We start from the raw sequence: 50,376 nt of genomic DNA on the forward strand, positions 1-50,376 counted from the left end.
TCGATGTCATCGCTTAGGGTGGCCGTGGGTTTCGTATCCAACTGCTTGAAAGATCGTTTTCGACAAACCTATTTTGACAGCAGACTGAATGGAGGAGTTTGCCATGCAGGAAGCTCAAGACCTTTTTCCGACTCGATTGGAACGCAAGCGAAGCATGTTCGAGCGCATCGATCCGACAGTCCACAGTGAGGGCGTGCAGCGCCGCAACGGTCCCTTGAGTGAAAAAGAGGTTGATGAGTTCGATAGAAAGGGGTTTCTCTCTTTCGACAGTTTCTTCGACAAGGAGGAAATGGACGCTTTTCTTCAGGAATTGCGCAATTACGAAAGCGATGAAGACCTGAAGCTATCCGAAGGCACCATTCTCGAGCCGGGCAATCAGGAAATCCGCTCGATCTTCGGCATTCATGAGGTGTCCGAGCGCTTCAGCCGTTTGACCCGGGACCCGCGCCTGCTGGCAATGGTTCAGCAGTTGCTGGGTAGCGATGTCTATATTCATCAGTCTCGCATCAACTACAAGCCTGGCTTCAAGGGCAAAGGGTTCGACTGGCATTCCGACTTTGAAACCTGGCATAGCGAAGACGGTATGCCCCGCATGCGCTCCTTGAGCTGTTCCATCATCTTGACCGAGAACGGTGAGTTCAACGGCCCTTTGATGCTAATCCCTGGCTCCCACAAACACTTTGTCCCCTGTGTTGGCCGCACCCCCACGGACAACTACAAAGAATCGTTGAAGAGTCAGGACGTCGGTGTGCCGGATGCCGCCAGCTTGAAGAAATTGATGCTCGAAGGCGAGATCGAGGCGCCCAAGGGGCCGGCGGGTTCGCTGATCATGTTCGAATGCAACACCATGCACGGCTCCAATATCAACATGTCCTGCTGGCCGAGAAGCAATCTGTTCTTCGTCTACAACAGCGTTGAAAACACCCTGCACGACCCCTACTGCGGCAACAAGCCAAGACCCGAGTTTCTGGCCAATCGCAAGGATTGGGCGCCGCTCAGACCGGTAAACGAGTGACCGGTAAACGAGTAAGGCACAGTGATGTCGACGCGCTCTTGAATATAAAAGGCACCCAACGGTGCCTTTTATATGTCTACAGGATGAAGCCCGCGCACTGAAGCGATACAATCACGCCCTTTTCACGCTCGAGGCGTTGTCTTGCACCCTGTCTCGAGCCCTTTCGACTGGACCTTTCGTGATCGCCACCGCCAATATCACCATGCAGTTCGGGGCCAAGCCCCTGTTCGAGGATGTCTCGGTCAAGTTTAACAACGGCAATCGCTATGGCCTGATTGGGGCCAATGGCAGCGGCAAATCCACCTTCATGAAAATCCTCGGTGGCGATCTCGATCCCTCCGCCGGCCAGGTGATGCTCGAACCCGGTACGCGCCTGGGCAAGCTACGCCAGGATCAGTTCGCCTTCGAAGAGCATCGCGTCATCGACACCGTGATCATGGGCAATACCGAGCTATGGCGAGTAGCCGCTGAGCGAGAGCGCATCTATTCCCAGACCGAGATGAGCGAAGAGGACGGCATGCGGGTCGCGGATCTGGAAGTCCAGTTCGCGGAACTCGACGGCTACACCGCCGAGGCCCGGGCAGGGGAGCTGCTGTTGGGGCTGGGCATTCCCGAGTCCCAGCACCTTGGCCCCATGAGCGAGGTGTCACCGGGCTGGAAGCTGCGGGTGCTGCTGGCCCAGGCGCTGTTCTCCGACCCGGACGTGCTGCTACTGGATGAGCCCACCAACCATCTGGATATCAATACCATCCGCTGGCTCGAAGAGGTGCTTATCGCGCGCGCGAGCACCATGGTAATCATTTCTCACGATCGCCACTTCCTCAACAGCGTCTGCACCCATATGGCGGATCTTGATTACGGTGAGCTGCGGCTGTTTCCCGGCAACTATGACGAATACATGACCGCCGCGACCCAGGCCCGGGAGCGTCTGCATGCGGACAACGCCAAAAAGAAGGCGGAAATCGCCGAACTCCAGGCCTTCGTCAGCCGTTTCTCCGCCAACGCCTCCAAGGCCAAGCAGGCCACTTCCCGTCAGCGCAAGATGGACAAGATCAAGCTCGACGAGGTCAAGCCGTCGAGCCGAGTCAGTCCGTTCATTCGCTTCGAACAAAAGCGCAAGATTCATCGCGGCGCGGTCAACGTGGAGGCGCTGAGCAAAGGATTCGATGAGGCGCCGCTATTCGAGCGCCTGGGGCTTCAGATCGAGGCCGGTGAGCGAGTGGCGATCATCGGCCCCAACGGCGTTGGCAAGACCACGCTGCTGCGCTGCCTGGTAGGAGAGCTTGTCCCGGATACCGGCCTGGTGAAATGGACCGATAGCGCAGAGCTTGGCTATTTCGCCCAGGAACACGCTACGGATTTTGCCAACGACGCCTCACTTTACGAGTGGATGGCTCAATGGACCGATGGCGGCGAACAGACGATTCGCGGCGCACTCGGGCGCATGCTGTTCTCTAATGACGATATCGGCAAGTCCGTGAAGGTGATCTCAGGCGGTGAGCAGGGCCGAATGCTGTTCGGCAAGCTGGCACTGCAAAAACCCAACGTTCTGCTGATGGACGAGCCCACTAATCACCTGGACATGGAGTCTATCGAGGCGCTCAATCTGGCACTCGAGCACTATCCTGGCACGCTGATCTTCGTCAGTCATGATCGCGAGTTCGTGTCGTCCTTGGCGACCCGCATTCTCGATATGAGCGGAGAAGGCTTGATCGATTTCAGCGGCAGTTATGATGAGTATTTGCGCAGCCAAGGCGTTTACGGTTAACGGCGCGTGGCAACTGCCTTATGCTGCACCTAGAGTTCAAATCAAGGAATTTACCATGACCGAGCTCAGTGAGCGCTTCGATACCGCACTCCGGCGCCTGGATGCCCTGCATGCGGAAGATCCCCGCCGAGAGCTGGTCGACGGTCAGGAAGTGCCTCAGGAGCTACTCTACGCGGAACGAATGAGTACATGGCTCGCCCAAGTGGAGCCTGATGCCTCGGAAGCCTTGCGATTGGCGGTGCGCGCTCAGCATCTGCAGCGCTGGCGGGTTCCTAGAAGCGATTACCCCCAGGATCGTTCGGGCTATTTGACCTGGCGTCGGGATCTGGGGCGTATCCAGGCCGAGTGGGCGGCTCGGGTTCTAGAGGAGGTCGGCTACGATGCGCCACTCTGCGAGCATGTCGCCCGTATGATTCGCAAGGAGCAGCTGCGTCACGACGCCGACACCCAGGCCATGGAAGACACTGCTTGTCTTGTGTTTCTCGAGCACTACTTTGCGGATTTTTCCAGCGAACATGACGAAGAGAAGCTGATACGCATTCTGCGCAAGACCTGGCGCAAGATGTCTCCCCGCGGCCAAGAGCTCGTTGCCACCATTCCCATGACACCCGATGCGCAGCGTCTGGTACACAAAGCTCTCTCATGATGGCGGTAAGGTTTATTCCGGCTCAACTGGCTTTTCCAATTTTTAGTTTGTCAGTATGGTTTTTTGACCATAAACGCTCAGTAGCCTGTTATTTATAGCCAAAGTCTCTCCTTGCTTGATTAGGATCAACATCATGATCCTCCTACCATTGCACGCTGTAATTAAGACCGCTTGACGGTTTTCAACACTGGTGCTGTGGCGCGATATACGCCATCGCAAGGGGGGAAGCATGCAGCATGCAAACGACACGAGTACTGCCAGTCTCTTGCCGGAAGAGCTGCTTATCCTGGCTAATGCTCACGAAGGCCAGGAAGCCAGGCGTTATCGATTGATGGCGCTACGGTTTCAGCCGTTCAATACAAGCATCAGCCGTTTGATGGATGTGCTGGTGCTCGAAAGTCAGCGACGTTTGGAAGAGCTGAAGAGAATCAACAAACGCCTCTTTTTCGTACGCTTGCCGGCCAATAAGACAGTCTGCAAGACACCCGTTGGTCAGCATCCTTTCTTCATTCTCGATGAGCAGGCGGCCAGCCGGGTATTTGAGCGCATGCTCAGTGACGAACAGCATTCACGCCGTCTCTACGAACAGCTACTGGAGGCCAACGCCATTCCAGAGCTCACCACCTTGTTCGGTAATTTCGTCGATCAGAAGCTTGCTCAGTACCATATTCTCGAAGAAGCCCGGGAACGGCTTTGAGCCGAAACCGGTGCCACAGATTTCACAAAAAAGTAGACGGAAGGATGGCAGTGCACGGCTTGTACGCTACCCTTTCGTCATATGCGGCATTTTTTCGTATTTTTTTTGGGAACGTCGGTTTTGACAAAACGAGGCAAGTGCAATGGATAGCCAATACAGCGAACAGAAAATTCAGGCGTTATATGCCGCCTATCTGGGGCAGCCTGCCGATCCTGCCGGGCAGAAAGCAGGGGCGTATCTTCTTGATGAGGACATTCTGGATTTCAATGAGTTGTCCTCCGGGTTGTCCTACTATGAGGATTTGCGCTCCGGAGACGACAGGCCCAGCGATGAAGCTTTCGTTACCACTCTTTATGACGAGCTGTTTGAACGTAAGCCTGATGAAGGGGGGCTGGCTTACTGGACCGAGCAGCTGAAAAGCGGTGCGCTAGGGCGTGACGAGCTGGTGCCGACCATGCTGCGAGTGGCGGGGCCCATCGATCAGGAAGCAAGTTTTGCCAAGTTTTCCATCGCGGATTACTACGCGGATAACGTATCTCAAAGCGAGTTCGACAAGGACCAGCCGCTAACCTTGGATAACCTGCGCACGAATGAACAACTCTACGCTGACCTGAACGCCCTCGATGAGCAGCGCGATACCCTGGATCTGGCGGTAGCAGGGGAGTCCATAGAAGGCCGGCCGTTGTATCGTGCCGAAGTGGGGCAGGGTGACAAGACCCTCATGATCGTTTCCCAGCAGCATGGTGATGAGCCATTGGGAACCGAGGCGCTGGTCAAGCTGCTTGACGTCCTTAGTGCGGACACCGAATACGCCAGGAACCTGCGGGATGAAGTGACCGTGGTCGCAATGCCGCGAGTCAATCCGGACGGTTTTGCCCGCTGGGAACAACAGGCCGCCGGCGATCAGGACGTGCTCGACCCGCGCCGCAACTCCGAAAACATGGACCTCAATCGCAGCTACGACCCGGCCAATCGTCCCGATCCGGACACCATTCCCGAGGCACTGGCAGTGCTTGACGTGGTGGACGAATACAAGCCGGATCTGTTCTTGGACTATCACCATCAAAACGATTACCTCGGTGACGATGGTGAGCTCGAGACCATGTCGGTGCAGTGGGCGACCAATGACGAAGTGGACTCTCAAATTTCCGAAACAGGCCAGCGCGCGGCGGTAGCGATCGCTAATCAGCTCGAGGATTTCGATCATTCGGAGCTTTCCCTATTTCCCGGCAGCGACACCTTGGCCATCGCGCGTAACGGCTTGGCGTTGGAGGGCACACCGACGCTATTGGTGGAACAGCGCGGCCTGCAGGAAATGGATGAGATCGCTCAACGAGGTCTCGATACGGATTACAGCGCTCTGGCAAGCGCCCTTACCACGGAAGGCTTGCTCAGTATGCTGGGTGTCATCGAGGCCGTGGCGGATGACTCTTTCGAAGATCTTGATCCAGCCCAGGCGTTAGCGATTCCCGAGCGCGGCGAGCGTATTCCGTTTGAAGAGATCTATGCCACCGGTCAGCGAGATAGCTTGCAGTGGGCAAACGAAAGACAGATGAGTTCCGATGATCAACCCATGGAGGCAGACGCAGTACTGGCTCAGCTGGATTCGACGATCGCGAACCAGGATGCCGGCAATGAGAACGTCTCTTTGGTAGGTCTTCAAGACAGCACCGAAACAACGGATTATATGATCGGTTGAATGAGTCGTCCGGGATTTCCAGTTTGAATACCCCGGATGAAATCCACCATTCGATGCTGCCGGAGGTCTCTCCATGGCGTCTACTCAACACATTGCGTTTCTGATCATGGTGCCTTCATCAGGCAATGCTTCATCCAGCAGTCAAAGCAGCGGTGGTTACAACCTGAGCCTTGTGACCTTGAGCGACATCGAGGCGGCCAAGCGTCTGACGCGAGAGCTTGTATCTCAAGGTGTCGATAGAATCGAGCTTAGTTCGAGTTTTGGCGAGCAAGGGCTTGAAACAGTGCGGAAAGTGGCAGGTGAGGATGTCGAGGTGGGACTCGTGCGCTTCGATTGAGGGAGTCCTGTTCGAAAGCGCCTTAGACTAAAGTTCAGAGGCGCTTTTTTTATTATTGTTCGAAGCTATGTCGGACATAATAAAATCCTGGTCCTACAAGCATGGACACCGTTTCATGAGTCGCACTGTAGACAAGAGTCGCTCTGGGCGCCCGGACATCGCCGAATACTTGGCTGAAGCCATCTTCAGCGGTCGTTACCGGCCAGGGGATTTTGTGCCTCGCGAGGTTGATCTGTGCGATCAGTTTGGTGTCAGTCGTAGCACCGTACGCAGTGCTCTCCAGTTATTAGTGGCCGTAGGCCTGTTGAAACGTATTTCCGGACAGGGCACGCGAGTGCGAGAGCTGGCCGAGTGGCATCTGCTCGACCCTCGGGTCAGCGCCTGGTTGGCACGGTTCGCTCAACCCAACCCGAGTATTCAGCGCGAAATATTCGCCTTCCGCATTGCCGTGGAGCCCTTCGTCGCGCGCCTGGCCGCAGAGCATGCCACCGCCGTGGATCTATTGGCGATTGAAATCGCCTATGACGGCATGATCAATGCCCTTGAACAAAGTGATTTATGCTGGGAAGGGCGTACCCACAATGAATACGACGTCGATTTTCATGAAGCGATCTTCACGGCGTCCCACAACCTTGTCTGGGCACAGATCAGCCATGTGCTGAAGCCTGCCATTGCCCTTTTGGTGGAAAAATCCAATCACAGTGCCGATGAGCTTCAAGACAGCATGGAGCGTCATCGTCGGGTCATGGAAGCCATTCGCCTGCGCCAGCCGCAACAGGCTGCCGAGGCGGCACTGGCGGTGCTGGAGCGCACCGGAAGGGACTTGGGGCTGAAAGAGCTATTTTCGGTTCTGCCGGTTCTCGAATCCCAAGTAACAACGCACGAAGTTCAAACAACAGATGTGTAAGGAGACGCTCATGATGTCACGTATGCCCCTCAAGTCGCTTACCGTTGCGGTGCTCGGCACATTGGCCTTCAACGCCCAGGCCGCGGAATATGAATGGACCTTCCAGACCTCGGAAACCTCCGGCGAGCCTCAGTTCGAGATCAAGAAGGCCTGGGCCGACGAGGTCGAGGAAAAATCCGACGGTCGCATTCAGATCGAGATCCTACCGGTCAATGCGGTGGTTCAAGCCAACCAGACCCTACAGGCGGTCAAGTCCGGCATCCTGCAGGGGCATCTGACCGATCCCAGCTACTTCACCGGGCAGAATCCGGCCTTCGGCATGTTGGGTAACCTAGTCGGTGCCTGGGGCGATCCCGAGGAATTTCTCGACTACATGCGCAATGCCGGGGGTGAAGAGCTCTACAACGAGCTGGTCGAGCCTTATGGCCTGCATCTGATTGGCGCCGCGGCAACGGGCCTCGAAGCCTTGCCTTCCAAGCGACCGATTCGCACCGTTGACGATCTTAAGGGGCTGAAGCTGCGTGCTCCGGAGGGCATGGTCTACAACATCTTCGAGAAAGCCGGTGCCACACCGGTAAATCTGCCCGGCTCCGAGGTCTATACCGCCCTGGAAAAGGGCGTCATCGATGCGGCGGACTACACCGTTTTCGCTACCAATTACCAGCAAGGGCTGTACGAGTTCGCGCCGTATCCCAGCTATCCGGGCTTTCACTCCCTGCCCATGGTGGCGGTGTCTCTCAACAAGGATATCTGGGATAGCCTGCCGGACGATCTGAAAAGCATGCTTGAAAGCACCGTCGTCGACATGGGCGACGAGATGGTGGCCAAGCTCAAAGAGCTCGATCAGAAAGCGGTGGAAGAGGTGCGTCAGAACCCGGACATCGAGATTATCGACCTGCCCGATGAGGAACGCGCCAAGTTTCGTAACATCGCCGAAGAAGAATGGGCTGCCTGGGCCGAGAAGAACGACATGACCCGCAAGGTTTATGACTCGGTGACCGCCTATCTCAAAGAAAACGATCTGATGTAAGACTAACGTGCTTATGCATGCGGGAGCTCGCATCAGCAAGCGATGGGGTCTCCCCATCGCCCGATAAATCGGGCTCCTACAAAAGCTAACGGTTTCGTTTATTGGTAGGAGCTCGCATCAGCAAGCGATGGGGTCTCCCCATCGCCCGATAATTCGGGCCCCCGCAAAAGTCGGCGGTCTTGCTTGTTGGTAGGAGCTTGCTTCAGCGAGCGATAGGGGTCTCCCCATCGCCCGATAAATCGGGCTCCTACAAAAGCCAACGATTTCGTTTATTGGTAGGAGCTCGCTTCAGCGAGCGATGCGGGTGTCATCATTGCTCAACGAATCGGGCTCCCAAGCACACTGAAGGAATCTGCTCGGATTCCTTCTGTTTTTTGTTTAGAGGATAGGTCATGTCACCACACCCACCTTCTAATAAGGGTTCTCCAAAGCCCGAGGAAGACGAACTCGCCGGCCCGACCTCCGGAGAAGCCACGACTCAGCCTGACCCGGTCAGAAGCAGGTTCGACAAGGGAATAGTCTGGTGCGGACGAGGCGCCGCCTGGCTGATATTCATCGCCATGGCGATCAGTGTTTTCGAGGTCATCATGCGCTACGGCTTTGATTCCCCCACCTCCTGGGTACATGAGTCCGTGGTCATGCTGGTGGCGGTGAGTTTTTCCTTGGGCGGCCCGGTGGCTCTGGCCAGCAATCGCCACATTCGCGTGCGGGTGCTCTATGACACCGTCGGGCCGCGTTTCAAACTGTGGCTCGATCGCTTCAACGATCTGGTGACCCTTGGTTTTTGCGTAGGAATGAGCTACGCGCCTATGTCATGTTCTGGGACGCTTCCCACAACCCGTTGGGCGAGTGGTCGCTGGAACGCTCCGGCACCTACTGGAATCCGCCTTTTCCAGCGTTGGTCAAGGGTGTGATCATGCTGGCGCTGATCATCATGTGCGTGCAGTCACTGATTCATCTCGTTCAATCGTTACGCGCGCGACCCGATGATCGCGTCGAGGACGCAGGGGAGGCACGCTGATGGAAATCGCGGACGGAACGCTGCTGCTCGTTGGGGCGATCTTTGCCCTGCTGGTGACTGGCCTGCCCCTGGCCTTCGTTACGGGGCTCGTCGCCTTGGCCTTCACTTTTGGCTGGTTCGGCCCCAATGCGCTGCCTCTGGTGACCAGTCGGGTCTATGGCTTCGTCACGGAATACTCCCTGGTGGCGGTGCCGATGTTCGTGTTGATGGCATCCTTGCTCGATCGATCCGGGATCGCCAAGGATCTATTCAACGCCATGCGGGTATTTGCCGGCCGTCTGCCCGGCGGTGTCGCCATTCAGACCGTGGTGGTGGCGTTCTTCCTGGCGGCGCTATCCGGGATCATTGGCGGTGAAATAGTGCTATTGGGCATTCTTGCCTTGCCCCAGATGCTGCGGCTTGGTTACGACAAACATCTTTCCATCGGGGTAGTGTGCGCCGGCGGCTCCCTGGGGACCATGATGCCGCCCTCTATTGTGTTGATCATTTACGGTCTGATTGCCAGCGAATCCATCGCCGATCTGTTCACCGCGGCCATCACCCCGGCGATGATTCTGATGGGCAGCTACATTGCCTACATTCTGGTGCGCTGCTTGAAAAATCCCAAGCTGGGACCGCCCATGACCGAGGCGGATCGCCAGGAAGGGTTCGCTACCAAAGGGAAGGCGCTCAAGGCAATCATCATCCCGGGCCTGATTGCTTTCATGGTGCTGGGATCGATCTATGGCGGGGTGGCCTCGGTCACCGAGGCGGCAGCGATGGGGGTGTTCGGTGTGCTATTGGCGGTGGTCGGACGTGGCGAGTTCTCCTTCAAGACCCTGCACGAGAGCCTGAGCCAGACCCTGACCACCTGCGGCATGATCATCTGGATCGGTATCGGCGCAGCCGCCCTGGTGGGGGTCTACAATCTGATGGGTGGCAATCGTTTCATCTCCCAGTTGATTTTGGGATTGGACGTCGAGCCGATCATGATCATCCTGGTGATGATGGGCATTCTGCTGATGCTGGGCATGTTCCTCGACTGGATTGGCGTTGCCATGCTGACCCTGCCGATCTTCGTGCCCATCGTCGAGCAGTTAGGCTACAGCCCGATCTGGTTCGGCATTCTGTTTGCGGTCAACATGCAGGTGTCGTTCCTGTCGCCGCCCTTTGGTCCCGCCGCCTTTTATCTCAAGGGGGTGGCGCCACCTGGCATCAGCCTCAAGGATATCTTCGTATCCTTGCTGCCGTTCATCGCGATTCAGCTGTGCGTGTTGATGGCACTGTTGGTGTGGCCGAATCTTGCGATGTGGTTGGTTTGAGAATAGGAGTCGAGCATGAACGAAACACGTCGAGCTGCCCTGCAGGCGGCTCTCGAGAAATTGCCCTTGGTCGCCATTCTGAGAGGCGTGCGACCCGAGGAGATAGACGGGATCTTTGATGCGCTGGTTGAGATCGGCTTCAAGATGATTGAAATTCCGCTCAATTCGCCTTCTGCCTTCGAGAGTATCGAACGCATTGCCAAGCGCTGCCCCGAAGACGTGGTGATCGGGGCGGGCACGGTGCTCGATCCAGCGGCCTGCGCGCGACTTGCCGAGCTCGATGCACCAATTCTCATTACACCCAATACGAATACCGCGGTGATCAACGAGGCAGTGGCTCAAGGGCTTGCGCCGATGATTGGCTGCATGACGCCGACAGAGGCCCTGGCCGCCGTAGCGGCAGGAGCCACGACCTTGAAACTCTTTCCCGCGGCACGCCTGGGTGTCGGTTACTTCAAGGATCTCAAGGCGGTGCTGCCGCCGGAACTGCCGGTCTTTGCCGTGGGCGGCATTGGCAAGGACAACATGAGCGAATGGATGAGCGCCGGCATCGATGGGTTTGGCTTCGGCGGCAGTGTCTATCGCCCTGGCTGGACGGCAAAGAAGGTGGAGGATCATGGTCGGGAACTGATCGCCGAATGGCGCCGAGTGCGGGAGACGCAAATCCAGGCGGAGTTCTTCGAGCGTGAGGCGGATGCATGAATCAACTGCCAGAACGCTTGATTGCGATCGATTGGGGAACCAGCAATTTCCGCGCCTTTCTGGTTGATGCCAGCAGCGGTGAGTGTCTGGAGAGCCGGCGCTCCGAGGCGGGGCTGCGCGCCTTGAGCAGTGCGGAGTTCCCGCATTACTGCGCTGCACAGATTGATGATTGGCGTGATGAAGGGCGCGTGCCGGTTTATCTTGCCGGCATGGTTGGCTCTGCCCGAGGCTGGAGTGAGGCACCTCAGCTAGATCTTCCGGTGAGCGCCAGCGATCTGGCGGATCATGTCGTGGCAGCGCCTGGGCTCGATAACGCCTGGATAGCGCCCGGGGTCAAGGTGGTGACGGTCGATCAGGTGGATGTCATGCGCGGGGAGGAAATCCAGGCCTTTGGTGCTCTCGCCATGAACAGTGATGACACGGCGCTGTGCTGTCTGCCGGGCACTCACAGCAAGTGGGTGCGCCTGGAGGCAGGGCGGATGGTCGATTTCACGACCCTGATGACCGGCGAGCTATATCATGCGGTGCGCTTTCATACCCTGCCCGGTGAACCTGATCGAGGCAGTGAAGCCTTCGATGAAAAAGGCTTTGAGCAGGGCATGGAGGCGGCGCGACATCCCTCGGGCCCGTTACATGCCCTGTTCGAGGCGCGCAGTCGGCATTTATATGCCGGGCTTGCCGCCACCCAGGTAGGCAGTTTTATCTCCGGGGTGCTGATCGGCAGTGAAGTCCGTACTCAGCGAGCATTGTTTCCTGACGCCAATAAGATACTGCTGGTCGGCTCCAGTACGCTCAACGCGCTTTATCGGCAGGCCTTGGAAAAAGAGGGGTTTATCGTTCAGGAAGTCGACAGCGACAGCGCTATCTTGGCAGGAATATGCGCTCTGGCTAGGCGCCACCGTAATTCCTAGCGCTCGTTCAGCTGGGCAAGAAAGCGCTCGACGATGGCTTTCGGGGAATAGCGAACATCCAGACAGATGGCTTCGTCATCGTTCGGCGGCTCCAGGGTTTGCAGCTGACTGTCGAGCATGTGTTCGCCGGTGAAAAAGTGTGTTTTGCGAGCGCTCAGTCGCTTTAGCAGCACGTTACGGCTAGCCTCCAGATAAAGAATGTTCAATGCCGGCGCGCCTTGGCGCAAGACATCACGATAGCGCTTCTTGAGAGCGGAGCAGGCGATCACCACGTCGCGTCCCTGCCGGCGATAATGATCAAAGAGATCGCTTAGCGTCATAAGCCACTCTTTACGATCCTCGTCGTCAAGAGGCTCTCCACGCGCCATCTTGGCCACGTTCAAAGGGCTATGGTGGTCATCCGCATCGATGAACTCAGCCCCCATCGCAACAGCGATATCCCGGCCGATATGGGATTTCCCCGAGCCGGAAACTCCCATTACCAGTATGCAGCGCGCTGAATCATTCATTGCGGTTGAAGATCGATATGATAGGAAAGGTTGTTTTCTATTAGAAGGTTTCTCCTCGGCGCACCGCACCGAGGAGAAAAGCCAAGAGCCGTTACTTCTTCACCATCCGATAGATGACCAGCAATACGATGGCACCCAGCACCGCTACGACGAAGCTGCCCAGGTTGAAGCCGGTGACCGAGCCAAAACCCAGCGCCGAGCCGATCCAGCCGCCGACCACGGCGCCCAGAATACCGATGATGATGGTGACGATGAAGCCACCAGGGTCTTTGCCGGGCATGATGAGTTTGGCAATGACGCCGGCAATGAGACCGAAAACGATCCAGGCAAGAATACCCATGGTGTTTCCTTACGCTTGGGAATGAGCCCTCTATAATGGAGGTAACGACTAGATACGACAAGACTTAGCATCTTGCACTATAAGTAGATCAAGCCGGTACAATAAAGATCACATGCTCATGCTGGATGCCTGCTCATGCACTGTCCTTTTTGTGGATCTCAAGATACCCGGGTAACTGACTCGCGCCTGGTCGCCGAAGGTGATCAGGTGCGCCGTCGTCGCCAGTGTGCAAGCTGTGGTGAGCGCTTCACTACCTACGAAACTGCTGAGCTGATCATGCCTCGCGTCATCAAGGCCGACGACTCTCGGGAAGATTTCAATGAAGCCAAGCTGCGGGCAGGCATGTTGCGTGCCCTGGAAAAACGCCCGGTAAGCGCCGAGTCCATCGAAGCGGCGGTAGAACGTATCCGCCAACGTCTGCGAGCCCGGGGCGAGCGCGAGGTTGACGCGCGAGAGATCGGCGGAGAAGTGATGCATGCGCTCAAGCGACTCGATCAAGTGGCTTATATTCGCTTTGCGTCCGTCTATCGACGCTTTCAGGATCTCGATGAGTTTCGCGCCGAGATCGACCGTCTGGCCCAGGAGCCTGGATTCTCTTCTCAAGAGGATGAGCAGTAGGCAATGACGACCATGATCCCGGAAACCTGGATGGCCCGAGCGCTTGTGCTGGCCCGGCGCGGTCTCTATAGCACCGATCCTAATCCGCGAGTCGGCTGCGTGCTGATCAAGAATGATCGTTTGATCGGTGAGGGCTGGCATCAGTACGCAGGGGAGCCCCATGCGGAGATTAACGCGCTTCGACATGCCGATGAGGATGCGCGAGGCGCGACTGCCTTTGTCACACTCGAACCCTGTTCCCATCAGGGGCGTACCGGTCCTTGCTGCCAGGCACTGATCGAAGCCGGCGTCGCCCGGGTGGTCATCGCCATGCAAGATCCTAACCCCTTGGTTGCTGGTCGCGGTATTGCTCTGCTTGAAGCAGCAGGGATCGAGGTCGAGGTCGGTCTGCTCGAAACCCAAGCCCGGGCCCTGAACCCGGGGTTCATTGCGCGCATGGAGCGCAAGCGTCCCTTCGTGCGCCTGAAGATGGCCATGAGTCTCGATGCGCGAACCGCCATGGCTAGCGGCGAATCCCAGTGGATCACCGGCCCGGCGGCACGTACCGAGGTGCAGCGCCTGCGCGCGCGCTCCAGTGCGGTAATGACAGGCGTCGAATCCATCATCTTCGATAATTCCCGGCTCACGGTACGACCCGAGCAGTTGAATCTGGATCAAGATGAAACGATTGGCCGCCATCAGCCGCTGCGGGTAGTGATCGACTCACATCTTCGCCTGCCCCTTGCGGCGGCATGTTTGCGCGAGCCAGGGCGCACCCTGATCGCCACGTGCAGTAACGACCAGGCGCGCCGTGAAGCGCGCGAGCAGGCCGGTGCGCAAGTCGTCGTACTTGCCTGTGAAGCACAGGGGCGCGTCGATTTGCAGGCGCTGCTGGAGTACCTGGCCGATCAGGAGAGTTGCAACGAGGTGCTGCTGGAAACCGGTGCGACCCTGGCTGGGGCCATGCTTGATGCGGATTTGATCGACGAAATGCATTTGTTCGTAGCGCCCATCCTGCTAGGGGGAGAAGCGCGCCCGCTATTCGCGCTACCTGGCCTGGAGCGCATGGCGCAACAGCGCGCGTTGCAGATCGACGACATTCGCGCCATTGGTCATGATTGGCGTATTATTGCCCGCCCGAAACATCGGGGCTGACAGTGTCAAAGCCGTCATGCTCGGGATCGTTGAGGCCCGAAGGGCTGGCGCCATTGCCCGGGTGCAGGTACCCTGAGCCCGATCTGACCGGCTGAAACTCCAGGATCAGACCGGATGTTGTCGTTATTCACCGACGAGTTTGTCAGTAATACATCGTGGAGAATTCATGTCACCTTCCTCTTCTCAGCCCTCCGGCAAGAGCACTTCCAAGGATTCGCCTGCCTCGACGCTGGCCAGCATCGAAGAGCTGATCGAGGAGATTCGCCAGGGCCGGATGGTCATCCTCATGGACGACGAGGATCGCGAGAATGAAGGCGATATCATCATGGCCGCGGAAAAGGTCGAAGCGGCCCATATCAATTTCATGGCCCGCCATGCCCGGGGCCTGATCTGTTTACCCATGACCCGAGAACGCTGCGAACGGCTCAATCTGCCGTTGATGGTGCGTGACAACAACTCCGGTTTCGGCACCAAGTTCACGCTTTCCATTGAAGCCGCTCAGGGCGTGACCACCGGCATCTCCGCGGCTGATAGGGCCCGTACGGTACGTGCGGCGGTGGCTCGAGACGCAAAGGCTGCCGATATCGTTCAGCCAGGGCATATCTTTCCGTTGATGGCGGAGCCCGGCGGCGTGCTGCGTCGTGCCGGACACACCGAGGCGGCCTGCGATCTGGCCGCCATGGCAGGTCTTGATCCAAGCGGCGTGATCTGCGAGGTCATGAACGAAGATGGCAGCATGGCCCGGCGCGGCGAACTCGAGCAATTTGCTCTCGAGCACGATGTGAAGATGGGTACCATCGCCGATCTGATTCATTATCGTATTCACAACGAGCAGACCATCGAGCTCACCGAGCAAGTCCCGGTGCAGACCGCCGTTGGCGATCTGACATTGAATGTCTTTCGTGATCGCATTCAAGGGGCCCACCATGTAGCCCTGGTCAAGGGAAAACCCACGCCTGACGTACCCACCACGGTGCGAGTTCACCTGGCGGACACTCTACGTGACGTGCTGATGCTGCAGCGCCCGGAAGGCAGGGGCTGGACCGCCCATGCGGCACTTGAGACGATCGCCCAGGCGGACGCAGGGGTGCTGGTGCTGCTCGATGATGGGCGAGGCCCCTTGGATTTCAAGACCCAGCTGGACGTCTTTCTGGGCCGTGCGCGAATGCCGCGTTCCACGGACTCCGACGGTTCGGGTAATTACTTGATGATTGGTACCGGGTCGCAGATATTGCGTCGGCTTGGGGTGAGCAAGATGCGTCTGCTCAGCTCGCCCTGGAAGTTCTCCGCGCTCTCCGGTTTCGATCTGGAGGTAGTCGAGCTCTTGAGCGGGGATGCCCCGGCAGACGAATAGGACGAATAGAAAGACCTGCCAGAGAAATCGGTTGGAAAACCGGTTAGACGTTAGAATAGACTTTTTTCGCCAGGATTGACTATGCAACCGATCACCCAAGTCGAAGGCTCCTTTACCGATGTCGACGGTCGTTACGTCATCGTCGTTGGTCGTTTCAATCATCATGTGGTCGATAGCCTGGTGGAAGGCGCCATCGATAGTCTGACGCGCCATGGAGTCGATGAAGACAATATCGATATCGTGCATGTTCCCGGCGCTTGGGAGCTGCCGCTGGCGGTCAAGCGGGCGCTGCGTTTGATCAAACCCGATGCGGTCATTGCCCTGGGGGCTGTGATTCGTGGCGGTACGCCGCATTTCGAGTATGTGGCTGGTGGCTGCAACGCCGCGCTAGGCAATCTTCAACTGGAGTTCGAGACTCCTATCGCCAATGGCGTTCTTACCGTCAACTCCATTGAGCAGGCCATCGAGCGATCCGGTACCAAGGCCGGCAACAAGGGCACCGAGGCGGCCATGGCCGCCATGGAGATGGTGTCCTTGTTGAAACGGTTGGGAGGGAAGGAATGAGTGCCGCCAGGCGAAATGCGGTAAACGCCGGTCAGGCTCGACATGCGGCTAGGGAGCTGACGATTCAGGGACTTTATCAATGGCAGCTCAACGGCAAGTCTGCTACCAGCCTGGAAGCCGAATTTCGCAGCCAAGTGGCGGATGATGATCTCGAGGATCATGAGAACTGGTCCAAGGTGATGGAGATCGCCGATCTGGCACTGTTTCATGAGCTGCTTCACAACGTAATACGTGAGCGTGCCGATCTGGATGCGTCGATCGAGCCGCTACTGGATCGACGTATCAAGGATCTGGACCCCATCGAACTCGCCATTTTACGCTTGGGAGCCTACGAGCTGGCGAAACGCCCCGAAGTACCCTATCGCGTGGTGATCAATGAAGGCGTCGAGCTGGCCAAGTCCTTTGGCGCAACCGACGGCCACAAGTATGTCAATGGCATCCTCGACAAGCTTGCCGCACGACTCAGAAATGCCGAGGTCAATGCCCGGCGCCGCTGATAGGCCACGTCGCGACCTAGGCGAGTTCGAGCTTATCGCTCGCTATCTCGCGGGTCGCGATGAAGGCAAGGCGTCCGGTCTGGTGCTGGGTCCAGGGGACGACTGCGCGTTGTTGTCGCCAAGCCCGGGGCATCAGCTGGCGGTAAGCGTCGATACTTCGGTGGTCGACGTGCATTTTCCCGCCGCGGCGCCTGCCTACGCGGTAGGTCATCGCGCACTCGCCGTTGCCCTGAGCGATCTGGCCGCCATGGGCGCCCGGGCACGCTGGTGCACCATGGCGCTGACGATTCCACAAGTGGACGAAACCTGGGTTGCCGACTTCAGCGACGGCTTTCATGCGCTGTGTCGGGAAAGCGACGTCTGTCTGATTGGAGGTGACGTAACCCGCGGTCAGTTGAGCATCAGCGTGACCGTTCATGGCGAAGTGCCGCCGAATCAAGCCTTGCGTCGCAGCGGCGGTCAGGCCGGCGATTTGCTGGCAGTTACCGGGGCGCTAGGCGGTGGGCTGGGCGGTTTGAAAGCCTGGCAAGCCGGTGAGCGGGATCTCGAACATGAACTGCTCAAGACATATCTGCTGCCTCGGCCTCGACTCGCTGCCGGTTTGATACTGAATGATCTGGCCCACTGTGCCATCGACATTTCCGATGGGCTTCTAGCGGATCTGGGACATATTTGTCAGGCCAGCGGGGTAGGCGCTGAACTGAATCTTTCACAGCTGCCTCTGGTTGCGGGGCTCGAGACTGCCCTGGGGCAGGACGCGGCACGCCGCGCGGCGTTGACGGGAGGAGACGATTACGAGCTGCTGTTCAGTCTTCCGCCCGCGGTTGTCGATGTCGCCCGTCAGCGTTTGGCCGTCAGTGGTGATACCTTGACCGTGATCGGGCATTTGACAGAAACACCTGGCATTGCCGGCATCGATGCCGAACTCATCGGCGGCTGGCAGCATTTCGGGGGAGGAGCGTCATGAATCGTGCGCCGTCCAGCGTCTGGCGACGCCCCACCCACTTCTTTGCGTTTGGTCTAGGCAGCGGTGCAGTGCCTTTTGCGCCGGGTACCTTTGGCACGCTGGCGGCGATCCCTTTCTACTGGTTGATGTCCGATCTGACGCTCTCCTGGTATCTCGGCCTAGTGCTGTTTGCCAGCCTCCTGGGTATCTGGCTGTGTGACAAGACCTCCCGTGATCTGGGCGTTCACGATCATTCGGGTATCGTCTGGGATGAGTTTGTCGGCTACTGGATCACCATGGCGGCGGTACCGTTCTCCTGGGAGTCTGCTCTGTGGGGCTTTGTGGTGTTCCGAGTCTTCGACATCATCAAGCCCTGGCCAATTCGCTGGGTCGATCGGCGGGTCGCCGGCGGCTTCGGCATCATGCTGGATGACATACTGGCAGGCGTGTTGGCCTGGAGCGTGATGCATCTGTGGTTCTGGCTACACTGAGTTAATTCAAGAGAACGTCATGCGTAAGATCTGGTTAGTAGTTGTCATCGTTGCAGTACTTGGAGCGGGATATCTGGGCGCCCAAGCCTATTCCAGTCATGTCTTTGAGCGAGAACTTACGCGCACTCTTGAGAATCTACGCGCAAATCAACAGTGGCAGGTAACCCGAGATGAAGTCGAGCGCGGCTGGTTTCATTCCAGCGGTCGTTTGAAAATCACCCCGGTTGGCGAACAGGCGTGGTGGTTGATCACGCCCTACGTTGCTCGGCATGGACTGTTAAGCACCCGGCTCGATGGTGCTCTACAGGCTTATCTAGACTCGAGTGAGTTCGAATCTCTACAGAGTGGCTTGCACCAAGGAGAGACTGTCCTGTTCGGTGATGTGCTGGACTCTGCAGAACCCCGTTGGGTCACCACGCTGCATACCCTTGATCGACGCGCCGAAGGCCGTCTTAACATTCCTTCTTTTGTGCTGACCCGAGAAGGTGAGCAACTGTCATCGGAGGGCGCCGAATTCACGTTCGACGGCCACGCAAGCGATATACGCATTGAAGGCGTCATTACACCGTTACAGTGGCAGAATGCAACGACCAGGCTGATTGCAGGGCCTTTGCGTATCGACAGTCGTTATCGGGTTGCCGGCGGCGACTATCTTTCTCAGCACAGTGAGCTGGTCCTCGAGCAACTGCAGTACGATGCCCGGCAGCAGGCGCCGATTACTCTGCTGGGTTTACGCTATGAAAGCGATACCCAGCTTGATGAGCAATTTGCTATTAATGGGAGCGTCGCCCTGGACGAGGCACGAGTCGCAGGGGAGTCAATGCTTTCTGGCCGTCTCAACGCCAGGCTAGAGCGGCTCAACGGCGATGCCGTTCGTCGTTTGCAAGCGCAGTTTGCTACGTTGGTCGAGGAGCAGGCCAGTGATTTCTGGTCACTCAGCGATGCAGAGCGCAACGCACTCATTGAGCGCCTCGAGCCAGTTCTGCTGGCCACGTTGATGGATTCGCCTCGTTTCACTCTTGAAGGCATTACCTTGCGAAGCCCGCTGTTCGGAGTGGATGTTCGTGGCAGCGGCGAGTTGGTCTTCGCGGGTGATGATAGTCAGACGCTAAGCATCAACGATTTGCTGAACGGAAATACCCAGGCATGGCGCGAACGCCTGAACGGCAGCTTCAGTTGGAAAGGAGTGCCGCCGCTCCTGGCACTGCAGCTCGGGCTATCTCCAGATACTCGCCAGTTCGAAATGCAGGTCAAGCAAGGCAATCTGCTGATCAACGACAAACCGTTACCGCCGCTTTTCTGACACTCATTTCAGCTGTGATGTTAGCCGGCTCTTGAACTTGCCGTCCATCGCCCGCATCCACAAGACATATCGGCCAACCCGGCCCACGTATGCAAGGTGAATGATGAGCGAACATAGTCAAGACGATCAGGACTTACTCACCGAAGAGTTCAACGAAGAGCCGCAGCAGAGCAAATCAAAGACGCAATCCGGTGCCATGGTGCCTACTCAGGAGTATTTACCCGAGCGCATCTATCTGCTGCCCATTCATAACCGGCCATTTTTTCCCGCTCAGGTGCAACCGCTGGTCATTCATCGTGAGCGTTGGGAGGAGACCATACAGCGCATTGCCGATACGCCTCACCATACCGTGGGTTTGGCTTTTGTCGGCGATGTCGAGGTGGACGAGCTCGACTATGCGCATTTCCCAAGTGTTGGTACGGCCGTGAAGGTGCACAAGGCTCAGGGCGAGGATCAGCAGATCCAATTCATTGCTCAGGGCATGCGTCGTTTTCGCATCCAGCGCTGGCTGTCGAAGAAGCCGCCATATTTGGTCGAAGTGAGCTATCCCAAAGAGCCCGTCGATAAGGAAACCGACGAGACCCGTGCCTATGCCATGGCACTGATCAATGGCATCAAGGAGCTGTTGCCGATCAATCCGCTGTACGGTGAAGAACTCAAGCACTACCTCAACCGCTTCAGCCCCCACGAACCGGGACCGCTGACGGATTTTGCCGCGGCCATCACCTCCGCCAAAGGACCGGAGCTGCAGGGCATTCTCGAGACCCTGCCGGTGATGTCGCGCATGCAGAAAGTGTTGCCACTTCTGCGCAAGGAAATCGAGGTCGCCCAGCTGCAGACCGAGATCAGCGAGCAGGTCAATGCCCAAATGCAGGACCGCCAGCGCGAGTTCTTCCTGCGCGAGCAGCTCAAGGTGATCCAGAAGGAGCTTGGGATCTCCAAGGACGATCGCGCCAACGATGTCGATACCTTCCGCGCGCGCTTGGACAATCTGACGGTTCCCGAACGAGTCATGAGCCGCATCGACGATGAACTCGACAAGCTCTCGGTGCTCGAAACCGGCTCGCCGGAGTACGGCACTACCCGCAACTATCTGGATTGGCTGACTGCCTTGCCTTGGGGTGTGACCTCGGATGATCAGCTCGATCTGAATCATGCCCGCACGGTGCTCGATCGCGATCACGACGGCTTGAAGGATGTCAAGGAACGCATCATCGAGTTCCTGGCGGAAGGCACCTTCAAAGGTGATGTAGGCGGTTCCATCATTTTGCTGGTTGGGCCACCTGGGGTGGGCAAGACCTCGGTGGGGCGTTCCATCGCTGAGGCATTGGGGCGCGAGTTCTATCGCTTTTCTGTTGGGGGCATGCGGGACGAGGCGGAGATCAAGGGGCACCGGCGGACCTATATTGGCGCCATGCCCGGTAAATTGGTGCAAGCCCTGAAAGAGGTCAAGGTCGAGAACCCGGTAATCATGCTCGATGAGATCGACAAGATGGGGCAGTCGTTTCAGGGTGACCCTGCCTCGGCGCTGCTCGAAGTACTCGATCCGGAGCAGAACGTCGATTTTCTCGATCATTATCTCGATGTACGCCTGGATCTTTCCAAGGTGCTGTTCGTGTGCACCGCCAACCAGCTCGATACCATTCCTCCCGCGCTGCTCGATCGCATGGAGCAGATTCGTCTTTCCGGTTATATCGCCGAAGAGAAGATGGCCATTGCCAAGCATCACCTTTGGCCGAAACTGCTCAAGCGAGACAAGATACCCAAGAAGCGTATCAATCTCACCGATACGGCGCTGCGTCAGGTCATCGAAGGCTACGCTCGGGAAGCCGGGGTGCGTCAGTTGGAGAAGCAGCTGCACCGCATCGTGCGCAAGGCGGCGGTCAAGCTTTTGGAAAGCGACCAGCAAACGGCGAAGATCTCGGTCAATAATCTCGAGGAATATCTTGGTGCGCCCTTGTTCCGGCGTGAGAACGTGCTGCAGGGCGTCGGCGTGGTGACAGGTCTGGCCTGGACCTCCATGGGCGGTGCGACGCTGCCCATAGAGGCATCGAAGGTGCATGCCCTGACACGAGGCTTCAAGCTTACCGGTAAGCTTGGTGACGTGATGCAGGAGTCCGCCAATATTGCCTACAGCTATGTGCTGGGTCATCTCGGCGAGTACGGTGCCGATGCAGACTTCTTCAACGAGGCGTTCGTCCATTTACATGTGCCGGAAGGGGCGACCCCCAAAGACGGGCCTTCTGCCGGCGTTACCATGGCCACGGCGTTGATTTCTCTGGCTCGACATCAGGATATCGATCGACCCATGGCAATGACCGGTGAGCTGACTCTGACCGGGCAGGTGCTGCCGGTAGGGGGTATTCGCGAGAAGGTGATTGCTGCGCGCAGAAGCGATATCTTCGAGTTGATTCTTCCGCATGCCAATCGTCGCGATTACGATGAACTTCCGGAGCATCTTAAAGAGGGTATGACGGTACACTTTGCCAAGCAGTATAAAGATGTGGCTAAAATAGTCTTTGGCTAACAGCGTCAAAGAATTATTTCTGATAGTGGCCGACCGGCTCAACCTATTCACTTTACTTAGGTTGTCGGCGGCCACATTCCGTTAAAATATCGAAAGACAATCACTTTGAAATTCAAGAGCTAAGTAGTAATCCTTTCTTTCGTTACGCTTCGCATGTTTTAGTTGCTAACGTTTTATATAAATGAACGACAATATCGTTTAAGAGATTTTCTTTCATCCAGGTAAGCGATATGGCAATATCTGCCACCGTCTGAGCGCGGTGATGCGCGCATGAGATTGCCTCAAATGTACCGATAAGTATTTCCAAGTGATGCTTGAAACCGATAGTACGGTTTTTGATCGGTAGGTATTATCTGTAATGAGCAATATTGGCGCTAAGCGTAGCAAAATGTATCTGTTTGTTGTTTTTTAGTTCAATTAAGCAATTGGTTTTGAAGCTCAAGGAAAGAGCTGCTTGTAGAGTAAAGTTCGCACAAGGACGATATTTCTAAAATGTTGATAGTCATCATGGCCTACAAAAATGAACTTCAAATCCTATGCGGAGCTTAGCAGTGACATCTTTAGCAATATCGATAAGGTGCAATCTAAAGGCTACGAATTAGTAGTAGCCATTCCACGAAGTGGCGTGATTCCTGCCTACATGCTGAGTCTTTTGCTCAACATTGATTGTACGACTTTGAATGATTTTCTAAAAAATCATAGTCTTGTAAAAGGAAATACAAGAAACACTCGAAAAGAGATACGCAACGCCTGGGATGCCAGAAAAATTTTAATTGTTGATGACAGTGTGAATACGGGCGCCTCGATTTCAAGAGTACTTGACCAAATACCTGAAGATTGTCCTTGCGACATAACCACACTCGCAATATACGGCAATGCTATTGGTATCCCCAAAGTCGATGTGTGTTTGAAATATCTATCGTCGCCTCGGGTATTTCAGTGGAACATGTGGCACTGCGTTGCCTTGGAGCGCGCTTGTGTGGCTCTTGATGGGGTGATTTTGAATAGTCACGAAGTGGAGCAGGCCAAGAAACAAGACATCGCTGCTTTCATTGAAAAAACCAAGCCTCTTATTCTGCCTACCTACAAGATTCATTCATTGGTGACCAAACAGCCTGAGCAGTCGCGAAATTTGGTCGAGAGCTGGCTTTCATATCATAAGGTAAGCTATGTCAATCTGATCATGGCGGATTTCAATGACAGGGATATCACACCAAAAGCACAGGTATATCGCGATCTAAAAGCCGATTTCTATAAGGAAAACTCGGACCTCAATTTCTTTGTAGAGGGTGATTTCAAACACGCGCAACATATTGCCAATGCGTCCGGTAAGCCAGTTTTTTGTACGCAAACCAATGCTATGGTGAAGCCATCCATTGAATCAGTTTTGAAATATGGTAAGACGAATCTTTTGAAGATAAATGTAGCCAGAACAAAGAAGCTGGTAAAAAAATGGATTCCTTATGCCTGAAGCAGCCCTGCGAGCTGTCACCCACGTTTAACGGGTTCTTCATGCTAATACCAAGATAGCTTCGAAAAAGACCAGCTGTGTCGCAAAAGTGCTTTCGGCGCGCCCAATGCCCAAAGCCACCCTATTGAAATCTTGCCCTTCTCAATCGGCGCCAAAGCTGAGTGGTGGCACCGTAAAGGCCAAGGCCCGCACAGGGCGGGCCTTGATAATTCTGACGGTTTATCGTCACGATTCCAATCGATTGCTGCCACTCGAATTCAGCCGATCAAGCGGCCTTCTTCAGTGTTTCAGTGGTATATTCTTCCAGCACTTCCAATTCGCACTCCAAAACGAACCAGACTTCCATCAGCTCAAGGCTTTCTTCGGAGCAACACATACGCTATCTCCTCTAATGTCGATGACATGATACCTTCTCACTCAACCTAGATAGAGTATGACATATTTAGACTAAAGTCGATATGATGGTTTTTTGACCATTTGATGATATGGATTGATCGAACGGGCATAACGGTAGGCAGGAACGCTTGCAGGGCAGGTAAGGAGAATATATGAAAGAAATCTATAATGTAGGTCTAGTCGGCTATGGAATGGCTAGCAAGACCTTTCATGTCCCGTTGATAGCAGCCACGCCGGGGCTTGAGGTCGTGGCAATATCGAGCAGTGATGCCGACAAAGTGCACGCTGATTTACCCCAGATGGAGGTTGTGGCGACGCCTCAGGCGCTATTCGCGCGTTCCGATATCGATCTGATCGTGATACCTACCCCCAACGATACCCATTTTCCCTTGGCAAAAGCCGCTTTGGCCGCGGGCAAGCATGTCATCGTGGACAAGCCGTTCACGGTAACCCTGGGCGAAGGACGGCTACTCAAAGGATATGCTGAAGAAGCGGGCAAGCTGCTGTCGGTATTTCACAATCGGCGTTGGGATAGTGATTTCCTCACGGTGCGTGCGCTACTCGAGGCGCGCACACTGGGACGCTTGGTCCACTTTGAATCTCACTTCGACCGGTTTTGTCCTGAAGTAGACGATCGATGGCGTGAACGACCCAAACCCGGCGCTGGTCTTTGGTTCGATCTGGGCCCCCACCTGCTTGACCAGGCGCGAGAAGCGTTTGGCATGCCCCGGGCCATATTTCTGAACCTGGCCAAGCGGCGAGAAGGTGCCCAGGTCGATGATGATTTCCATGCATTGCTGGATTATGAAGGACTGCGAGTGGTGCTGAGCGCCAGTACTCTGGTAGCAGCGGATCTACCGCGCTTCATTCTAAACGGCACGCAAGGCAGCTATGTCAAACATGGACTGGACCCTCAGGAAGCGTGGCTCAGACAGGGCCAGACGCCAGCGCCTGAATGGGGCGTGGATAGCCGCGATGGACAACTGATGCTTCGCGAAAGCGCCAGTGAAGACGCCCCCTTGGTAGCCCACGACTGCGGTACCCTACCTGGTGATTATCTTGCCTATTACATGAAAATAAGAAGTGCTTTAGCAGGAGAGGGGGATAATCCTGTTGCCGTGGATGATGCCTTGGCAATAATGCAGCTGTTGGAAACCGGTCTCGACAGCGCTCGTCAGGAGCGGTGGGTGAAACTAAAAGAACTTAGTGGGCTACGACGCAAATATTGAGCCCGTTTTCGAAGTGTGAAATGCACTGCACTTAGATCAGATACTTATATAAAATAATAGGCTTCGGTGATTACCGAAGCCCTATTGTCTTATTCATGCGCCAATAAATATCGCTGAATTAGTTGGAATTGCCTCCTGGGTTTACATTCTCTCCTGAGTCGATGCCGCTGTTAGGAGCCAGACCATCTTGATTTTTCAGTTGTTCGGAACTGCCATTGCCAGGAGTGGGATCGACGTTTTCGCCTGAATCGATGCCGCTATTGGTGCCAAGATCGTCCTGCGGAATCTTTCCACTTTGTGACTTGTTGTCCATAGGATCTACATCTTGAGCTGAATCAACGCCACTGTTGGAATAATCCTTTCTTTCCATTTCCTGAGACTCTTGCGCAATGGCAGCAGTAGACAGTGCCATTAATGAAGCAAGCAGAGCCGCAGATAAAGTCGATCCTTTCATTTCACGCTCCTTCTGATGAAAACTAAAATAGTTGTACGAAGATTAGACGAGACGTTGTTAATTTGCAAACGACTCATCCACGTACTATTTTGCGCTGAAATCCTGTTGCGCTACCACCACTGACTACTGCTCTGGGCCGTTTTAATACGTTCTCTGGCAATGAACAGAGCTGCAATGGCTCGTGCCTCATGAAAATCTTCCCGGGCGAGCAGGGCAGTAAGGTCATTGATGGCATGAGTTTCGACTACCAAAGGTTCGGGCTCATCCCCGGGTAAGCGCTGCTCATACAAGTCCCGTGCCAGCAGTACATGCATGCAGTGATTCATGTAGTTGGGTGCCAGAGAAAGTTCGATCAAAGGTTCGATGGTATGGGCACCCATACCGCATTCTTCCATCAGCTCTCGATTGGCGGCGGTGACGATATCTTCGCCGGGATCGACTAAGCCCTTGGGCAAGGTAAGCGCATAGTCATCGAACCCGGCGGCATATTCGTGAATCAGCAGCACATGCTCGGGATCTGGCATGGCCACAATCATGACGGCTCCACGGCTTGAGCCCTTCAGTCGCTCGAAACGTCTTTCGGCGCCATTTGAAAAGCGCAAGTCGAGTTGCTCGATGGTGAAGAGTCGACTGTGAGCGACTTCTTTGTGATTGAGAACGGTGGGCTTGGGTGGGAGCATTGGCGGCATGGCGAGCGCATCCAGTACAATGAGGACAAAACCAATTCCTTTTTACCATTGCCTGGTAGTGTCTGGCCAATGATTGGTTGCCTGCCAGGCAGGGTCGTATGGAGCGATATGGAGCACGTACGCATTGACAAGTGGCTATGGGCTGCCCGTTTTTTCAAGACCCGCGCCCTGGCCAAAAAAGCGATCGAGGGTGGCAAGGTCGAGTATAACGGTGGTCGGGTCAAGACGAGCAAAAATGTCGAGGTCGGTGCCTTGATAAAGGTTCCCCAAGGCTGGGACACCTGGGAGGTGGAGGTGTTATCAGTAAGCGATCAGCGTCGTGGCGCACCGGAGGCGCGAGAGCTCTATCAGGAAACGCCTCAGAGTCACGAGCAGCGTCAACGGGAAGCTGAAAATCGCCGGCTGGCCAATCGTAGCGTAATGGCGCCACGTGGTCGCCCCGACAAGAAGGAGCGTCGCAGCATACAGCGGTTTCAGCGCCAGCGCCCGGACGAGTAAAGGCTACTTGTTTACTATCTTTATATCCCCTGAGCCTTTGAGAGCCTTTGATGAACGACCAGATTCAGCGCTTTATTTTTGATGAAACCAATGTGCGTGGCGAGATCGTCACGCTTGAAAATGCCTATGCCGAAGTGCTCGACAAGCAGGCATATCCGATAGCGGTTCAGCGTCAGCTTGGTGAGCTACTGGCGGCAGCGGCCTTGTTGACCGAAACCATCAAACTCGATGGCACCTTGAGTCTTGAAGTGCGGGGCAATGGCGCCCTTAGTCTGTTGATGGCGGAATCCAATCCGAACGGAGAGTTGCGTGCTATTGCGCGTCTTGGAGAGGAGATGGCACTGCCAGCCGAAGACGCATCCTTTCAGGAGCTGGTAGGTGGCGGCCGCCTGGTCATCACCCTCGATCCCAGGGAGGGCAATCGCTATCAAGGTATCGTCGAACTCGAGGCCAATAATCTGGCGGGATGTCTCGAAAACTACTTCGAGCGTTCCGAGCAACTGGCCACAAGGCTCTGGTTGAACGCCGATGGCCATCGTGCAGCCGGGCTGCTGCTACAGCAGTTGCCGGTAGGCGATGAACATCAGGACGAAGACGCCTGGGATCGAGTGGTAACACTGGCCGATACGGTATCCAGCGATGAGTTGCTCAACCTTGAACAACGAGAGCTTCTTTATCGGCTTTATCACGAAGAGACCACCCGTGTGTTCGATCCCAAGACCCTGCACTTTGGCTGTAGCTGTTCCCGAGAGCGCATTGCCAATGCTTTGCTTGGTCTGGGAGCCACTGAGCTGCGCAGCATTCTTGCGGAGCAGCAAGCCATCGATACCCAGTGCCACTTCTGCCATACCCATTATCATTTCAGCGCCGCGCAAATTGAAACGTTGATCGATTTTCCCGACGCAGAGCCTCCGACATTGCATTGATCCCCCAATTACGTGCACTGAGTATTCTCATCGTTAAAGGGGGAGATAAAGCATTGTTTGCCGAGGGCGGCCTTTTTGCAATAATGTCGCCCTTTGACGCGATGCGCTCGGAAAGTGCATTCACCATGGACGGTGATCCGTCCGTTGATGGCGCGGTTGATGTTGTAACGACCCATCTGCGCCCTTGGCTAACGAGAGGAGCGGCCTACAGGCCAAAGACCCACGATGACCACTACCCAAGCAGATCGTCAGATAACAGCCGAGAGTCGCGCCACAGGGAATCATCTCAATTTGAGTGCCGCGGAACTCATCGAACGTGCCGTGATGCGGCAAGAAGGGCATTTGTCGGACAACGGCGCTCTGGTGGTGAAGACCGGTGCCCGCATAGGCCGCTCGCCGGCGGATCGTTTTATCGTCGATGAACCTTCCACTACCGAGCTGATCGATTGGGGAAGCGTAAACCGCCCCTTCGATGCGGAGCAGTTCGATGCTCTATGGGAGCGAGTCGAGGACTATCTTGCTGAAAGTGAGAGTTTCGAATCCGAGCTTCATGTCGGCGCCGACCCCGAGTATTACCTGCCTCTTCGCGTTACCACCGAAACCGCCTGGCACAATCTGTTTGGCCGCATCATGTTCGTGCGTCCCGAAAGTTTCAATCCAAAAGGCAAGAGTGAGTGGAGCATCCTCAATGCGCCTCATTTCGTTTGTGACCCCAAGCGAGATGGTACCAATTCGGAAGGGACGGTCATTCTCAATTTTGCCCGGCGCCGCGTATTGATCGCGGGCATGCGCTATGCCGGTGAAATGAAGAAAGCCATGTTCTCGGTGCAGAACTTCCTGTTGCCGGAAAAGGACGTGCTGCCAATGCACTGCAGCGCCAATGTAGGCGATGATGGTGAGACCACCCTGTTCTTTGGCCTATCCGGCACCGGCAAGACGACGCTTTCCGCCGATCCGGCGCGCTATCTTATCGGCGATGATGAGCACGGTTGGGGTGAAGGCACGGTATTCAATATCGAAGGCGGCTGCTATGCCAAGTGCATCGATCTTTCTCAAGAGAATGAGCCGGTCATCTGGGATGCGATCAAGTTTGGCACGGTGCTTGAAAACGTGGTGCTCGACGAGCATCGTCATGCGGATTATGGCGACGATAGCCTGACTCAGAACAGCCGCGCCGCCTATCCTCGCGAGCATATCGAAAAACGCATCGATGAGAACCGCGCCGGCGAACCAAATGCCATCGTCTTTCTGACCTGCGACATGAGCGGCGTGCTGCCTCCGGTATCGCTGTTGTCAAAAGAAGCCGCCGCCTATCACTTTCTTTCTGGTTATACCGCCAAGGTCGGTTCTACCGAAATGGGTGCCTCCGAAGGCCTTGAAGCCACCTTCTCGACCTGTTTTGGTGCACCGTTCTTTCCACGGCCGGCCCGGGAATATGCAGATTTGTTGATCAAGCGGATCGAGGATTTCGGTTCTCGGGTTTATCTGGTCAACACCGGTTGGACCGGCGGCAGCTACGGTCAGGGTGGCAGTCGCTTCAGCATTCCCACGACTCGCGCCATCATCGCGGCCATACAGACCGGTGAACTCAAGGATACACAAACCCGGCATATCGATGGGCTGAATCTAGAAGTGCCGACAGAAGTGCCGGGGGTAGACTCGACGTTGCTCGATCCTAGAGATACCTGGCAGGATAGCGATGCTTATCAGCAGCAGATGAAGCAGCTGGTTGAAAAGTTCGTCAACAACTTCAAGAAGTTCGAGGGAGTCGACGAATCAATCGTCAAGGCAGGACCAGCGCTCGATTGATCGAACCTTTTGCTCGATATCGTATCCAAAAGGGAGCCATTATGGCTCCCTTTTGTTTGTGCATTGGTTTATTCATGGCTAGCACTGCATGACGAGCATTCATAAAAATACTCACCGACGCAGGTGATTGAAGAGATCAAGGAGTAACGATATGCAGCGACGACACTTTCTCGGACTGCTGGGCGCCAGTGGTTTGGCGGGATTGCTGCCAAGCATCGCCAGGGCACGTCCCAAGCTGGACCTGAAGCCGGCAGCGGACATAGAGCCGTTGGAATTGAGCGATGAGCAGTGGCGCGAACGGCTTACCAAGGAACAGTTCAATATTCTACGAGAGGCAGGCACCGAGCGGGCGGGCAGCAGCCCACTCAACGATGAAAAACGCCCCGGGAAGTATCACTGCGCCGGTTGCGATCTGCCGCTGTTCTCAAGCGAGGCAAAATACGAATCCGGCACGGGCTGGCCGAGTTTTTACACCCATATCGAAGGCAATCTGGCAACGGAGCTGGATTTTGTCATGCTGTTTCCACGTACTGAATATCATTGCGCTCGCTGTGGCGGCCATCAAGGCCACGTGTTCGAGGATGGCCCCAAGCCGACAGGGCTTCGCTGGTGCAACAACGGGGTGGCATTGACGTTCGTTCCCGCCTGACGGTTAGTCACCTCTTTTGTTTGATTCTATCTTGCGAAAACCATGATCGAATTCTAGAGTCCGATCATGGTTTGTTACATTTTCTGTAGTGATTTTAGAGCGCCATTCACTCCCTGATGTTCTGGATTCATATGAGCAAAGGCACGTCGACTCTGCGCCATCGGTACGCTTTGTGATACCTTGTCGCCATTTAAAAGCGCCTTCGCCATAGCCTTGTGCGCGAGATTCGTAACGACGTCAGGAACCTCATGGACGCCCAGACCCAGATAATTCAGCGCATTGCTGAAGAGCTTACAGTTCGCCCTCAACAGGTAGCTGCCGCCGTGGAGCTGCTTGACGGCGGGGCCACAGTACCCTTCATTTCTCGCTATCGTAAGGAGGTCACCGGTGGTCTCGACGATGGGCAGCTGCGCTCTTTGGAAGAACGGCTGCGCTATCTGCGTGAACTGGAAGAGCGCCGTGAGGCGGTGCTGGCCAGCATCAACGAGCAGGGCAAGCTGACCGATGAGTTGGCCACCCAGATTCGCGAGGCGAATACCAAGCAGCGCCTGGAAGATCTTTATCTGCCTTACAAGAAGAAGCGTCGCACCAAGGCGCAGATCGCTCGGGAAGCGGGACTCGAGCCGCTGGCGGACGCGCTCCTTGCCAATCCCTCCCTCGATCCTCAAGTCACCGCCACGGACTACGTGGATACGGACAAGGGCGTGGAGGATGCCAAGGCCGCGCTGGATGGTGCCAAGCAGATTCTCATGGAACGTTTTGCCGAGGATGCGGAGCTGGTGGGCCGCTTGCGTGATCGGTTGTGGCAGGATAGCGAACTCAGCGCTCGGGTGATCGAGGGTAAGCAGCAGGAAGGGGCCAAGTTCTCGGATTATTTCGAACACGATGAGCGCTTGGCCAAAGTGCCGTCTCATCGTGCCCTGGCGATGTTTCGGGGGCGCAATGAAGGAGTGTTGGGGCTTGCGCTCAAGCTTCCGGGAGAAGACGAAGCGCCGATTCATCCCGCAGAAGTCGCCATCGCCAAGCATTTCGACATCGATCTTTCAAACGAAGATCAGGGGCGCCTCGCTGGACGCTGGCTGCGGGAAGTGGTGCGCTGGACCTGGCGGGTCAAGCTTTATACCCATCTCGAGACCGAACTGTTCGGATGGCTGCGCGAACGGGCCGAGCTTGAAGCCATCGATGTCTTTGCTTCCAACTTGAAAGACTTGCTGTTGGCTGCACCTGCAGGTCCCAAGGCCACGCTTGCACTTGATCCGGGACTGCGTACCGGCTGCAAGATCGCGGTGGTGGATAGTACCGGTCAGTTTCTCGATCATGACGTCATTTATCCCCATGCACCGCAAAAACGCTGGGACGAAGCGCTGTCAACGTTGACACGACTAGTCGAGAAGCACGATGTCAGCCTGATTGCCATTGGTAACGGCACCGCCAGCCGCGAGACGGACAAGCTGGCAGAGGAACTGGTCAAGCGCTTTGCTGCTGCCAGCACGCCGCGCAGACTTGCCAAGGTCATGGTCAGCGAAGCGGGCGCCTCGGTCTACTCCGCATCGGAAATCGCCGCCCGGGAGTTTCCCGATCTTGATGTCACCATTCGCGGGGCGGTTTCCATCGCTCGACGCCTGCAGGATCCGCTGGCGGAGCTGGTCAAGATCGAGCCTAAGTCGATCGGGGTCGGCCAATACCAGCATGATGTCTCTCAAGTGCAGCTCTCCCGCAGTCTGGAAACCGTGATCGAGGATTGCGTCAACGCCGTCGGTGTCGATCTCAACATGGCCTCCAGTGCCTTGCTGGCGCGAGTGTCAGGGCTCAATCCGGGCCTTGCGGAAAATATCGTGATGCGACGCAATGCCGAAGGGCCGTTTCGCAACCGTCGCGAACTGCTCGAGGTTGCGCGTTTGGGGCCGCGCACTTTTGAGCAGTGCGCTGGGTTCTTGCGCATCATGCAGGGTGACAATCCTCTGGATGCCAGTGCCGTGCATCCGGAGGCCTACCCCGTGGTGTCACGTATTGCCAAGCAGGGCGGGCGCGAGTTAGCCAGTCTGATTGGTGATGGCGCCTATCTCAAGGCGTTGAAGCCTTCTGATTTTACCGATGAAAAATTCGGCGTGCCGACGGTGACGGATATCTTCAAAGAACTTGATAAGCCGGGGCGCGATCCACGCCCCGAGTTTCGCGCGGCGGAATTTCGCGAGGGCGTGGAGCAGATAAAAGATCTCGAACCCGGCATGATCCTTGAAGGCACCGTGACCAACGTCACCCATTTCGGCGCCTTCGTCGACGTTGGCGTGCATCAGGATGGTCTGGTGCACATTTCGGCATTGTCCGATACTTTCGTCGAGAACCCGCGCCAGGTGGTCAAGGCCGGTGATATCGTCAAGGTCAAGGTCATGACGGTGGATATCGCGCGCAAACGCATCGGTTTGACCATGCGGCTCAAGGATCAACCGGATGACGCCTCAACGATGAACGCGCCGCCTTCGAAAGGCGCAGGCCGAGGAAACACGGATAATTCACGGGCCAAACCTGCACAGCGCAAGAACCAAGAGCGAGGCGGTGGGTCTCAGAGCGGTCAGATGGGCGCTTTAGGAGAAGCGTTGCTCAAGGCAAGAAACCGAAAATGATGATCGTTAGGGTTGAAAGGATTGTCTCTGTCACCATAATCGAATGATTACGAAACGCCGGTCCATGGACTGGCCTATCGCCTTCAAAAAGGGGTATTCATCTTGTCCGAGCAACTAGACAATGCTATCGCAGGGCTAAAGGAAGTGGCCCGCCAGGGACGCATGGGACGTTTGCGCCGTGGCGTCGAAAAGGAAGGGTTGCGTACCGACAGGCAGGGCAATATCGTCCAGACTCCGCATCCAGCTGAGTTTGGGTCGAAGCTGACACACCCTTATATCACGACGGATTATTCCGAATCGCTGCTTGAGTACATCACGCCGGTACATAGTCGGCCTGGCGATACTCTATCGTTTCTCGCGGATCTGCATCGCTTCAGCTATCGCCATATGGAAGACGAGCTGATCTGGCCCGCCAGCATGCCTTGTCGCTTGAACGGCAACGACAGCGTGCCCATCGCTGATTACGGCAGCTCCAATTCCGGCAAGATGAAGCATATCTATCGGCGCGGCCTGGATGCCCGCTACGGGCGCATCATGCAGTCCATTGCCGGTATTCACTACAATGTGTCGCTGCCGGAACAGCTCTGGCCGGTGCTGCAGGAGTTGGAAGGAGCCCAGGCCAAGCCGCAGAAAACCTATCAGTCCGGGCGTTACTTCGATCTGATTCGCAACTTCCGCCGCAATAGCTGGTTGCTGTTGTATCTGTTTGGTGCTTCGCCGGCGCTGGATAGAAGCTTTTTCACCGGAGAGGTGCCCAGCAAGCTGAAGGCTCATGGGCACAATACGCTTTATGCGCCTTATGCCACCAGCCTGCGCATGTCCGATCTGGGCTATCAAAACAAGGTGCAGGCACAGCTCAAGATCTGCTTCAATTCGCTGTCCAATTATGTCGGCACATTGCGCAGTGCAATCACTACGCCTTGGCCAGCCTATGAGCGAATCGGCGTGGATGAGAATGGCAATTGGCGTCAGCTCAATTCCAATATCCTGCAGATCGAGAACGAATATTACAGCGACATTCGACCCAAGCGGGTTGCCCAGCATGGTGAAACCCCGGCCCAGGCCCTGGAGGCGCGGGGGGTGGAATACATCGAAGTGCGTTGTCTGGATCTCAACCCTTTCATGGCGCTGGGCATCGATGAGACCCAGATGCGTTTTCTGGATACCTTCCTGATGTGGTGCCTGCTGTCCGAAGCGCCTTGGATTTCCGATGAGGAGTGTGATCATCTTGATGACAATCGCGGTCTGGTAACGGCGAAAGGACGCGATCCATCGCTGTGCCTGTCGATCGACAAGCAGGAGCGCGGGCTTGCGGATCGCGCTGAGGAAATTTTCGCAGGGCTTCACAAAGTAGCCGAACTGCTCGATACCCTTGAAAAGGATCAGCCTCATCGAGCTGCAATCAAGGCCTTGGCGCCACGGCTAAGTCAGCCTGAGCTCACCCCGTCGGGTCGCTTACTTAAAGCGCTTGAAGAGAGTGGCGATGAGTTCGTCGACTATGTTGCCGAGCTTGCACGCACCCAGTCAGAGGCGCTGCGCAAGGAGCCCATGGATCGTGCTCATGACGCCTTGTTTTCTCAGCTCACCGAGACCTCCTATCAACAGCAGCGCGACATCGAGGCAGCGGACACCGAATCCTTCGATGAGTTCATTACCGCCTATTTTGCTCGGGCGCGAGAATCCATGGCGGCATCGCGAGCCGATGATGCCCGAATCGGAAGCCAATGACGTATGCGGCTTGATCTGAGTATTCGACAGTGGGGCGTTATCGGGCTGACAGCCTGCGCGCTGATGATGGGGGTTGCCCTTGCCCTGCAGTATGTCGCTGGGCTGAGTCCTTGCCCGCTATGCATTTTGCAACGACTGGCCGTGATCGCAGCGGCTCTGGTATTTCTGGCAGCGGTTATTCACAACCCCCGGGGCAAGGGGGGTATCGTCTATGGCGTGCTGGGTCTTGTGGCGTCCGGGACAGGGGCGGCGGTCGCCGGGCGTCATGTCTGGCTGCAGTCGCTGCCTCCGAGCGAAGTGCCCAGCTGTGGACCGGGGCTCGATTACATGATGGAAGTGCTGCCCCTATGGGATGTGCTCTCTCGGGTTCTTTCGGGCTCAGGTGAATGTGCCGAGATCGATGGACTATGGTGGGGGTTGACTCTGCCTCAATGGACGTTGATCGGCTTCGTTTGCCTGTCGCTCATCCCTTTGGCAATGGGGGTGAAGAGCTTGTCGGGTTCACGCCGATTTCACGGCGCAGGCGAAGCGTCTTGAGTCAGACGTGGGTCGATCAGATAGGGGATCAGCAAAGGAGTAGCAGGTTAGTGAACGGTGCTTTCGAATGCCCGGCTTAATACGGCCTGAACAATAAGTTGTCATCTTTTTCGACGGACAGGATTGACACCCGTGACGCTTAGGGTGACGCTGAGAGTCCGCAGACGACAGGCTGATCAAGGGAGGGGCTGCCCATGCTGGAAAACTGCAGAACCGCGCAGGAGCGTTGGGGAGGCGTGCACCGAATGATCGATCGCTGGTTCGAGGCGCGTCGAGACATGCTGGTCGCGTTCATGGATTTGAAAGAGGCCTGTGACATCGATCCTGAGTCGGTGACCAAGGCACGCATCGACCACTTTAGCGAATTGCTGATGGATTATATCAGCGCGGGGCACTTCGAGATCTATCCGCAGCTACGCCAGGAAGCCGAGCAGTTCAACGATCAGGAAGCATTGGCGGTAGCGGATAAACTGTTCGAACGTCTTGAAATGTCCACGCAGCTAGTACTGGAATTCGACAACGATTACTCGACTCCAACCCGTTGTCAGCATTACCTGTTTCGACTACCCGCCTGGCTTGAACGTCTCGGCCGCGGACTCACCGAACGCTTCACTCTGGAAGATCAGCTGATCGGACGGCTCCACTCGTCGCATTCGCCTCCGCCGGCACCCCAGGCAGCGCCTAGCGCTACGCTGTAAATTTCCATCATTTGATTGACATACATGCCTCGCCATTGTCGGCGGGGCATTTTTCTGGCCATGCGTTTTTTATAAAAACGCACTTTGATGAGCGATCGCCTTGAATTTAGCGCTCACGTACCGTTCTGAATCGGTGCGCAATTTTTTCGCCGGTTCGCGCCCCCAGCAATAGCATGCAAGGCGTCAACAGCAGGGTCAGACCTGTCGCAAAGCCTAGCCCGCCCGCGATGGCGCTGGATAGCTGGGTCCACCACTGGGTCGAGGGTGCTCCCCAGCCAAGGCTCGGCGCCAGCAGGTCAACGTTGACGCCCAGAACCATCGGCATTAGTCCAAGGATGGTGGTGATCGCTGTAAGCAGTACCGGGCGCAGGCGCTGGCCGCCGGCTTCCAGGGCCGCCTCATGAGCGGATAGGCCCTCATGGCGGAACTGATTGTAGGTGTCGATCAATACGATGTTGTTGTTCACCACGATGCCCGCCAAAGCAATGATACCCATTCCGACCATGACGATGCCGAAGGGTTGAGCGTTCAGCAGCAGGCCAAGCAGTACACCGCCGGTCGAGAAGACGATGGCCGACAACACCAGAAAAGCCTGATAGAGACTGTTGAACTGGGTCACCATGATGATCAACATCAGGAAAATGGCGATGCCGAAAGCGAGACTCAAGAACTGGCTGGTCTCCGCCTGATCTTCCTGTTCTCCGGCAAAACCGACACGGACCCCTTCGGGTAGGTTCCTCAAGGTATCGCCCAAGGCATTGAGCCGCTCATCGGCCTGGCGCCCTGGCTCGATATCCGCTTCCAGCGTAATCGTGCGCTGCCCATCGACCCGGTGCAGGGTGCCCACCTTGGGTGCCGGTTCCAGACGCACGAAATGACTGATCGGCACCTGGCCTCGAGCTGTATTGATGGTCAGGCGTTCGAGCTGATCGAGGCTGCGCTTGGCCCCGGGCAAGCGTACGCGAATGTCCACCTCGTCGTTGGCATCCTGGGGGCGGTAGACCGCAAGCTGCAGCCCAGTGGTCACTAGCTGCACCGCGCTGCCGATGGTAGAAACATCCGCATCGAACCGCGCCGCCGCCTCGCGATCGACCTGCAGGCGCCACTCTACGCCGGGCAGGCTGCGATTATCTTCCACGGCGCGAAAGCCTCCCAGCCGTTGCATGGCGTTGCGCAACTGCTTCACGGCAAGCTCGGTTTGCCCGGGATCGTTGGCACTCAGCTCGATCTGAATCGGCTTGCCGTCTACCGGCCCCTGCTCCTGCTCTCGGGTTTCCAGACGGATGCCAGGGATGTCTCGGGTGCGCTCGAGCATGTCCGCAAGGATCTTACCGGCAGGTCGACGCTTGTACCAGTCGATGAGTTGGAAAGAAAGCTGACCGATGACGTCCTCGCCGATCTCTCGATCAGGGGTGGCATAGGAGCGAGCATAAAGGGATTCCACCTCGCTCATGCCCTGCAAGCGCGCCTCGACGCGTCGCACCACCGCATCCTTCTCCTCCACGGAAAGATCGCCCCGGGCATGGATCAGCAGCTGCGCGCTATCCGGCTCCACCGAAGGGAAGAATTCCACCCCATGGTTGAAGCGCGCATAGCCCGCGTAAAGCAGAGCCATCACGATCAAGGCGCCGATCAGTGTCCAGGCCGGATGACTCAGAAGCCGGGTGAGCGTTCGCCGGTACAGGCGTCCGCCCCTGCTGACTCGTTTTTCCTGGATAGACTGACCAGAGCTGAAGAGATTGCCCAGGGTGGGCATGAACACCAGCGCCATGGCCAGGGAGGCCAGCAGGCAAAGGATCACCGTGGCCGGCAGATATTTCATGAATTCGCCCACGACTCCGGGCCAGAACAGCAGCGGCAGGAAAACCACAAGAGTAGTGGCGGTGGAGGTGATGACCGGCCAGGCCATGCGGCTGGCGGCACCGGACCAGGCATCAAAGGACGAGCGTCCCTCGGCGAAATAGCGATCCGCCTGCTCGCCGACCACGATAGCGCCATCCACCAGCATGCCGGCCACTAGAATGAGTGCGAACAGCACGACGATATTGAGGGTGTAGCCAACCGACCAGATCAGCAGGATGCCGGTGAGAAAGGCACCGGGAATGGTCATGCCGATCAGCAGCGCTGCGCGAGGCCCCATGGTGGCTAGAATCACGATCAGCACCAGGACCACGGCGGCAAGCACATTGTTCAAGAGCTCGGCAAGCATGTCCTCGACGTCCGTCGATTGATCCATGATGACTTCAACTTCCAGCGCTTCCGGCAGCAGAGGTCCGGCTTGGTCGAGCAGCGCTTTGACCTCGTCGATGGTGGCAATGATGTTGGCACCGGTGCGCTTGGAGATTTCCAGTACCACCGCCGGCTGGCCGTCGATGCGAGCATAGCCGTCCGGATCCTTGAAAGTGCGCTGAATGAGGGCGACCTCGCCGAAGGTAATCACGCGATCGCCCTCGACCTTGACCGGGGTGTTCATGACGTCCTGGATGTTTTCGATGACGCCGGGTACCTTGATCGACAGGCGACCCGCGCCGTTGTCCAGGCTTCCTGCTGCGACCAGACGATTGTTGCGGGATACCAGGTTGGCCAGGGTATCGAAATTGACGCCGTAGCTATCAAGCACCAAGGGATCCACCACGATCTCCATGAGATCCTCCCGCTCCCCGGCGATATCCACCTCGAGCACGCTGGGAATGCCTTCGATCCTTTCCTGCAGTTCCCGGGCTACTCGCATTAGCTCGCCAGGAGAGAGCGGTCCGGAAAGCCCCACGGACATGACCGGAAAGAGGCTGACGTTGACTTCCAGCACCCGGGGTTCCTCAGCTTCATCCGGGAGCGAGCTGCGCGCAATATCGACGCGTTCACGCACGTCCGCCAGCGCTTGTCGGGAATCGAAGCCGGCATCGAATTCCAGGGTAACCGATGAAATGCCCTCACTGGACTGAGAGGTCATCTTCTTGATCCCTTCGATGGTGCGCAGCTCCTGCTCCATGGGGCGTACCAGCAAGCGCTCCCCATCTTCCGGGCTGACGCCTTCAAGCACCAGAGAGACGTAAATCATCGGGATGGCAACGTCAGGATTGGATTCCTTGGGAATGGCTTGATAGGCCATCAGCCCCGCCAGCACCAGGAACAGCAGCAGCAGCAGGGTGGTGCGGCTGCGGTTCAGCGCGGCATGAATCAGGGCGCGCATCAGGAGGCTTGCTCGCGATCGGTAGACACGGCTTCGACCTTTTCACCGATGTCGACATAGCCGCCTCCCAGAGTGATCAGCCGTACCGTCTCGGGTAGCCCGGTTACCCAGGTTTGAACCGCATCCGCGGTGAGTAGCGTTACCGGGGCAAAACGGATCTTATCGTCATCGTCCAGGTATTTGACTCCCAGGCGTCCCTCATCATCGAGAATCAACAGCGCCGGTGAGAGGGCATGGGCCTGACGGGCAGGCAGCGCGATGTCGAGGGTGGCGCTGGCACCGGCGATACGCAAGCGTTCGGGATTGGCAAGATTGGCCTCCAGTGCGTAGCTGCGTGTTGCATCGTCTGCACTGCTGGCCACATAGCTGAGCTCGCCTTGCAGTTTGTCGCCGCTCAGCAGCGTCGCGGTGACCGGCAACCCCGGGTGCAGGTCCGGGGCGCGCCGCTGAGGAGCCTGACCGGTGGCGAGCAGGCGTTCGATTTCGACCAGTTTGCCAATATCCTCTCCGGCTTGAACGAAATCGCCCACCTCGATATCGAGCCGGTTGATCACGCCCGGGAAAGGCGCTTTGAAGCTGGCATCGATCCTGAGTTGACGCAGCCTGGCAAGCTCTGCCCGGGCCTGGGCCACGTCACGTTTCAGGCTTAGCACATCGTTGTTGGGAATCAGATTCTTGGCCTGTAAGCGGCGCCCGCCCTTGAGTTCTGAAAGCGCCAGCTCGAGCGCGGCTTCGGCTTGGGTCTGAAGCTCGGGAAGATCCTCTTCGTCAAGTTGCAGCAAGATGTCATTGGCTTTGACTCGATCGCCCTGGTCATGGGGCAGGGCAGAGACGCTGCCCGCGCGACAGGGGCGCAAGATGACATCGCGCTTGGGTTCGAGCTGCCCTTGCAGGGTCAGGGTGGGTACGTGTTGTTGGGCATGGGAGGTTCTTACCTCGACCCGAGTCAGGCCAGGTTTTTGTAATGCATTACCTTCCGGTGGTTCGGCGCGAAAACGCTGTACATCGCCAAAGATCAACCAGATCAGTAACGCAACACCCAGGAGCAAGGCAATCGGGGCAGACAAGGAAGCGAATCTAAGGCGCATCAAACCATCCGGTAGCAGGCAGGAAAAACAAAACAAGCAAGATAGAGGAATTGCCTTTGAGCGAGGGAATCGAAACAGGTTCCACAGCGTATCGTTTACCTTGTCAAATAAGTAGGGCCTAAACGGCGCACCCTGTCAGCGTAGACTGATGATGCGCCAGCCGCGCTGCAAGGCAGTCTCGCGCAACTTCTCATCCGGGTCGACGGCTACCGGATTGTCGATCTTTTCCAACAGCGGTATGTCATTGTGGGAGTCGCTGTAGAACCAGGCATCGTCAAGGGTAACGCTTTGTCCGCTGAGCCACTCTTCCAGACGCAATACCTTGCCTTCCTGGAAGCTAGGCGTACCGCTGACACGCCCAGTATAGCGATCGTTGATGATCTCCGGCTCGACGGCGATCAAGTCGTCCACGCCCAGCCGCTGGGCGATGGGAGCGGTGATGAATCGATTGGTCGCGGTGATAATCAACAAGGTGTCGCCCTGAGCGCGATGTTCCGCCAGTAACTCTTCTCCTTTGACGAGGATGTTCGGCTCTATCTTGCTGATCATGAACTGCTGATGCCAGGCGGCCAGTTGCTCCGGTGAGTTCTCTGCCAATGGTTTGAGGGCCAGGGCCAGATAATCGTGAATATCGAGAGTGCCATCCTGATATTGCTGATGAAAACGTTCGTTTGCCTCATGGTAATACCCTGGATCGACCGCGCCCTGTTCGACCAGAAATTCTCCCCAGGCATGATCGCTGTCCGTTGCCAGCAGTGTGTTGTCCAGATCGAAAATGGCAAGACTCAAGACGTACTCCTTTATGAGGCATAGGTAATACAAAATGTAATCAATTATTACAGAACTGGCGATACATTCACACTACGGAGTTAATGCACTTATTGATGGCTTTTTAGACTTTAAGAAAGCGTAGACATTTATTCAGTGTTTTCTTTGTGGAAGAATGGACCCAACTATCATTTTACAAGGTGAAGCCCGTGATCGACGCCGACGGCTTTCGCCCAAACGTTGGCATCATCATTGTCAATCGTGAGGGTCAGCTGCTTTGGGCGCGTCGGGTAGGACAGAACGCATGGCAATTTCCTCAGGGAGGCATAAAGTCCAGCGAGACTCCACAGCAGGCGCTCTATCGTGAGCTCGAAGAAGAGATCGGCCTGACCCCGGCCGATGTCGATGTCCTGGCCTGCACCCGAGGATGGCTGCGTTACCGTTTGCCCCGGCGCATGGTACGTACACAATCGCGGCCGATTTGTATTGGCCAGAAGCAAAAATGGTTTTTGCTTCAGATACGCTGTCTCGACAGCAGAATATGCATGGATACGACGGCCAAGCCAGAGTTCGATGGCTGGCGCTGGGTGAGTTATTGGTACCCTTTGGGGCAGGTGGTGCCGTTCAAGCGCGAAGTCTATCGGCGTGCCCTGCGCGAACTGGCCCCCCGGGTGCAACATTTGGCACGAGAAAGCGCTACGCTGTCGTTGCCTCCTTTTGACCAGCGTTGATGCTGCTTTCTCATTATAAGAAGAATGCCCATGCTCGATGTCCTACGCCGTATCGTTCAGGAGGTCAACGGAGCGCGCAGTCTCGAGGCGGCGCTGGCCACCGTGGTGCGGCGTGTGCGCAAAGCCATGCATACCGATGTCTGTTCCATCTATCTGTTCGATCCCATGCGCGAGCGTCTGGTGCTCAAGGACACCATCGGTCTGCGCACCCAGGCGATTGGTCTGGTGGCGCTGCGCCTGGGGGAGGGGCTGGTAGGCCTTGTCGCACAGCGAGAAGAAACCCTTAATCTCGAAAACGCCCCGGCCCATCCCTACTTTCGCTACTTCAAGGAAACCGGCGAAGAGCGCTTCTCCAGTTTTCTTGGAGTGCCCATCATTCATCAGCGACGCATGCTCGGTGTGCTGGTAGTCCAACAGCAGGAAAAACGCCGCTACGATGAAGGTGACGAAGCGTTCTTGATCACCATGGCAGCGCAGCTTGCCGGTGTGCTGGCTCATGCTATCGCCACCGGAACGCTCAATCAGCCTACCCGGGCCGATGGCATGGCGATGTTCAAGGGAATCGCCGCTTCCCCTGGCGTAGTCATTGGCGAGGCGTTGGCCATTGCGCCGTTAGCGGATCTGGATAGTGTGCCGGATCTGATCCCCACGGATATCGAAGGCGAGATCCAGCGGTTACGGGAGGCCATCGATCGAGTGCGCGGCGAAATGCGACGCACGGGGGAACGCCTGGCCAATCGTATCTCCGTTCAGGAGCTTGCGCTGTTCGACGCCTACGAGCAGATGCTCGCCGATACTGCGCTGGGCCAGGAAGTGGAAAAGCGCATTCTCGAAGGCCAGTGGGCGCCTGGGGCGCTAGCGGATGTGGTGCGTCGGCATGTGCATTATCTGGAACGCGTGGACGACGACTACCTGCGCGAGCGCTCAGCGGATGTCCGCGACCTGGGGCGGCGAATATTGACGCATCTGCAGGAAGAGAGCCCGCGCACCATCAGCACCATTCCACCCCATTGCATCCTTGTCGCGGATGAGATCAGCGTGGCCATGCTTGGAGAGGTACCTCGGGAAAAGCTTGCGGGACTGGTGTCGATCAGCGGCTCGAGTACCTCCCATGTGGCGATCCTGGCGCGGGCCATGGGCATCCCGACCGTTCTGGGCATGGTTGATCTTCCTTTACAGCGCCTGAACGACGCACCGGTGATTCTCGACGGTCATCGCGGCCGCCTGTTCGTGCGTCCGGATATCGAGCTGACCAGACAATATCAAGAGCAAATCAACGAAGAGCGGGCGTTGACAGAGATGCTCGAACACGAACAGCACCTGCCCAGCGTAACGTCGGATGGTCACACCATGGCGCTGATGGTCAATACTGGTCTGACCCTCGATGCCGTGGCACAGCTCAAGCCGCGTATTGCCGGTGTTGGGCTGTATCGCACCGAAATGCCGTTCATGATTACCGAGCGCTTTCCCAGCGAACAGGAGCAGGAGCGGCTTTATCGCGAACAGCTTCAAGACTTTGCGCCCTTGCCGGTGACCATGCGCACCTTGGATATCGGCGGCGACAAGGATCTGCCCTATTTTCCCATTCACGAAGCCAACCCCTTTCTCGGCTGGCGCGGTGTGCGCGTGACCCTGGACCATCCCGAAGTGTTGATAGTGCAGTTGCGCGCCATGCTTCGGGCTTCCGTAGGGTATGACAATCTGCACATTCTGTTGCCCATGATTACCAATATCGACGAAGTCGATGCAGCTTTACGGCTTCTCGAGCGTGCGTTGGTCGAGCTGGATGAGGAAGGGCTGATCATTACGCCTCCCCGGGTCGGGGTGATGCTGGAAGTGCCGGCAACGCTTTATCAGCTCGACGCTTTGGCTGCGCGAGTCGATTTCTTTTCCGTGGGCAGCAACGATTTGACCCAGTACCTACTGGCGGTGGATCGCAACAATCCGCGAGTCGCGGAGCTTTACGACGCCTGTCATCCTGCGGTACTGGCAGCGCTGGCGCGTTTGGCCCAAGAAGCGATACAGCTGAAGGTGCCGACCTCGGTATGCGGCGAATTGGCCAGTGATCCGGGAGGCGCACTGCTATTGATGGGGATGGGGTTCGAGGTGCTTTCCATGAATGCGCCCAGCCTACCCAAGGTACGCGCGGCGATTCGTCGCGTCGGCCTGGAGCAGACGCGCACACTGGTCGAAGAGACCCTGAAGCTGCCTACGCCAGCGGCGGTCCGCGGGCATCTGACGATGCGTTTCGATGAGTGGGGGTTGGCGCATCTGTTGCCGCCCAAGGACTACCAAAGGTAGTTTTCTCAAAGCGTGGCAGCACGGAGGCTACTCAATGGAGAGGGGTGGCATTTCTTGCCGATATCGATGTTCTTCGAGAAACCGTCCCCCGGGCCCGAAAGAGCGTTCGCCGATAGCCAGATTGCCGTCTGCCTGCCAGTTAACCCAGGTACTGGCCCGGGTGCCGTACTCTTCCCCAAGGATGAAAGGTGCCGACAGAAAACGCTCAAGCGCCAGCTCCACGCCGGTATTCGGCAGGCGTGCATCCTCGACAGGGTGGTCGTCGGACAGCAGCGACCAGGCCTCGTTAGCAAAGCTTGCCTCATCCAGGTTTTTAGCCACCACGTCAGCAAGCCCGGCGCGAGTACTGAGCAGTTTTGGCCAGGGGGTATCGAGACTGGCATTGGACAAGCCGTGCACGCCCGGCGCAATTCTTTCAAGCGTGGTTCCTGAAGGGCCATGGTGTAAATGCCACAATCGCTTGCCGTCGCTTGCCAGCAGGTTGAAACCCGCATAGCGGTGAGCCTGGGTCCGAGTCAAGGTCCTAAGCCAGTGTTCAAGGTTGTCGCATTCCAGTGCCTGGCGTACCAATTCGCCTCTGCTGACCGCATTCGCTGGAATGGCGAACTCAGGGGCGCGGACATTGGTTACGGCAGCCAGACGACCGCAGCGATGAGCGGCCAGCCAGGTACCGCCTGCCTGAAGATCACGCCCTCCTAGAATGCCGGGGGCATCTTCCCAACGTTGAAGTACGGCGGTAGGCCGAGCGTGGAACTCGTCGCGGTTGGCGGCCATTCTCAAAGGTATCCTGGTGCCAGGACGCCAATCAAATACGATCAAACACATCAGGAACCCTTCTCAGTCGACAAACGCCCATGGTGACCTACTAATGAAACGAGTAGACTCGCCTTTTTGTTGGTGACGGGTATCACGATGCCAGGGGCCTCAGCAGAAAGAAACAGCCGGAACGTGTTACGCCAGCGCCTGGTGCGCGCTGCGTTGCCGCTGCTGGTGGCCGAAATTTGTTTTTCTTTGATGTGCCTGGGGGTCGGGTTATGGCTATGGCGTGATATCGACCAGCGCCTTGACCGAGCGCATCAGCGCAATCTACTCCAAACCCAGGAGCTGCAGGCAAGGCTGATCGATCAGCGGCTAATCGATCAGCAGCGCTATTTACGCCAGCTGGGGCGCTCGGTGCGTCGTGTTTTAACGTCGGAAGTGGAGCCGGACACTTCCACGCCAATTCAAGTCGAGGTGCCATATCATTTGGCGCCGGGCGGTACCATGGTGCTTTTCGGTGAAGCCCTCAAGCCAGATGAGAAGGGCCTGTCGACACTGCTTCAAACGCTTTATCGTCTCGAACCATCAATGGACGATCTTTATCAAAGCGATGTATTGATCAAGCGCTTGGCTATCAGCCTGCCTCAAGGGCTCCTGGCGCTTACGCCGGCAAGTGCTGCACCAGCGGATGTCAACGAACTGACATTACCTTTCACACAGTTTACGCCTCCTGGTACCGATCGCGCTTCGGCGCTGCACTGGCATGCCATGGAACAGGCATCTACGGATGCCATGCTACTCGACGTTCACTACGATCTTGCCGATGCTCAGGGTAAGGCGCTGGCTTGCCTATGGCTGGAGCTTGATTCTCGCTATCTTGCCCAGCTCATCCAAGAATATGTGGGTCCGGGTGTCAATACGTGGCTGGTCGATGAGCAGGGTAAGGGGCTGCTGGGTTCAGCGCCGATCGACCTGCCCGACGACGCAGGTCGCCGTGGCATCATCTCCTTAAGCGATGAGGAGCTGCGCGAAAACAAGCGCACGCCTGCCCAGCTGGTCTGGACGGTACTGCCGACCAACGGCTGGCGTCTGGTCAGTCTGCAACACTCGAGCCCGCCCGTGGGCACGGGAGGGTATGGGTTTTTATGGCTCAGTGTGGTCTGGCTTCTGGGAAGCCTGTTTCTCTTGAGCGCACTGTATGTCGTACTGAATCGAGTGACACGCTACTGGGAGCACGAACTGCTAATACCCGTCGAGCGCTTGGCAGGGTTAAGGCAGTGGATTGAAGCCTGGATGCCAGCCGAATGGCGGCTTCAAGACTCCACGTCCCAAGCGTCCAGTACTTCTCAGTCGCCCCCCACGCAAGTGTCTTATGAGCTACAGGCCGAGCTTGTCAGGGAGCTAGACAGGCTCGAGTCGTGCCTGGACGCACTCAAACGTCAGCCACGGCTTCTCGATATGCTCGAGACGCTGAAGGTGCCCGCAGCGCTGACACTCGATGAGGTGTTGATAGCCGTCAATCCCGCTTTTGAAAAGCTCATTGGTCACTCTCAACGTGAGGTGCAGGGGCTTCATGAATCGCTGTTCATTACCGCCAGTGAAGATGGCAACGATCATGTCAGGGTTACGGGAGGCGACGACAACTGGCGAATGCTGCATCGCTATGAGGGTGATGATGAGTATGGCAATACGCTAATGCTGTTGATCGATGAGACCGAGACTCGACACCAGGTGCGACAGCTTTCCCTGGCCTGCGAACTTGCGCGACAGGAGTCGCAGCTCAAGTCGCACTATCTGGTGTTGCTGCGACGCGAGCTGAAATTGTTGTCGGAAGAGCTTGGCAAGAGCCTCGGGCCTGATCTAGAGCTGCATGAGCAGGGGTCGATGATGGTCGAGCTGCTCGATAGATTGAATGAAAATAGCGCCGTTGATACACCCAAACCGACACGTCAGACACCCCAGGAACCAGTGGCCCGAGACACTCGTCCAGTACGCATTCTGATTGTCGATGATGGCCCGGTGAACAGCATACTGGCTCGGGACGTGCTCTTTCGCCATGGGCTTGCGGTGGATACGGCCGGCGGTGGCGATGAAGCCCTCGCGCTTTCGCAGCAATGCTTTTACGATCTCGTATTCATGGATATTTTCATGCCGGCTCCGGATGGCATCGAGACGAGTCGTCGCTGGCGCGAGCGGGAAAGCCTGAGTCAGAATGAGCAGCGAAGCGTGCTGGTGGCACTGACTGCCAATGCCAGTGAACGTGACCGAGAACGCTTTTTTGCCGCCGGCATGGATGATTATGTCGCCAAGCCCTATCGACCTCAGGCGCTAATCGATATCATTCGACGCTGGTTGCCAGACGTCGATATTGCTTGATCCCAGCTTGAGAGCCCCATGCTTGAATACCCACAGATAGATCCCGTTGCCATCGCCCTGGGCCCGCTAAAGATTCATTGGTATGGCCTGATGTACGTAGTCGGTTTCGTCGGCGCCTGGTGGTTGGGCCGTATTCGCGCTCATCGCGTCGGGCTCAAGCACGACGATATCGGCGACATGCTCTTTTATGGCGCGCTTGGGGTCGTGCTGGGTGGACGTATCGGCTATGCGCTGTTCTATGGTTTCGATCGTCTGCTGGACAACCCTCTATGGCTGTTTCAGATATGGGATGGGGGTATGAGCTTTCATGGCGGCTTGATCGGGGTGCTGATCGCCGCCTGGCTCTTCGCCCGCAAACATCGGTTGGCTTTTTTTCAATTGACCGACTTCATTGCCCCTCTGGTGCCCATCGGCTTGGGGGCAGGGCGAATAGGCAACTTCCTCAACGCGGAACTGCCCGGTCGGGTGACCAGCCTGCCTTGGGCCATGCCGTTTCCCGGTATGGGCCCTGAGCCCCGGCATCCTTCATCGCTCTACGAGTTTTTGCTTGAAGGCGTTGTACTGTTTGCCATTCTATGGTGGATATCGCGCTGTCCGCGCCACCGGGGTATGATTTCCGGTCTGTTCCTGGTGCTCTATGGCGTGTTTCGTTTCATCGTTGAGTTCGTGCGGCTGCCGGACCCGCAGCTAGGCTTCATTGCCTTCGACTGGTTGACCATGGGCATGCTGCTGACATTGCCGATGATTGCCGCCGGCCTGGGTCTGATCGCCTGGTCTCGCCGTCAGCCGATAGACGGGGCCGCTGAATACGAGTCCGCTCAACCCCCACAAGCCAAACGCTCATGACTTCTGCTTTCGAACGACCCTCTCTTGAGCAGCCCGCGCTCGAACGACCGTATCTTGATCTGATGCATCATGTTCTTGACGCGGGTATCGAAAAGACCGACCGCACCGGGGTCGGGACCAGAAGTATCTTCGGTCATCAAATGCGTTTTGATCTGAGTCGCGGGTTTCCGTTGATCACCACCAAGAAACTGCACCTGCGCTCGATCATCCATGAGCTGCTGTGGTTCCTGCAGGGTGATACCAATATTGCCTATCTAAAGCAGCATGGGGTACGCATCTGGGATGAGTGGGCGGACGAAACCGGCGAGCTGGGGCCGGTCTATGGCTATCAATGGCGCAGCTGGCCCCATCCCGAGGGGGGCATGTCGATCAGATCGCCAACGTCGTCGAGCAGATCAGGCGCAATCCGGATTCGCGTCGTCTCATCGTATCCGCCTGGAATCCGGCACTGATCGATGACATGGCGCTACCGCCGTGCCATGCGCTGTTCCAGTTTTACGTTGCCGACGGTCGGCTCTCTTGTCAGCTCTATCAGCGCAGTGCGGATATCTTTCTAGGCGTACCCTTCAACATTGCAAGCTACGCGCTATTGACTCGAATGATCGCGCAAGCCTGTGGCCTAGCCCCGGGCGAGTTCATTCATACCTTGGGCGACGCCCATCTTTATGTAAATCACCTTGAACAGGCCAAATTGCAGCTGTCCCGCGTTCCCCACGCAGCCCCCAAGTTGACGCTCAATCCCGAGATCAAGGATCTATTCGCTTTTCGCTTTGAGGATATCGCTATCCACAATTACGATCCTCACCCCCACATCAAGGCCGAGGTCGCGGTATGAAATCATCCCAGGAAAAGCCTCGAATAGCAGTAGTGATGGTGGCCGCGCTCACCCGCAACAGGGTGATCGGTATCGACAATCAGCTACCTTGGCACTTGCCGGAAGATCTTAAATTCTTCAAGCGTACCACCATGGGCAAACCGCTGATCATGGGGCGCAAGACCTTTGACTCCATCGGTAGACCGCTACCTGGGCGTCTCAATATCGTGGTGACCCGTGACCGCTCCTTTCATCCAGATGGAGTGCAGGTATGCCATGATCTAGCGGATGCGTTGTCCAGGGCGGAGCAGCAGGCGCAAAAGGATGGCGTCAATGAGATTGCCGTCATCGGGGGGGGCGAAATCTTCACCCAGGTAATGCCCCAGACATCACGGCTTTATCTTACCGAGATCGATGCCATCGTCACTGGTGACACCTACTTCCCTGAGCTTGACGAGAGTCAGTGGCGAGAAGCTGAGCGTACTCCAGCGACCACCAACGATGATAACGATACTCAGCATTCAGCGTCATGTCCGAACTATGCGTTTGTCATCTACGAGCGCCGCTAACCCTACGGATTTGACATTATCGTCGTTCAACGCTGGTATTGGTCAAATGACTCGAGATCAGGCCAGTTCAAGGAGGCCGCCTTTGTTGACGGATCGCACAGCCGCACTATTGGATACCCTGGAACATCAGGCACAGTGGGGTCTGGATGAAATAACTCGATTGCGTCGCCGTCTCGAGACGCTCGAGGCTGAGAACATTCAGCTGCGCGATACGCTCAAGCAACGAGAAACGGCGCTTGCCCAGGCAGCAGTACCGCGCAGTGCTGCGGAGCGTAACTATCCGCTGCCGCCACGCCGTCCCGTCGTAGAAGAGCAAGTACTCGAAGAGCATGCTCAGGCACCGTCGCTTGAGTCTGTCTCGTCTGTCGTAAAAGCTCAGCCCGACACCGTCGAGACGATCGACTCCGATGATTCGGTATCCGCGTCGACGGGTGACGAACTGCCATCGCCTCAGGCGCTGCTCGACGAGTGGTATCGACGCTACACGAACACCTTTTTCAAGGGCCATACGCGCCCTCTTAAGGTCGGTATACATGAGGAGTTGATGCAGCATGAAACCCGACCGGACAAACTGGTGCGTCGAGCGCTGGCCTGCTATGTGCATTTGCCTCGGTATCTCAAGGCGGTCCGCGCCGGTGCAGAGCGAATTGATCTGGAAGGCTTGTCTGCAGGACTTGTTACCGATGGCGAAGCGCGTCATGCGCGCAAGCAGCTCGAGTCGCTACAGGCTCAACAGCGCGAACGCGATGCCGCCAGAAAGCGCGATCCGGAGACGCGCAAGAATGCGCGTCTCGACAACAAGCTAAGTGAATTACTGGCCAAGCATAGCCGCAGCTGAACGCTTTTCCCGTGTCAGCCTTTCAAGATGACTCATCGATCCGACCCTGATATTCAGCGTCGGATCTTTTT

General features: G+C 56.7%; 44 protein-coding genes and 2 pseudogenes. 38 read left to right on the top strand and 8 right to left on the bottom strand.

The genetic code is table 11. The annotated features are described in order from the left end of the window. Positions 1-103 precede the first annotated feature (103 nt). The 12 genes and pseudogenes from thpD to CH74_RS09805 all read left to right on the top strand — a co-directional run bounded on the left by thpD (position 104) and on the right by CH74_RS09805 (position 12,034). Positions 104-1,015 carry an ectoine hydroxylase gene (thpD, locus tag CH74_RS09750; RefSeq protein WP_048307252.1) on the top strand — a complete coding sequence of 304 codons (912 nt, stop codon included), beginning with the start codon at positions 104-106 and terminating at the stop codon, positions 1,013-1,015. 178 nt (positions 1,016-1,193) lie between these two features. After that, positions 1,194-2,783, top strand: coding sequence for an ABC-F family ATPase (locus CH74_RS09755; protein WP_048307304.1), 1,590 nt, complete (start codon positions 1,194-1,196; stop codon positions 2,781-2,783). A gap of 55 nt (positions 2,784-2,838) precedes the next feature. After that, entirely contained in the window at positions 2,839-3,429 is a 591-nt protein-coding gene (locus CH74_RS09760) for a DUF4202 domain-containing protein (RefSeq protein ID WP_048307253.1), read from the top strand. Between the two features lie 229 nt (positions 3,430-3,658). Further along, a complete protein-coding gene (locus tag CH74_RS09765; RefSeq protein WP_048307254.1) occupies positions 3,659-4,126 on the top strand; it encodes a hypothetical protein in 468 nt (155 codons plus the stop codon). A gap of 142 nt (positions 4,127-4,268) precedes the next feature. After that, complete coding sequence (locus CH74_RS09770) at positions 4,269-5,825, top strand: M14 family zinc carboxypeptidase (RefSeq protein ID WP_053070703.1); 1,557 nt, start codon at positions 4,269-4,271, stop codon at positions 5,823-5,825. A gap of 73 nt (positions 5,826-5,898) precedes the next feature. Continuing rightward, a complete protein-coding gene (locus CH74_RS09775; protein ID WP_053070704.1) occupies positions 5,899-6,162 on the top strand; it encodes a DUF6506 family protein in 264 nt (87 codons plus the stop codon). A gap of 115 nt (positions 6,163-6,277) precedes the next feature. Beyond that, positions 6,278-7,069, top strand: a complete 792-nt coding sequence (locus tag CH74_RS09780) for a FadR/GntR family transcriptional regulator (RefSeq protein WP_048307255.1) — start codon at positions 6,278-6,280, stop codon at positions 7,067-7,069. Between the two features lie 10 nt (positions 7,070-7,079). Beyond that, positions 7,080-8,099 (top strand): TRAP transporter substrate-binding protein, encoded by a 1,020-nt coding sequence (locus tag CH74_RS09785; RefSeq protein WP_048307256.1) that lies wholly within the window; start codon positions 7,080-7,082, stop codon positions 8,097-8,099. Positions 8,100-8,491: 392 nt separating this feature from the next. After that, positions 8,492-9,120: pseudogene (locus tag CH74_RS09790) on the top strand (TRAP transporter small permease subunit). Continuing rightward, a complete protein-coding gene (locus tag CH74_RS09795; protein WP_048307257.1) occupies positions 9,120-10,421 on the top strand; it encodes a TRAP transporter large permease subunit in 1,302 nt (433 codons plus the stop codon). Before CH74_RS09790 ends, CH74_RS09795 begins: the two are co-directional and overlap by 1 nt. Before the next feature lie 15 nt (positions 10,422-10,436). After that, the gene (locus CH74_RS09800; RefSeq protein WP_048307258.1) at positions 10,437-11,123 is read left to right on the top strand and encodes a 2-dehydro-3-deoxy-6-phosphogalactonate aldolase; all 687 of its coding nucleotides are present in this window, start codon (positions 10,437-10,439) and stop codon (positions 11,121-11,123) included. After that, positions 11,120-12,034 (top strand): 2-dehydro-3-deoxygalactonokinase, encoded by a 915-nt coding sequence (locus tag CH74_RS09805; RefSeq protein WP_048307260.1) that lies wholly within the window; start codon positions 11,120-11,122, stop codon positions 12,032-12,034. Before CH74_RS09800 ends, CH74_RS09805 begins: the two co-directional genes overlap by 4 nt. Here the strand turns inward: CH74_RS09805 and CH74_RS09810 are convergent. Together CH74_RS09810 and CH74_RS09815 are read right to left on the bottom strand one after the other, a co-directional pair. Next, positions 12,031-12,543 carry a gluconokinase gene (locus CH74_RS09810; protein ID WP_048307262.1) on the bottom strand — a complete coding sequence of 171 codons (513 nt, stop codon included), beginning with the start codon at positions 12,541-12,543 and terminating at the stop codon, positions 12,031-12,033. The genes CH74_RS09805 and CH74_RS09810 overlap by 4 nt on opposite strands. Positions 12,544-12,634: 91 nt before the next feature. Beyond that, positions 12,635-12,883, bottom strand: a complete 249-nt coding sequence (locus tag CH74_RS09815; RefSeq protein WP_048307263.1) for a GlsB/YeaQ/YmgE family stress response membrane protein — start codon at positions 12,881-12,883, stop codon at positions 12,635-12,637. A gap of 135 nt (positions 12,884-13,018) precedes the next feature. Here CH74_RS09815 and nrdR point away from each other — a divergent pair, with 135 nt between their 5' ends. The 11 genes from nrdR (at position 13,019) to CH74_RS09870 (ending at position 25,413) form a co-directional block, all read left to right on the top strand. Beyond that, complete coding sequence (nrdR, locus tag CH74_RS09820; protein ID WP_048307264.1) at positions 13,019-13,501, top strand: transcriptional regulator NrdR; 483 nt, start codon at positions 13,019-13,021, stop codon at positions 13,499-13,501. Positions 13,502-13,504: 3 nt separating this feature from the next. Then, positions 13,505-14,635, top strand: a complete 1,131-nt coding sequence (gene ribD, locus CH74_RS09825; protein WP_048307265.1) for a bifunctional diaminohydroxyphosphoribosylaminopyrimidine deaminase/5-amino-6-(5-phosphoribosylamino)uracil reductase RibD — start codon at positions 13,505-13,507, stop codon at positions 14,633-14,635. A 166-nt stretch (positions 14,636-14,801) separates the two neighbouring features. Continuing rightward, positions 14,802-15,989, top strand: coding sequence for a bifunctional 3,4-dihydroxy-2-butanone-4-phosphate synthase/GTP cyclohydrolase II (gene ribBA / locus CH74_RS09830; RefSeq protein WP_048307266.1), 1,188 nt, complete (start codon positions 14,802-14,804; stop codon positions 15,987-15,989). Positions 15,990-16,070: 81 nt separating this feature from the next. Continuing rightward, positions 16,071-16,553 carry a 6,7-dimethyl-8-ribityllumazine synthase gene (gene ribE, locus CH74_RS09835; protein ID WP_048307267.1) on the top strand — a complete coding sequence of 161 codons (483 nt, stop codon included), beginning with the start codon at positions 16,071-16,073 and terminating at the stop codon, positions 16,551-16,553. After that, positions 16,550-17,050, top strand: coding sequence for a transcription antitermination factor NusB (nusB, locus tag CH74_RS09840; protein ID WP_048307268.1), 501 nt, complete (start codon positions 16,550-16,552; stop codon positions 17,048-17,050). Before ribE ends, nusB begins: the two co-directional genes overlap by 4 nt. Then, positions 17,022-18,017, top strand: a complete 996-nt coding sequence (thiL, locus tag CH74_RS09845) for a thiamine-phosphate kinase (protein ID WP_253273026.1) — start codon at positions 17,022-17,024, stop codon at positions 18,015-18,017. Before nusB ends, thiL begins: the two co-directional genes overlap by 29 nt. Then, entirely contained in the window at positions 18,014-18,487 is a 474-nt protein-coding gene (locus tag CH74_RS09850; protein WP_048307270.1) for a phosphatidylglycerophosphatase A, read from the top strand. The genes thiL and CH74_RS09850 overlap by 4 nt, the downstream gene beginning before the upstream one ends. 19 nt (positions 18,488-18,506) lie before the next feature. Beyond that, on the top strand, positions 18,507-19,790 hold the full coding sequence (locus CH74_RS09855) for a DUF945 family protein (protein ID WP_048307271.1): 1,284 nt from the start codon (positions 18,507-18,509) through the stop codon (positions 19,788-19,790). Between the two features lie 103 nt (positions 19,791-19,893). Next, positions 19,894-22,317 (top strand): endopeptidase La, encoded by a 2,424-nt coding sequence (gene lon, locus CH74_RS09860; protein WP_048307272.1) that lies wholly within the window; start codon positions 19,894-19,896, stop codon positions 22,315-22,317. 520 nt (positions 22,318-22,837) lie between these two features. Next, positions 22,838-23,788: a phosphoribosyltransferase gene (locus CH74_RS18255; RefSeq protein ID WP_082140372.1), complete on the top strand. Its 951-nt coding sequence runs from the start codon at positions 22,838-22,840 to the stop codon at positions 23,786-23,788. Between the two features lie 548 nt (positions 23,789-24,336). Then, positions 24,337-25,413 (top strand): oxidoreductase, encoded by a 1,077-nt coding sequence (locus CH74_RS09870; protein WP_048307274.1) that lies wholly within the window; start codon positions 24,337-24,339, stop codon positions 25,411-25,413. Between the two features lie 118 nt (positions 25,414-25,531). Here the strand turns inward: CH74_RS09870 and CH74_RS09875 are convergent, their stop codons facing one another. Then, positions 25,532-25,867, bottom strand: a complete 336-nt coding sequence (locus CH74_RS09875) for a hypothetical protein (protein ID WP_048307275.1) — start codon at positions 25,865-25,867, stop codon at positions 25,532-25,534. Between the two features lie 110 nt (positions 25,868-25,977). After that, positions 25,978-26,556 carry an ADP compounds hydrolase NudE gene (nudE, locus tag CH74_RS09880; RefSeq protein ID WP_048307276.1) on the bottom strand — a complete coding sequence of 193 codons (579 nt, stop codon included), beginning with the start codon at positions 26,554-26,556 and terminating at the stop codon, positions 25,978-25,980. A gap of 108 nt (positions 26,557-26,664) precedes the next feature. Between nudE and CH74_RS09885 the strand changes: the two genes are divergently transcribed. From CH74_RS09885 to rsd, 8 genes are all read left to right on the top strand, one after another. Then, positions 26,665-27,054 (top strand): RNA-binding S4 domain-containing protein, encoded by a 390-nt coding sequence (locus CH74_RS09885; protein ID WP_048307277.1) that lies wholly within the window; start codon positions 26,665-26,667, stop codon positions 27,052-27,054. A gap of 50 nt (positions 27,055-27,104) precedes the next feature. Continuing rightward, complete coding sequence (gene hslO, locus CH74_RS09890) at positions 27,105-27,980, top strand: Hsp33 family molecular chaperone HslO (protein WP_048307278.1); 876 nt, start codon at positions 27,105-27,107, stop codon at positions 27,978-27,980. A gap of 225 nt (positions 27,981-28,205) precedes the next feature. After that, positions 28,206-29,789 carry a phosphoenolpyruvate carboxykinase gene (locus CH74_RS09895; RefSeq protein WP_048307280.1) on the top strand — a complete coding sequence of 528 codons (1,584 nt, stop codon included), beginning with the start codon at positions 28,206-28,208 and terminating at the stop codon, positions 29,787-29,789. A 151-nt stretch (positions 29,790-29,940) separates the two neighbouring features. After that, complete coding sequence (gene msrB, locus CH74_RS09900; protein WP_048307281.1) at positions 29,941-30,438, top strand: peptide-methionine (R)-S-oxide reductase MsrB; 498 nt, start codon at positions 29,941-29,943, stop codon at positions 30,436-30,438. A gap of 248 nt (positions 30,439-30,686) precedes the next feature. Next, positions 30,687-33,062: a Tex family protein gene (locus CH74_RS09905; protein ID WP_048307282.1), complete on the top strand. Its 2,376-nt coding sequence runs from the start codon at positions 30,687-30,689 to the stop codon at positions 33,060-33,062. Positions 33,063-33,164: 102 nt separating this feature from the next. Then, positions 33,165-34,790 carry a glutamate--cysteine ligase gene (gshA, locus tag CH74_RS09910; RefSeq protein WP_053070705.1) on the top strand — a complete coding sequence of 542 codons (1,626 nt, stop codon included), beginning with the start codon at positions 33,165-33,167 and terminating at the stop codon, positions 34,788-34,790. A 3-nt stretch (positions 34,791-34,793) separates the two neighbouring features. Continuing rightward, positions 34,794-35,327, top strand: a complete 534-nt coding sequence (locus CH74_RS09915; protein ID WP_048307284.1) for a disulfide bond formation protein B — start codon at positions 34,794-34,796, stop codon at positions 35,325-35,327. A gap of 194 nt (positions 35,328-35,521) precedes the next feature. After that, positions 35,522-36,025, top strand: coding sequence for a sigma D regulator (gene rsd, locus CH74_RS09920; protein WP_048307285.1), 504 nt, complete (start codon positions 35,522-35,524; stop codon positions 36,023-36,025). 106 nt (positions 36,026-36,131) lie between these two features. Here rsd and CH74_RS09925 read toward each other — a convergent pair whose 3' ends face one another. From CH74_RS09925 to CH74_RS09935, 3 genes are all read right to left on the bottom strand, one after another. Then, positions 36,132-39,215, bottom strand: coding sequence for an efflux RND transporter permease subunit (locus CH74_RS09925; protein ID WP_048307286.1), 3,084 nt, complete (start codon positions 39,213-39,215; stop codon positions 36,132-36,134). After that, positions 39,215-40,303: an efflux RND transporter periplasmic adaptor subunit gene (locus CH74_RS09930; RefSeq protein ID WP_048307287.1), complete on the bottom strand. Its 1,089-nt coding sequence runs from the start codon at positions 40,301-40,303 to the stop codon at positions 39,215-39,217. Before CH74_RS09930 ends, CH74_RS09925 begins: the two co-directional genes overlap by 1 nt. A gap of 135 nt (positions 40,304-40,438) precedes the next feature. Next, positions 40,439-41,092, bottom strand: coding sequence for an HAD family phosphatase (locus CH74_RS09935; RefSeq protein ID WP_048307289.1), 654 nt, complete (start codon positions 41,090-41,092; stop codon positions 40,439-40,441). Positions 41,093-41,280: 188 nt separating this feature from the next. Between CH74_RS09935 and CH74_RS09940 the strand changes: the two genes are divergently transcribed. Continuing rightward, positions 41,281-41,802 (top strand): RNA pyrophosphohydrolase, encoded by a 522-nt coding sequence (locus tag CH74_RS09940; RefSeq protein ID WP_048307307.1) that lies wholly within the window; start codon positions 41,281-41,283, stop codon positions 41,800-41,802. A gap of 30 nt (positions 41,803-41,832) precedes the next feature. Beyond that, a complete protein-coding gene (ptsP, locus tag CH74_RS09945) occupies positions 41,833-44,103 on the top strand; it encodes a phosphoenolpyruvate--protein phosphotransferase (protein ID WP_048307290.1) in 2,271 nt (756 codons plus the stop codon). Between the two features lie 27 nt (positions 44,104-44,130). Here the strand turns inward: ptsP and CH74_RS09950 are convergent, their stop codons facing one another. Next, on the bottom strand, positions 44,131-44,928 hold the full coding sequence (locus CH74_RS09950) for an NRDE family protein (protein WP_048307291.1): 798 nt from the start codon (positions 44,926-44,928) through the stop codon (positions 44,131-44,133). A gap of 123 nt (positions 44,929-45,051) precedes the next feature. On the opposite strand from CH74_RS09950, the gene CH74_RS17765 reads away from it, so the two are divergent. The 5 genes and pseudogenes from CH74_RS17765 to CH74_RS17770 all read left to right on the top strand — a co-directional run bounded on the left by CH74_RS17765 (position 45,052) and on the right by CH74_RS17770 (position 50,305). Next, positions 45,052-47,238 carry a response regulator gene (locus CH74_RS17765; protein ID WP_053070706.1) on the top strand — a complete coding sequence of 729 codons (2,187 nt, stop codon included), beginning with the start codon at positions 45,052-45,054 and terminating at the stop codon, positions 47,236-47,238. 18 nt (positions 47,239-47,256) lie between these two features. After that, positions 47,257-48,084, top strand: coding sequence for a prolipoprotein diacylglyceryl transferase (gene lgt, locus CH74_RS09960; RefSeq protein WP_048307292.1), 828 nt, complete (start codon positions 47,257-47,259; stop codon positions 48,082-48,084). Beyond that, a pseudogene (locus CH74_RS09965) lies at positions 48,081-48,919 on the top strand (thymidylate synthase). Before lgt ends, CH74_RS09965 begins: the two are co-directional and overlap by 4 nt. Next, positions 48,916-49,467 carry a dihydrofolate reductase gene (locus CH74_RS09970; RefSeq protein WP_048307293.1) on the top strand — a complete coding sequence of 184 codons (552 nt, stop codon included), beginning with the start codon at positions 48,916-48,918 and terminating at the stop codon, positions 49,465-49,467. The pseudogene CH74_RS09965 and the gene CH74_RS09970 overlap by 4 nt, the downstream one beginning before the upstream one ends. An 85-nt stretch (positions 49,468-49,552) precedes the next feature. After that, positions 49,553-50,305, top strand: a complete 753-nt coding sequence (locus CH74_RS17770) for a ProQ/FINO family protein (protein ID WP_253273027.1) — start codon at positions 49,553-49,555, stop codon at positions 50,303-50,305. Positions 50,306-50,376: the final 71 nt, after the last annotated feature.

Source organism: Halomonas sp. PR-M31 (assembly GCF_001039575.1).
Classification (GTDB): Bacteria; Pseudomonadota; Gammaproteobacteria; order Pseudomonadales; family Halomonadaceae; genus Modicisalibacter.

Coding starts and splice junctions, on each gene's coding strand:
- CH74_RS09765 (WP_048307254.1), top strand. CDS start 3,659: ATGCAGCATGCAAACGACACGAGTACTGCCAGTCTCTTGCCGGAAGAG.
- CH74_RS09760 (WP_048307253.1), top strand. CDS start 2,839: ATGACCGAGCTCAGTGAGCGCTTCGATACCGCACTCCGGCGCCTGGAT.
- CH74_RS09795 (WP_048307257.1), top strand. CDS start 9,120: ATGGAAATCGCGGACGGAACGCTGCTGCTCGTTGGGGCGATCTTTGCC.
- CH74_RS09805 (WP_048307260.1), top strand. CDS start 11,120: ATGAATCAACTGCCAGAACGCTTGATTGCGATCGATTGGGGAACCAGC.
- ribE (WP_048307267.1), top strand. CDS start 16,071: ATGCAACCGATCACCCAAGTCGAAGGCTCCTTTACCGATGTCGACGGT.
- CH74_RS09785 (WP_048307256.1), top strand. CDS start 7,080: ATGATGTCACGTATGCCCCTCAAGTCGCTTACCGTTGCGGTGCTCGGC.
- CH74_RS09855 (WP_048307271.1), top strand. CDS start 18,507: ATGCGTAAGATCTGGTTAGTAGTTGTCATCGTTGCAGTACTTGGAGCG.
- nrdR (WP_048307264.1), top strand. CDS start 13,019: ATGCACTGTCCTTTTTGTGGATCTCAAGATACCCGGGTAACTGACTCG.
- nusB (WP_048307268.1), top strand. CDS start 16,550: ATGAGTGCCGCCAGGCGAAATGCGGTAAACGCCGGTCAGGCTCGACAT.
- CH74_RS09905 (WP_048307282.1), top strand. CDS start 30,687: ATGGACGCCCAGACCCAGATAATTCAGCGCATTGCTGAAGAGCTTACA.
- ribD (WP_048307265.1), top strand. CDS start 13,505: ATGACGACCATGATCCCGGAAACCTGGATGGCCCGAGCGCTTGTGCTG.
- CH74_RS09850 (WP_048307270.1), top strand. CDS start 18,014: ATGAATCGTGCGCCGTCCAGCGTCTGGCGACGCCCCACCCACTTCTTT.
- lon (WP_048307272.1), top strand. CDS start 19,894: ATGAGCGAACATAGTCAAGACGATCAGGACTTACTCACCGAAGAGTTC.
- CH74_RS09780 (WP_048307255.1), top strand. CDS start 6,278: ATGAGTCGCACTGTAGACAAGAGTCGCTCTGGGCGCCCGGACATCGCC.
- thiL (WP_253273026.1), top strand. CDS start 17,022: ATGCCGAGGTCAATGCCCGGCGCCGCTGATAGGCCACGTCGCGACCTA.
- lgt (WP_048307292.1), top strand. CDS start 47,257: ATGCTTGAATACCCACAGATAGATCCCGTTGCCATCGCCCTGGGCCCG.
- CH74_RS09895 (WP_048307280.1), top strand. CDS start 28,206: ATGACCACTACCCAAGCAGATCGTCAGATAACAGCCGAGAGTCGCGCC.
- msrB (WP_048307281.1), top strand. CDS start 29,941: ATGCAGCGACGACACTTTCTCGGACTGCTGGGCGCCAGTGGTTTGGCG.
- CH74_RS09885 (WP_048307277.1), top strand. CDS start 26,665: ATGGAGCACGTACGCATTGACAAGTGGCTATGGGCTGCCCGTTTTTTC.
- CH74_RS18255 (WP_082140372.1), top strand. CDS start 22,838: ATGAACTTCAAATCCTATGCGGAGCTTAGCAGTGACATCTTTAGCAAT.
- CH74_RS09770 (WP_053070703.1), top strand. CDS start 4,269: ATGGATAGCCAATACAGCGAACAGAAAATTCAGGCGTTATATGCCGCC.
- CH74_RS09925 (WP_048307286.1), bottom strand. CDS start 39,215: ATGCGCGCCCTGATTCATGCCGCGCTGAACCGCAGCCGCACCACCCTG.
- CH74_RS09950 (WP_048307291.1), bottom strand. CDS start 44,928: ATGTGTTTGATCGTATTTGATTGGCGTCCTGGCACCAGGATACCTTTG.
- ptsP (WP_048307290.1), top strand. CDS start 41,833: ATGCTCGATGTCCTACGCCGTATCGTTCAGGAGGTCAACGGAGCGCGC.
- hslO (WP_048307278.1), top strand. CDS start 27,105: ATGAACGACCAGATTCAGCGCTTTATTTTTGATGAAACCAATGTGCGT.
- CH74_RS09870 (WP_048307274.1), top strand. CDS start 24,337: ATGAAAGAAATCTATAATGTAGGTCTAGTCGGCTATGGAATGGCTAGC.
- CH74_RS09970 (WP_048307293.1), top strand. CDS start 48,916: ATGAAATCATCCCAGGAAAAGCCTCGAATAGCAGTAGTGATGGTGGCC.
- CH74_RS09775 (WP_053070704.1), top strand. CDS start 5,899: ATGGCGTCTACTCAACACATTGCGTTTCTGATCATGGTGCCTTCATCA.
- ribBA (WP_048307266.1), top strand. CDS start 14,802: ATGTCACCTTCCTCTTCTCAGCCCTCCGGCAAGAGCACTTCCAAGGAT.
- CH74_RS09800 (WP_048307258.1), top strand. CDS start 10,437: ATGAACGAAACACGTCGAGCTGCCCTGCAGGCGGCTCTCGAGAAATTG.
- CH74_RS09930 (WP_048307287.1), bottom strand. CDS start 40,303: ATGCGCCTTAGATTCGCTTCCTTGTCTGCCCCGATTGCCTTGCTCCTG.
- thpD (WP_048307252.1), top strand. CDS start 104: ATGCAGGAAGCTCAAGACCTTTTTCCGACTCGATTGGAACGCAAGCGA.
- CH74_RS09815 (WP_048307263.1), bottom strand. CDS start 12,883: ATGGGTATTCTTGCCTGGATCGTTTTCGGTCTCATTGCCGGCGTCATT.
- CH74_RS09875 (WP_048307275.1), bottom strand. CDS start 25,867: ATGAAAGGATCGACTTTATCTGCGGCTCTGCTTGCTTCATTAATGGCA.
- CH74_RS09810 (WP_048307262.1), bottom strand. CDS start 12,543: ATGAATGATTCAGCGCGCTGCATACTGGTAATGGGAGTTTCCGGCTCG.
- CH74_RS09915 (WP_048307284.1), top strand. CDS start 34,794: ATGCGGCTTGATCTGAGTATTCGACAGTGGGGCGTTATCGGGCTGACA.
- rsd (WP_048307285.1), top strand. CDS start 35,522: ATGCTGGAAAACTGCAGAACCGCGCAGGAGCGTTGGGGAGGCGTGCAC.
- nudE (WP_048307276.1), bottom strand. CDS start 26,556: ATGCCGCCAATGCTCCCACCCAAGCCCACCGTTCTCAATCACAAAGAA.